This is a genomic window from Azonexus hydrophilus, from assembly GCF_001956855.1.
GTDB lineage: Bacteria > Pseudomonadota > Gammaproteobacteria > Burkholderiales > Rhodocyclaceae > Azonexus > Azonexus hydrophilus_A.
In genome coordinates, this window is record NZ_MTHD01000001.1 from 452247 (window position 1) to 505614 (window position 53368).

Here is a 53368-nt window from a genome sequence, read left to right on the forward strand (position 1 = left end):
CCCGACTGAACGATCATGCCCTTGATCAGGTCTTCGACAGCGACCTGCGTATTGACCCGGACGAACATCTTGGAGCCACCCATGCGCCAGGCTTTTTCGGAAACAGGCAGCGACTGGTTGATGGCCAGGGTTTTCTGGCGGATCGCCGAGAAGGTCAGGTAGGCGGTCATCAGCTTGGTCAGCGAGGCCGGCTCCAGGCGTTGGTCGGCCTTCTCTTCGGACAGGACCTGACCTGAGCCCATTTCTATCAGCAGCCAGGATTTGGCTGCCAGGACTGGCGGAACCGGGCGGCTTTGTGCGAGGACGTTGACGGAAAGCAGCAGCGAAAAAACGAGAAACAGGTACTTGCGAAACAACATTTTATGGAGACTCTGCAGGGCGGGGGGGAGAGCCATTATAACGCCGTCGTTGCGGCGACTTGCGGGGCGCTGGCGCAAAGGACCTCGATTGCCGGATGACGGATGCGTCGTTCATTGGAAATTGCATAGATGTGTTCGCTGACGCCATCCAGTTCGCCGACCTGGCGCGCGTCGTATTCGCTGGCCAGTTGACTGGCCAGTGCCAGCGGTGCCGGGAAAATGCCCAGGCCGCCCCGGCCGAACGTGGTGAGTAAAGCGCTGTCTTCGAATTCGCCGACAATGCGGGGGTGGAGTTGCTGTTCCTCCAGCCAGCGGTCGATCCGGCCGCGCAAGGCGTTGTGCCGGGTTGGCAGGAGCATCGGGGCATTGTTCAGGCTGGCTGGAAAATCCTGGCTGTATCGTTCGGCCAAGGCGGGTGCCGCGAACAGGGCGGTGGGGAACTCACCGAGACGGCTGCTGAATACCTTGAGATTGCCCCCGATCGGCGCGGCACGGTCGGTCAGTACGACATCCAGGCGATGCAGCGCCAGTTCGGCGAGCAGGTTTTCAAACTCGCCCTCGTCGCAGATCAATCGCACGTCACCCGGCATTGCGGTGACCAGGCTGAGCAGGCGGTAGGCCAGCAGTTTCGGGATGCCGTCGGAAATGCCTGCGCGCAGGCGCAAGGTGGTTTCGCTGTCGCTGTGCAGCAGCGCATCTTCAAGTTGTTCACCGAGCTGGAATATCTGGTCAGCGTAGCCCAGCGCCTTGCGTCCGGCGTCGCTCAGGACCAGTCCGCGCCCCTGGCTGTTGAACAGCGCCTTGCCGAGTTGCCGCTCGAGCAGGCTCAGCTGGCCGCTGATGGTCTGTACGGCAACCCCAAGCCGCTCGGCGGCACGGGTGATGCTGCCTTCCTTGGCGACGACCCAGAAATAATGAAGGTGTTTGTAGTTGATCATGTTCATTTCGTAAAAATCGGATGACAGCTCAATTTTGCTCCGTTTTTTTGATCATTTCCATTGTTGTATCATTGCCCCGTTTCAATCACCTACGGAGTTCAACATGAAACGCGTCGTGCTATTCCTGATGACCAATCTGGCGGTCATGCTCGTACTCAGCGTGGTGACCAGCCTGCTTGGCGTCAATCGTTTCCTGACGGCCAACGGCCTCAATCTCGGCATGCTGCTGGCGTTCGCCGCGGTGATCGGCTTTGGTGGTTCCTTCATTTCCCTGCTGATGTCGAAGACCATGGCCAAGTGGAGCACCGGTGCCCGGGTCATCGAACATCCTTCGTCGTCAACCGAAGTCTGGCTGGTCGATACCGTTGGCAAGCTGGCCAAGCGGGCCAACCTGCCGATGCCCGAGGTTGCCATCTACGACGGCGAGCCGAATGCCTTCGCCACCGGCGCCAGCAAGAACAGTTCGCTGGTCGCGGTATCGACCGGGCTGCTGCAGAGCATGACCCGGGAAGAGGCCGAGGCGGTTCTGGCGCATGAAGTGGCGCATATTGCCAATGGCGACATGGTGACGCTGACGCTGATCCAGGGCGTGGTCAATACTTTCGTCATCTTCATCTCGCGCGTCGTTGGTTACCTGGTCGACTCCTTCCTGCGCCGCAATGATTCGGAAAGCAGTGGCCCGGGGATTGCCTACATGGTGACCAGCATGATCTGCGAAGTCGTTTTCGGCATTCTCGCCAGCACCATCGTCGCCTGGTTCTCGCGGCAGCGTGAATTCCGTGCCGATGCCGGTGCGGCCAGCCTGATGGGTTCGCCGACGCCGATGCAGAATGCGCTGCGCCGACTCGGCAACCTGCACACCGAGCCGCTGCCACAGAACATGGCGGCATCCGGCATCGCCGGCGGCAAGGGCGGTTTCATGGCCTTGTTCGCCACGCACCCGCCGCTGGAAGAGCGCATCGCCGCCTTGTCCGGGCGTTGATTTCGCAGCAGTCAGCAAAAAGGGAGGCCGCGGCCTCCCTTTTTTGTGAGTGAAAATTGGTGTTTTTCAGCAGTCGACCGCACGCAGGGCTTGCTCGATCAGGTCGAGCTGATGGACGATGTCCTGTGCGGCCTGATCCTGTGCGGCTTCGCTGGCGTCGCTCAACTGCAGGACGAAATTCTGCACCTGGCGGGCCAGGTGGTAGATGCCCCACATCTCGATCTGCTCGGCGTGCTGGATCAGTTCGCTGCTTTCCAGTTCAAGCGCATAGACGTCGATCGGCAGCACGTCGAGCGCTTCATGCATGCGGGCGAGGCGTTCGTCGGCATCCTGGACGAACAGGCGGTCGAGCACGTCCGAGCGTTCGCCGGGTTTGGCCGATGGCCGCATGGCGCTGGCCAGGCGTTCCGAGAAATGGCGGGCGCGGCCGGCGAGCTTCGGATTTTCCAGTCCGCCCTCGTCGAGCAGGGCTTCGGTGGTTGCGGTCAGTGCGGCAATCAGGCGGTTGCCGGGCGCGCGTTGCTCCAGGTGATCGGCAACACTGGCCAGGGTTTCGCCCAGATGCAGGCAGTCGGCATCGCCGGCTTCGATGGCGATGCCGAGAAGCGAGAAAACGGCCGGGCGGATGGCTGTCGGGTCGCTGCCCGCATGGGTCGTCCAGTGCTCGGCAAGCGTCCGGCAGGCATCCTGCCAGCGCTTGTTGAGTTCGGGAGAGAAGCGCAGGGGTTGCGACTTGCCGACCCAGGGCAGGATGGATGCCATGGCATCCAGTGTCGGGGCGAGGGCAGCCCGGGTTTCCGCAAGGTCCTTGTCGGGAATGTCTGCCATCGGCCGTGTCTCCTTATCCGGCGAGTTTTGCGAAGGCCTCCACGACTTCCGGCGGGGCCTGGACCAGTTCGACCAGCACGCCTTCGCCGCCGATCGGGAATTCCTCGTTGCCCTTCGGGTGCAGGAAGGTGATGTCGAACCCGGCAGCACCCTTGCGGATGCCGCCCGGAGCGAAGCGCACGCCGTTGGCTGACAGCCATTCTACCGCTTTCGGCAGGTCGTCGATCCACAGGCCGACGTGGTTCAGCGGCGTGGTGTGCACGGCCGGCTTCTTTTCCGGGTCGAGCGGCTGCATCAGATCAACCTCGACCTTGAACGGACCTTTGCCCATGGCGCAGATATCTTCGTCGACGTTTTCGCGTTCGGAAACAAAGGTGCTGCTGACTTCGAGGCCGAGCATGTCGACCCACAGCGTCCTGAGCTTTGCTTTGGAAGGGCCGCCGATGGCGATTTGCTGGATGCCGAGAACCTTGAAAGGACGTGTCATGGATGGATTCCTGTGGTGATCAAGTCGAGTAATCCATAATTATAGAGATTTCCGGCGGTAGGCCAAGACCAGCATGGCCACACCGGCGAGCACCATCGGCAACGACAGCCATTGCCCCATGCTGACCTGGTAGGACTGGCCGAAAATTCCGTGATCAGGTTCGCGGAAGAACTCGGTGATGAAGCGGAAGCTGCCGTAGCCGATCAGGAAAACACCGGACGTGGCACCCGTAGGGCGCGGTTTTGCGGTCCACAGCCAGAGAAGGGCAAAAAGCGCCAGGCCTTCGAGCGCAACATGGTAAAGCTGCGATGGATGGCGCGGGTCGAGGCTGCCGGATTGCGGAAAAACCATCGCCCAGGGCAGTGTCGGGTCGGCCAGGCGGCCCCACAGTTCGCCGTTGATGAAGTTGCCGACCCGTCCGGCGGCCAGGCCGAGCGGGACCAGCGGGGCGATGAAGTCGGTGATGGTCAACCAGCGCATCCGGCTTTTGCGCGCCCACAGGGCCATCGCGATCAGGACGCCGAGAAAGCCACCGTGAAAGCTCATGCCGCCTTTCCAGACGGCGGCAATTTCCAGCGGGTTGGCCAGGTAGTAGGCCGGTTCGTAGAACAGCACCTGGCCAAGCCGGCCGCCGATGATGACACCAAGCACGCCGTAGAACAGTAGGTCGTCGAGCTGTTCGGCATTCATCGGCGCCCGCCCGTTTCGGATGCGCAGGCGGCCGAGAGCGATGAACTGGACGAAGGCCACCAGATACATCAGTCCGTACCAGTGGATGGATACTGGTCCGAGTGAAATTGCAACGGGATCGAACTGCGGGTGGGTCAGCATAGTCAGAGTGATTCGGCTAGAATTGCCCGATTATAGATCGCGACCGTGACAACAGGATTCCGGCGCCAAATTCGACACGGAGAGTCAACATGCCCCAGTATCGTTCCCGCACCTCCACCCACGGCCGCAACATGGCCGGCGCCCGTTCCCTGTGGCGCGCCACAGGCATGAAGGATGGCGATTTCGGCAAGCCGATCATTGCCGTCGTCAACAGCTTTACCCAGTTCGTGCCGGGGCATGTGCACCTGAAGGATATGGGGCAGCTGGTGGCGCGCGAGATCGAGGCGGCCGGCGGCGTCGCCAAGGAATTCAACACCATTGCCATTGATGACGGCATCGCCATGGGGCACAGCGGCATGTTGTACTCGCTGCCGTCGCGCGACTTGATTGCCGATTCCGTCGAATACATGGTCAATGCGCACTGCGCCGATGCCATGGTCTGCATCTCGAACTGCGACAAGATCACCCCGGGCATGCTGATGGCCGCCATGCGCCTGAACATCCCGGTCATCTTCGTCTCCGGTGGTCCGATGGAGGCTGGCAAGGTTACGGTCCAGGGGCAGGTCGTCCATCTGGATCTGGTCGACGCCATGGTCAAGGCGGCCGATGCTGCTGTTTCCCAGGCTGACCTTGACGAAATCGAGCGCTCGGCGTGCCCGACCTGTGGCTCGTGTTCCGGCATGTTTACTGCCAACTCGATGAACTGCCTGACCGAAGCCCTCGGTCTCAGTCTGCCCGGCAACGGCACCGTTGTCGCCACGCATGCCGACCGCAAGCAGTTGTTCCTGCGTGCCGGCCGCCAGATCGTCGAGCTGTGCAAGCGCTATTACGAGCAGGACGATGCTGCGGTGCTGCCGCGTGCGATCGCCACCAAGGAGGCTTTCGAGAACGCCATGACGCTGGATGTTGCCATGGGCGGCTCGACCAACACCGTGCTGCATATCCTGGCGACCGCCCAGGAGGCCGGTGTTGATTTCACCATGGCCGACATCGATCGTATCTCGCGCTCCGTGCCCTGCCTGTGCAAGGTGGCGCCGATGACCGACAAGTATCACATCGAGGATGTGCATCGTGCCGGTGGCATCATGGGGATCCTCGGTGAACTGGATCGCGCCGGTCTTCTGAACCGCGATCAACCGACGGTGCATGCGAAGAATCTCGGCGAAGCCATCGATCTCTGGGACGTCGTCCGTGGACACGACATCAAGGTGCATGATTTCTACAAGGCGGCGCCGGGCGGCGTGCCAACTCAGGTCGCGTTCTCGCAGGATCGCCGCTTCAATGAACTCGATCTCGACCGCACCCATGGTTGCATCCGCAACAAGGCGAATGCCTACTCACAGGATGGTGGTCTGGCGGTTCTGTACGGCAATATCGCGCTCGACGGCTGTATCGTGAAAACTGCCGGTGTCGATGAATCAATCTGGAAGTTCACCGGCAGGGCCCGCGTGTTTGAAAGTCAGGATGCTGCGGTCGACGCGATCCTGGGCGAGAAAATCGTCGCCGGCGATGTCGTGGTGATTCGCTATGAAGGGCCGAAGGGTGGTCCGGGCATGCAGGAAATGCTCTATCCCACCTCGTACCTGAAGTCGATGGGTTTGGGCAAGGAATGCGCCTTGCTGACCGACGGGCGATTCTCCGGCGGGACTTCCGGGTTGTCCATTGGTCACGCATCGCCCGAGGCGGCGGATGGCGGGGCGATCGGTCTGGTCGAAGAAGGGGATGTGATCGAGATCGATATTCCCGGTCGCCGGATTCATCTGGCGGTCAGTGACGAGGTGCTGGCTGCCCGTCGTGCGGCGATGGATGGGCGGGGTGAGTCGGCCTGGAAACCGGTTGATCGCGAACGCGTTGTTTCTGCAGCGCTGCAGGCCTATGCGCTGATGGCTACCTCGGCAGACAAGGGTGCGGTCCGCGACGTCAGTCAAATTCAGCGCCGCTCGAAGGGGTGAACGTCAACTTTTGGCGTCATCTGCCGTTATTATTCGAACCCGGACCGCTTGCTGGCGGTCCGTTGAAGTGAAACCTCTTGTTGCATTTGATTGTTTGCGGTTGGTAGTGAAGGGCTATATCATCCGTTCATGATTTACTGTCAAGCTGTCAAGGCATTAACCCACCCAGAAAACGGAGCGAGAAAATGAAAGCTGCTTACATTGCCATTATGGCTGCCGCCGGTGTTGTCATGGCTGGTCAGGCAAACGCCGACGAAGCCCTGGCCAAGGCCAAGAACTGCATGACCTGCCATGCGCTGGACAAGAAGCTGGTTGGTCCGTCGTATCATGACGTTGCCGCCAAGTACAAGGGTGACAAGGCTGCAGTGGCAACGCTGGCAGCCAAGATCCAGACAGGTGGCAAGGGTAATTGGGGTGCAATCCCGATGCCGCCGAACAAGGTGACGGATGACGAAGCCAAGAAGTTGGCTGCCTGGGTGCTCGCCACGAAGTGAGTGGGTGTTCCAGTTCAAGAAAAAGCCGGTAGCTACCGGCTTTTTTTATTGTGAAATTGTTGTGCTGGCTGTTGACACACCTGTCGAGGGTCCGGATAATCCCGGCTTCTCCCGGAGGGGTACCCAAGCGGTCAACGGGAACAGACTGTAAATCTGTCGGCTCTGCCTTCGAAGGTTCGAATCCTTCCCCCTCCACCAGATTGATGCTGTAGCGGCTAGTGCTGCGGGCAGGGGTTAAGCGGGTGTAGCTCAATGGTAGAGCTGAAGCCTTCCAAGCTTAAGACGAGGGTTCGATTCCCTTCACCCGCTCCACGACGCGGTACGGCTGGAGTTTTAAGGTAGGCCCATGTGGCTCAGTGGTAGAGCACTCCCTTGGTAAGGGAGAGGTCGGCAGTTCGATCCTGCCCATGGGCACCACCGATTAGCTTTGATTCTGGATTGTTTGCTAATTTGATTATTGAGGAACTGGAATGGCTAAGGAAAAATTCGAGCGTACGAAGCCGCACGTAAACGTTGGCACGATTGGTCACGTTGACCACGGCAAGACGACGTTGACGGCAGCAATCACGACGGTACTGGCAGCGAAGTTCGGTGGTGCGGCGAAGGCCTACGACCAGATCGATGCGGCGCCGGAAGAAAAGGCGCGCGGTATTACCATCAACACCGCCCACGTCGAATACGAAACTGCCAATCGTCACTATGCCCACGTTGACTGCCCGGGTCACGCTGACTATGTGAAGAACATGATTACCGGTGCCGCCCAGATGGACGGTGCGATCCTGGTTTGTTCCGCTGCTGACGGCCCGATGCCGCAGACCCGCGAACACATCCTGCTGGCCCGTCAGGTTGGTGTGCCGTACGTTCTGGTGTTCATGAACAAGTGCGACATGGTTGATGATGCCGAGCTGCTCGAGCTGGTCGAAATGGAGCTGCGCGAGCTGCTGTCCAAGTACGACTTCCCGGGCGACGACACCCCGATCATTCATGGTTCGGCCCTGAAGGCGCTGGAAGGTGATCAGTCCGAAATCGGCGAGCCGTCGATCTTCCGCCTGGCTGACGCACTGGATTCGTACATTCCGACCCCGGAGCGCGCTGTTGATCTGCCGTTCCTGATGCCGGTTGAAGACGTCTTCTCGATCTCGGGTCGTGGTACCGTTGTGACCGGTCGTATCGAGCGCGGCGTTGTCAAGGTTGGCGAAGAAATCGAAATCGTTGGTATCCGTCCGACCGTCAAGACCACCTGTACCGGCGTCGAAATGTTCCGCAAGCTGCTGGATCAGGGGCAGGCTGGCGACAACGTTGGTGCGCTGCTGCGTGGTACCAAGCGTGAAGATGTCGAGCGTGGTCAAGTGCTGTGCAAGCCGGGTTCGATCACCCCGCACACCCACTTCACGGGCGAAGTGTATGTTCTGTCGAAGGACGAAGGCGGTCGTCACACCCCGTTCTTCAACAACTACCGTCCGCAGTTCTACTTCCGCACGACGGACGTGACCGGTGCGATTTCGCTGCCGGAAGGCGTTGAAATGGTCATGCCGGGTGACAACATCCAGATGACGGTCAAGCTGATTGCTCCGATCGCCATGGAAGAAGGTCTGCGTTTCGCCATCCGTGAAGGCGGTCGTACCGTCGGCGCCGGCGTCGTCGCCAAGATCATCGAGTAATTGGTAATTTTTGCAATCAAAGCGCTTCGGGAGACCGAAGCGCTTTGATGTTTCTGCAGCAGGGGTGTAGCTCAATTGGTAGAGCAACGGTTTCCAAAACCGTAGGTCGGGGGTTCGATTCCCTCCGCCCCTGCCACTCTCTTTAAAGATCGCGAACGTCATGGCTGACAAGATCAAGTTTTCGCTGGCGCTGGTTATTCTGGCAGCTGGCGTGGCTGGCTTCTACCTGCTCTCCGAGCAGGCAATGATTTTGCGCGTCCTGGCGGTGCTCGTTGGGGTGGCGCTGGCGGTTGTCGTGGCTTGGAAAACCGAGCCGGGTCAACGCTTCTTCAATTTCGCCAACGAGTCGGTGGTCGAGGCCCGCAAGGTCGTCTGGCCGTCGCGCAAGGAAACGGTGCAGACCACGGCAATGGTATTTGCCTTCGTGGTCGTCATGGCGCTGTTTCTCTATCTCACTGACAAAAGCCTCGAGTGGGTTCTCTATGACCTGGTCCTGGGCTGGAAAAAATCATGAGTAAACGCTGGTACGTCGTACATGCCTATTCCGGCTTCGAGAAAAGCGTGATGCGCGCCATTCAGGAGCGCATCAACCGTTTGGGTATGCAGGACAAATTCGGCCAGATTCTTGTGCCGGTGGAAGAGGTCGTCGAAATGAAGGGCGGCCAGAAGTCCATTTCCGAGCGCAAGTTCTTCCCGGGCTACGTGCTCGTGGAAATGGAGATGGATGACGATAGCTGGCATCTCGTGAAGAACACGCCGAAAGTCACCGGTTTTGTCGGTGGTACGGCAAACCGCCCGGCGCCGATTTCCCAGAAGGAAGTCGACAAGATCATGCAGCAGATGCAGGAAGGCGTCGAGAAGCCGCGTCCGAAGGTGCTGTTCGAGGTCGGCGAGGTCGTGCGGGTCAAGGAAGGTCCGTTTACCGACTTCCATGGTTCGGTCGAGGATGTGAATTACGAAAAGAATCGCCTGCGTGTGTCGGTGACCATCTTTGGTCGGGCTACGCCGGTGGAGCTGGAGTTTGCCCAGGTCGAGAAGTCCTGAGCGGCATGTTTTCAAGGGTCTGCCGGAAGCCCTGATTCCGGCAAGAGGAGCGTCAGTAGCCAATTGCGGTCAACGCGCGTTACAACTCAATAAAGGAGTGTTTTATGGCCAAGAAAATTATTGGCTTCATCAAGCTGCAAGTTCCGGCCGGCAAGGCCAATCCGTCTCCTCCGATCGGTCCGGCGCTGGGTCAGCGCGGTCTGAACATCATGGAGTTCTGCAAGGCCTTCAATGCCCAGACGCAAGGCGTCGAGCCGGGTCTGCCGATTCCTGTCGTGATCACCGCTTTTGCCGACAAGTCCTTCACGTTCGTGATGAAGACGCCGCCGGCAACGATCCTGATCAAGAAGGCTGCCGGCATCAAGTCCGGTTCCGCCAAGCCGCATACCGACAAGGTTGGCAAGATCACCCGCGCCCAGTGCGAAGAAATCGCCACGACCAAGATGCCTGACCTGACTGCTGCCGATATGGAAGCCGCTGTTCGCACCATCGCTGGCTCCGCCCGTTCGATGGGCATCACCGTGGAGGGCCTGTAATCATGGCTAAGCTCACGAAGAAGCAAAAGGCGCTCGCCAGCAAGGTGGTTGCGCAGAAGTTGTACCCGCTGCAGGAAGCACTGGCTCTGGCCAAGGAAACTGCCGTCGCCAAGTTCGACGAATCCATCGATGTTGCAATCAATCTTGGTGTTGATGCTCGCAAGTCGGATCAGGTTGTTCGTGGCTCCGTCGTGCTGCCGGCTGGTACCGGCAAGACTGTCCGTGTCGCCGTCTTCGCCCAGGGCGAAAAGGCCGAGGCCGCCAAGGCTGCTGGCGCCGATGTGGTTGGTTTTGACGACCTGGCTGCTGAAGTCAAGGCCGGCAACCTCAATTTCGACATCGTCGTTGCTACGCCGGATGCAATGCGCATCGTTGGTCAGCTGGGCCAGATTCTCGGTCCGCGCGGTCTGATGCCGAATCCGAAGGTCGGCACCGTGACCATGGATGTTGCCACCGCCGTGAAGAACGCCAAGGCTGGTCAGGTTCAGTACCGCACCGACAAGGCTGGTATCGTGCATGCCACCATCGGTCGCGCCTCGTTCTCTGCCGAGAACCTGGAAACTAACCTGAAGGCACTGATCGAAGCATTGCAGAAGGCCAAGCCGGCTGCATCCAAGGGTCAGTACCTGCGCAAGATTGCTGTTTCTGCCACCATGGGCCCCGGCGTTCGCGTCGATCAGGCCACGCTGGCAGGCTAAAAGTACTTTGGGTCGCGTCGGTCGGCATTTGCTGGCCAGCGCGAATCGTCAAAGACCGCAGGCGCACAAGCAATTGTGCTTAATCGTGAAAGCCTGCGCAGACGGTGCTCCCGAAACGGATTTTCTGCCATTCATTTGAATGGCGAGCTTCTGGTTCAGGTCGCCGTAAGTGCGGCGGGAAATCTCTCCCGTCGTGTTATGACTTGAAAGGAGGAAAGACCTGTGGGTCTCAATCTGAACGACAAAAAAGCCGTCGTGGCTGAGGTGTCGGCACAAGTGGCCAACGCCGAGACGATCGCGATCGCCGAATACCGTGGCATTGAGGTGGGTGATCTCACCGTGCTGCGCAAAAAGGCGCGTGAGTCTGGTGTTTACCTGCGTGTGCTGAAGAACACCCTGGTGCGTCGCGCCGTGGAAGGCACGCAGTTTGCCGACCTGGCCGAGCACATGGTGGGTCCGCTGATTTACAGCGTGTCCGCTGATCCGGTGGCTGCGGCAAAAGTCCTCAACGACTTTGCCAAGACCAACGACAAGTTGGTTCTCAAGGCCGGTTCCTATGCCGGCAAGGTGCTCGACAAGGCTGGTGTGCAGGCGCTTGCCTCCGTGCCGAGCCGCGAAGAGCTGCTCTCCAAGCTGCTGTACGTCATGCAAGCTCCGGTTGCCGGTTTCGTCCGCGGCCTCGACGCCCTGGCGAAGCAGCGCGAAGAAACCGCCGCTTGATACTTACCGCATACGAACTGATTTAGGAGTTTATTGAAATGGCAATTAGCAAAGAAGACATCCTGGAAGCCGTTGGCTCCCTGACTGTTATGGAACTGAATGACCTGGTCAAGGCATTCGAAGAGAAGTTTGGCGTCTCTGCCGCTGCCGTCGCCGTTGCCGGCCCGGCTGCTGGTGGTGCTGCCGCTGCTGAAGAGCAGACCGAATTCACCGTCGTCCTGACCGGCGCTGGTGACAAGAAGGTCGAAGTCATCAAGGTCGTCCGTGCCGTTACCGGCCTGGGCCTGAAGGAAGCCAAGGATCTGGTCGACGGTGCGCCGAAGCCGGTCAAGGAAGGCGTTTCCAAGGCTGACGCTGAAGCCCTCAAGAAGCAGCTGGAAGACGCTGGCGCCAAGGTCGAAGTCAAGTAATCGATCGGTGCCCTGCGGGCTGGTGGCTTTTGCCGCCAGCCCTTTTGTGCTTGTCAAAACGGTTTAACTGCCTGAACGAATACGCTTGAATACACGCCAGCCGGCAAACGCAAATCACGAGTTCCCTGTCGGAAACGACAAGGGGAGCGGGTTTGCGTTTGCCTGTTTGCTCAGGTCCGACATCTGATTCCACCCTCACGGAGTTACCATGACTTACTCCTTCACCGAGAAGAAACGTATCCGCAAGAGCTTCGCCAAGCGCGAAAGCGTACTTGAGGTGCCCTTCCTCCTCGCTACGCAGCTCCAGTCCTTTACCGAGTTTTTGCAGGCCGAAGTGCCTGTTCCTCAGCGCAAGAACGAGGGGCTGCAGGCTGCGTTCACCTCGATTTTCCCAATAATCTCCCATTCGGGAAATGCGAGGCTGGAGTTTGTCAGCTATGCGCTTGGTGAGCCGGCCTTCGACGTCGTCGAATGCCAGCAGCGTGGTCTGACCTTTGCCGCATCGCTGCGGGCGCGGGTCCGCCTGGTGTTGATGGATCGTGAAGTTCCGGACACCGTCAAGGAAGTCAAGGAACAGGAAGTCTACATGGGTGAAATTCCCCTGATGACGACCAATGGTTCTTTCGTGATCAATGGCACGGAGCGTGTCATCGTTTCCCAACTGCACCGTTCGCCCGGCGTGTTTTTCGAGCACGACCGCGGCAAGACGCACAGTTCCGGCAAGCTGCTTTTCTCGGCCCGCGTGATTCCTTACCGCGGCTCGTGGCTGGACTTCGAATTCGATCCCAAGGATTCCCTCTTCTTCCGTGTCGACCGCCGTCGCAAGATGCCGGTCACGACGCTGCTCAAGGCATTGGGCATGTCTTCGGAAGAAATTCTTGCCGAATTCTTCGAGTTCGACCTGTTCAAGCTGAACGGCGAAAAGATCGAGTTCGAGCTGGTGCCCGAGCGTCTGCGTGGCGAAGTGGCCCGCTTCGATTTCGTCGCCCCGGATGGCAAGGTCATCGTTGCCAAGGACAAGCGGATTACCGCCAAGCATATCCGCGATATCGCCGCTGCTGGTGTCAAGCAGATCGCCGTGCCGGAAGAATTCCTGCTGGGGCGTGTGGTTGCGCACAATATCGTTGATACGTCCACCGGCGAAGTGGTGGCCAACGCCAATGACGAAATCACCGAGACCCTGCTGGCCAAGTTGCGTGAAGCCGGGATTGCCACCGTCGAGACGTTGTACACCAACGATCTTGATCGTGGCTCGTTCATCTCCAACACCCTGCGTGGCGACGAAACTGCTTCGCGCCAGGCTGCTCGCATCGCGATCTATCGGATGATGCGCCCAGGTGAGCCGCCGACTGAAGAAGCCGTGGAAATTCTCTTCAACGGCTTGTTCTACTCCGATGACCGCTACGATCTGTCCGGTGTCGGCCGGATGAAATTCAACCGTCGCCTGAGCCGTGCCGATGTCATCGAGCATAAGGTCATGGTGCGCAGTCTTGCGTCGCGTGCCGAAGCAGCACTGAAGAATCTGGCTGAAGCCTCGGGCTTTGCACTGGCTACGATCCAGGACATGGTAGCCGGCTTGCCGTTTGGCCCGCGCGCCCTGTGCGAAAACATGACCAAGGCGGATGCCGATGCGTTGGCCGGGAAGATCAAGCCCCTGGGTGCCAATGTCGAAGTTCGCGAACAGCTGACCCTGTCCCCGCGTGATATCGTCGAGGTCATCAAGATCCTCGTTGAGTTGCGCAATGGCCGTGGCGATATCGACGATATCGATCACCTCGGCAATCGTCGCGTCCGCTCTGTCGGTGAACTGGCTGAAAATCAGTTCCGTGCCGGTCTGGTGCGTGTCGAGCGTGCGGTCAAGGAGCGTCTGAGCCAGGCCGAATCCGACAACCTGATGCCGCACGACCTGATCAATGCCAAGCCGATCAGCGCTGCCATCAAGGAGTTTTTCGGTTCCAGCCAGTTGTCGCAGTTCATGGACCAGACCAATCCGCTGTCGGAAATCACGCACAAGCGTCGTGTTTCCGCACTTGGCCCGGGTGGTCTGACGCGCGAGCGTGCCGGCTTTGAAGTCCGTGACGTGCATCCGACGCACTACGGTCGTGTCTGCCCGATCGAAACGCCGGAAGGTCCGAACATCGGTCTGATCAACTCCCTGGCGCTGTTTGCCCGGGTGAACAGCTACGGTTTCATTGAAACCGCTTACCGCCGTGTGGTGGATAGCAAGGTCACCAACGAGATCGATTACCTGTCGGCCATCGAAGAAGGCAACTATGTGGTTGCCCAGGCCAACGCTTCGCTGGACGAGGAAGGTCGTCTGTCCGACGATCTGGTGACCTGTCGCGAAAAAGGCGAAACGATCCTGGCCGAACCGGCGCGTGTCCAGTACATGGACGTTGCTCCCGGACAGATCGTCTCCGTTGCTGCTTCGTTGATTCCGTTCCTGGAACACGATGACGCGAACCGCGCATTGATGGGCGCCAACATGCAACGTCAGGCTGTTCCCTGCCTGCGTCCGGAAAAGCCGCTGGTCGGTACCGGTATCGAACGTACCGTAGCCGTCGACTCGGGTACTGCGGTTGTAGCGCTGCGGGGCGGTGTCGTCGACTACGTCGATGCCGGCCGCGTCGTTGTCCGTGTCAATGATGACGAAACCATCGCTGGTGAAGTTGGCGTCGACATCTACAACCTGGTCAAGTACACCCGTTCCAACCAGAACACCAACATCAACCAGCGTCCGCTGGTCAGGATTGGCGATGTCATCGCCAAGGGCGACGTCGTGGCTGACGGTGCTTCGACCGACAAGGGCGAATTGGCGCTCGGCCAGAACATGTTGATCGCGTTCATGCCGTGGAACGGCTACAACTTCGAAGACTCGATCCTGATCTCCGAGCGCGTCGTTGCCGAAGATCGTTACACCTCGATCCACATCGAGGAGCTGACGGTCGTCGCCCGCGATACCAAGCTTGGACCTGAGGAAATCACCCGCGACATCGCCTCGCTGGGCGAAGTGCAGCTGTCCCGTCTGGACGACGCCGGTATCGTGTACATCGGTGCCGAAGTCCACGCCGGTGACGTACTGGTCGGCAAGGTCACGCCGAAGGGCGAAACCCAGCTGACGCCGGAAGAAAAGCTGCTGCGCGCTATCTTCGGTGAAAAGGCGTCTGACGTGAAGGACACCTCGCTGCGCGTACCGGCCGGTATCGCCGGTACCGTCATCGACGTCCAGGTGTTCACCCGCGAAGGCATCGAACGCGACAAGCGTGCCCAGTCGATCATCGACGAGCACCTGCGCCATTACAAGCTGGATCTGGCCGACCAGATGCGTATCGTCGAACGCGACGCATTCGAGCGTGTCGGTCGCCTGATCGTCGGCAAGAAGGCCAATGGTGGTCCGAAGAAACTGGCCAAGGGCACGGTCGTCGACCAAGCCTACCTGGACAGCATGGACCCGCATCACTGGTTCGACATTCGTCTGGCTGAAGACGACGCAGCCCTGCAGCTGGAACAGGTCAAGGATGGCCTGGAACAAGCGCGCAAGGACTTCGACGTTGCTTTCGAAGCCAAGCGCAAGAAGCTGACGCAAGGCGACGAACTGCCGCCGGGCGTGCAGAAGATGGTCAAGGTTTACGTCGCCGTCAAGCGTCGCCTGCAGCCGGGTGACAAGATGGCCGGTCGTCACGGTAACAAGGGTGTGGTTTCCCGCATCCTGCCGGTCGAGGACATGCCGTACATGGCTGATGGCCGTCCGGTCGACATCGTTCTGAACCCGCTCGGCGTGCCGTCGCGGATGAACGTCGGTCAGATTCTCGAAGTTCACCTGGGCCTCGCTGCCAAGGGGCTGGGTCACAAGATCGGCGACATGCTGCGGCGTGAAGCCACGGTCAAGGAAGTGCGTGGTTTCCTCGACCAGATCTACAACTCGAGCGGCAAGTCGGAAAATCTCGATGAGCTCAACGATGGCGAGATCATTGAAATGGCCGGTAACCTGACCAGCGGCGTGCCTTTTGCCACACCGGTGTTCGACGGTGCCAAGGAAGCCGAAATCAAGGCCATGCTGGCGCTTGCCGGCATGCCATCGTCCGGTCAGATGACCCTGTTTGACGGCCGTACCGGTGATGCTTTCGAGCGTCAGGTGACGGTTGGCTACATGCACTACCTGAAGCTGCATCACCTGGTCGATGACAAGATGCACGCCCGTTCGACCGGCCCGTACTCGCTGGTCACCCAGCAGCCGCTGGGCGGCAAGGCGCAGTTCGGTGGTCAGCGCTTCGGTGAAATGGAAGTGTGGGCACTGGAAGCTTATGGCGCATCCTATGTGCTGCAGGAAATGTTGACCGTGAAGTCCGATGATGTGAATGGCCGTACCAAGGTTTACGAAAACATCGTCAAGGGCGAGCACAAGATCGATGCCGGCATGCCGGAGTCGTTCAACGTGCTGGTCAAGGAAATCCGTTCGCTGGCGATCGATATCGATCTGGAACGTTACTGATTCAGGGCTCAGGAGTTAAACGATGAAAGCATTGCTCGATCTGTTCAAGCAGGTAACCGCCGAAGAAGAATTCGACGCGATTACCATTGGCCTCGCTTCGCCTGAGAAGATCCGTTCCTGGTCCTACGGTGAAGTCAAGAAGCCCGAAACCATCAACTACCGGACTTTCAAGCCGGAGCGTGACGGCCTGTTCTGCGCCAAGATCTTTGGCCCGATCAAGGATTACGAGTGCCTGTGCGGCAAGTACAAGCGCCTCAAGCACCGTGGCGTGATCTGCGAGAAGTGCGGCGTCGAAGTGACGTTGGCCAAGGTTCGCCGTGACCGCATGGGTCACATCGAACTGGCTTCGCCGGTCGCCCACATCTGGTTCCTCAAGTCCCTGCCATCCCGTCTCGGCATGGTGCTCGACATGACGCTGCGTGATATCGAACGCGTCCTGTACTTCGAAGCATTCGTCGTCACCGATCCGGGCATGGTCTCCAACCTGCAGCGCGGTCAGCTGCTGACCGAAGACCAGTACCTGGAGATGATGGAAGAGCATGGCGACGAATTCCAGGCGCTGATGGGCGCGGAAGGTATTCGCGAACTGCTGCGTTCGCTCGAACTGAACAGCGAAGTCGAAGCGCTGCGCGGCGAACTCGAGGTGACCGGTTCGGAAGCCAAAAACAAGAAGCTGGCCAAGCGTCTGAAGATTCTCGAAGGTTTCCAGAAGTCCGGCATCAAGCCCGACTGGATGATCCTCGAAGTGCTGCCGGTACTGCCGCCGGACCTGCGTCCGCTGGTGCCGCTGGACGGCGGTCGTTTCGCGACCTCCGACCTGAACGACCTCTACCGTCGCGTCATCAACCGTAACAACCGTCTCAAGCGCCTGCTCGAACTGAAGGCGCCGGACATCATCGTGCGCAACGAAAAGCGCATGCTGCAGGAATCGGTTGACTCGCTGCTCGACAACGGCCGTCGCGGCAAGGCGATGACCGGTGCCAACAAGCGTCCGTTGAAGTCGCTGGCCGACATGATCAAGGGCAAGGGCGGTCGTTTCCGTCAGAACCTGCTGGGCAAGCGCGTCGACTACTCCGGCCGTTCGGTCATCGTGGTCGGTCCGCAACTCAAGCTGCATCAGTGCGGCCTGCCCAAGCTGATGGCGCTGGAACTGTTCAAGCCCTTCATCTTCCACAAGCTTGAAGTCGGTGGCTACGCCACGACCATCAAGCAAGCCAAGAAGATGGTCGAAGGCCAGGAACCGATCGTCTGGGACATGCTCGAAGACGTCATCCGCGAACATCCGGTCATGCTCAACCGCGCACCGACGCTGCACCGTCTGGGTATCCAGGCGTTCGAGCCGACCCTGATCGAAGGCAAGGCGATCCAGCTGCACCCGCTCGTTTGTGCGGCCTTCAACGCCGACTTCGACGGTGACCAGATGGCTGTTCACGTGCCGCTGTCGCTGGAAGCGCAGATGGAAGCCCGCACGCTGATGCTGGCCTCGAACAACGTGCTGTCGCCGGCCAATGGCCAGCCGATCATCGTGCCGTCGCAGGATATCGTTCTTGGTCTGTACTACGCCACCCGCGAAAAGATCAACGCCAAGGGCGAAGGCATGTATTTTGCCGACGTCGCCGAAATCGACCGCGCCATGGCGGCCGGCGAGCTCGACATTCACGCCCGTATCTCGGTGCGTCTGAAGCAGTACGACGCTGCTGCGGTCGACGGTGAATTTGACGAAAAAATCCTCCGTGTCGAAACCACGGCGGGCCGCGCGCTGTTGTCGCGCATCCTGCCGAAGGGCATGCCGTTCAAGGCCATCGACAAGGCGCTGAAGAAGAAGGAAATCTCCAAGTTGATCGACGAGTCCTTCCGTCGCTGCGGCCTCAAGGAAACCGTCGTCTTCGCCGACCAGTTGATGCAGAACGGCTACGCACTGGCAACCCGCGGCGGCATTTCCTTCTGCTCCGACGACATGCGCGTCCCGGCCAAGAAGTACGAGATCATCGCTGCTTCCGAAGCTGAAGTTAAGGAAATCGAAACCCAGTACACCAACGGTCTGGTCACCCAGGGCGAGCGCTACAACAAGGTTGTCGATATCTGGGGCCGCACCGGCGACCAGGTCGCCAAGGTGATGATGGACGAACTCGGTCACGAGGAAGTCATCGACCGCCACGGCAAGAAGGTCAAGCAGGACTCGTTCAACTCGATCTACATGATGGCTGACTCCGGTGCCCGCGGCTCGGCTGCCCAGATCCGTCAGCTGGCCGGTATGCGTGGCCTGATGGCGAAGCCGGACGGCTCGATTATCGAGACGCCGATCACGACCAACTTCCGTGAAGGTCTGAACGTTCTCCAGTACTTCATCTCGACTCACGGTGCCCGTAAGGGTCTGGCCGACACCGCGCTGAAGACCGCCAACTCCGGTTACCTGACGCGTCGTCTGGTTGACGTGACGCAGGATCTGGTGATCACCGAAGATGATTGCGGTACCAAGAACGGCTTCGTCGTCAAGGCGCTGGTCGAAGGCGGTGAAGTCATCGAGGCTCTGCGCGAGCGTATCCTTGGTCGTGTCACGGTCGACGACCTGATTGACCCGGAAACCCAGGAAACCGTGATCTTCTCCGGCACCATGCTTGATGAAGATCTGGTCGACCTGATCGACAAGCTTGGCATCGATGAAGTCAAGGTGCGCACGCCGCTATCCTGCGACACGCGTTACGGTCTGTGCGCCAAGTGCTACGGTCGCGACCTCGGCCGCGGCATGATGGTCAATGCCGGCGAAGCGGTTGGCGTCATCGCCGCCCAGTCGATTGGTGAGCCGGGTACCCAGCTCACCATGCGTACCTTCCACGTTGGTGGTGCGGCGTCGCGGGCTGCCGTGGCTTCGCAGGTCGAAGCAAAGTCGGCTGGTACCGTTCGCTATACCTCCAACATGCGTTATGTCACCAGCGCCAAGGGCGAGAAGGTTGTCATCTCCCGTTCCGGCGAAGTGCTGATTACCGATGATCATGGTCGTGAGCGCGAGCGTCACAAGGTGCCGTATGGCGCCATGCTGGCTGCCGATGAAGGCAAGTCGGTCAAGGCCGGCACCAAGCTGGCAACGTGGGATCCGCACACCCGTCCGATCATCACCGAATATGCCGGTACGGTCCGCTTCGAAAACGTTGAAGAAGGCGTTACTGTCGCCAAGCAGATCGACGATGTGACCGGTCTGTCCACGCTCGTCGTCATCGACAACAAGCGTGGTGGCAAGGCGGCAACCAAGGGCATCCGCCCGGTTGTCAAGCTGCTCGACGAATCCGGTCAGGAAGTGCGGATTCACGGCAGCGAACACGCTGTATCCATCGCTTTCCAGGTGGGTTCGATCATTTCCGTGGTCGACGGTCAGAAGGTTGGCGTTGGCGACGTGCTGGCCCGCATGCCGCAGGAGTCTGCGAAGACTCGCGACATTACCGGCGGTCTGCCGCGGGTTGCCGAGTTGTTTGAAGCCCGTACGCCGAAGGATGCTTCGGTGCTTGCTGAAGTTACCGGTACGATCAGCTTCGGCAAGGACACCAAGGGCAAGCAGCGTCTGGTCATCACCGATCTCGACGGCGAGCAGCACGAGTTCCTGATTTCCAAGGACAAGCATGTTCTGGTGCACGATGGCCAGGTGGTCAACAAGGGCGAGAAGATCGTCGAAGGCGAGCCGGATCCGCACGACATCCTGCGTCTGCAAGGTGTCGAGGCCCTGGCCCGCTACATCACCGACGAAGTTCAGGACGTCTATCGTCTGCAAGGCGTGAAGATCAATGACAAGCACATCGAGGTGATCGTTCGCCAGATGCTGCGTCGTGTGACCATCGTCGAGCCGGGCGACACCAAGTTCATCAAGTCCGAACAGGTTGAGCGTGCCGAGCTGTTTGCCGAGAACGATCGCATCGTCGCCGAAGGCAAGCTGCCGGCGGTCTACGATCACATGCTGCTCGGTATCACCAAGGCATCGTTGTCCACCGATTCGTTCATCTCGGCGGCATCGTTCCAGGAAACCACCCGTGTTCTCACCGAGGCTGCCATCATGGGCAAGCGCGACGAACTGCGTGGTCTCAAGGAAAATGTCATCGTCGGTCGCCTCATTCCCGCCGGTACTGGCCTGGCCTACCATCGCAGCCGCAAGGCCCAACTGGCAGGCGAGGACATCGCGGCAGCACGTCCGATCGAGGAAGCTGTTGTCGAAAATGCAACACAAGAGGTCGATCAAGGTCTCTGATGCAGTAAGCCAACCCCCGTGTCTCGTTGACATGGGGGTTGATCAACCATAGAATCTATGGTCTTTGTCGGCAGAGACTAATCATTGTCTCTGCTATGGATAACAAAATTGCCGTCGTGCCCCTCGTTTCGGGGCCTGGCTGTTGAAGGAAGTTTGATATGCCGACCATCAACCAGCTCGTGCGCAAGCCGCGCGTCGCCGAAAAGGCCAAGAGCAAGGTTCCTGCGCTGGAAAAGTGCCCGCAAAAGCGTGGCGTTTGCACCCGCGTGTATACCACCACCCCGAAGAAGCCGAACTCCGCGCTGCGTAAAGTTTGCAAGGTTCGTCTGACGAACGGCTTCGAAGTCATCTCCTATATCGGCGGTGAAGGCCACAACCTGCAGGAGCACTCAGTGGTCCTGATCCGTGGTGGTCGTGTCAAGGATTTGCCCGGTGTGCGTTACCACACCGTGCGCGGCTCCCTGGATACCCAGGGCGTCAAGGATCGCAAGCAGTCCCGTTCCAAGTACGGCGCGAAGCGTCCGAAGGCTGCCTGATTCATCAGGTGGTTTGAGTAAGTGGCCACTCTGCTGGGTGGCCGAGAGGGCCGGGGGGGTGAAAACCCCTTCCCGGCTTTTCAACTGAATAGTGATCAAGTGAGGTTAGTATGCCCCGTCGTCGTGAAGTACCTAAGCGTGACATTCTTCCGGACCCAAAGTTCGGTAGCGTCGAAGTTTCCAAGTTCATCAATGCAGTGATGCAGAGCGGCAAGAAGTCGGTTGCCGAGCGTATCGTCTACGGTGCGTTTGACATCATCACCACCAAGTCTGGCAAGGATCCGCTGGAAGTGTTTGGCTCTGCCATGTCCAACGTCAAGCCGATGGTTGAGGTCAAGTCCCGTCGTGTTGGTGGTGCCAACTATCAGGTGCCTGTCGAAGTGCGTCCGGCGCGTCGCGCCGCCCTGGCCATGCGCTGGTTGCGTGAGTTCGCCCGCAAGCGTTCGGAAAAGTCCATGGGTCAGCGCCTGGCTGCTGAAATGCTGGAAGCCTCGGAAAATCGCGGTGGTGCTGTCAAGAAGCGTGATGAAGTTCACCGCATGGCTGATGCCAACAAGGCCTTCGCTCACTTCCGCTTCTAATCCGATTATTTTCGAAGGTATCTACCGTGGCACGTAAAACCCCTATTGAGCGCTACCGCAACATTGGTATCAGCGCGCACATCGACGCCGGCAAGACCACCACGACCGAGCGCATCCTGTTCTACACCGGTGTGAATCACAAGATCGGTGAAGTGCATGATGGCGCCGCAACCATGGACTGGATGGAGCAGGAGCAGGAGCGTGGCATCACGATCACCTCCGCTGCAACGACCTGTTTCTGGAAGGGTATGGACAGTTCCTTCCCGGAGCATCGTTTCAACATCATCGACACCCCGGGACACGTCGACTTCACCATCGAAGTCGAGCGCTCGATGCGCGTTCTCGACGGCGCCTGCATGGTTTACTGTGCGGTCGGCGGCGTTCAGCCGCAGTCGGAAACCGTCTGGCGTCAGGCAACCAAGTACAAGGTGCCGCGTCTGGCCTTTGTGAACAAGATGGACCGTTCCGGTGCCAACTTCTTCAAGGTCGTCGATCAGATGCGTACCCGTCTGCGGGCTTCTCCGGTGCCGATCGTTATTCCCATCGGGGCTGAAGATAACTTCGAGGGTGTGGTTGATCTGCTGAAGATGAAGGCGATCTACTGGGATGAGGCTTCCCAGGGTATGAAGTTTGACTATCGCGAGATTCCGGCTGACTTGCTGGAAACTGCGAAAACCTGGCGCGAGCAGATGGTTGAGGCGGCCGCAGAAGCTTCCGAAGACCTGATGAACGAATACCTTGAAAACGGCGAACTGCCGGAAGACAAGATCCGTGAAGGTCTGCGTCTGCGTACCCTGGCTTGTGAAATTCAGCCGATGCTGTGCGGTACTGCGTTCAAGAACAAGGGTGTTCAGCGCATGCTCGACGCCGTCATCGAACTGCTGCCGTCGCCGGTTGATATTCCGCCGGTCACTGGTCTTGACGAGCGCGATAACGAAGTCTCGCGCAAGGCTGACGATTCCGAAAAGTTCTCGGCACTGGCTTTCAAGTTGATGACTGACCCGTTTGTCGGCCAGCTGACGTTTATTCGCGTTTACTCCGGCGTTCTGATGTCTGGTGCCGCGGTCTACAACTCGATCAAGGGCAAAAAGGAGCGCATCGGTCGTATCCTGCAGATGCACGCCAACAACCGCGAAGAAATCAAGGAAGTTCTGGCGGGTGACATTGCTGCCTGCGTTGGTCTCAAGGATGTGACGACGGGTGAAACCCTGTGCGATCCGGATGCGCCGATCATTCTCGAGCGCATGATTTTCCCGGAGCCGGTGATTCACGTTGCCGTCGAACCGAAGACCAAGGCTGACCAGGAAAAGATGGGCTTGGCGCTTGGTCGTCTGGCTGCAGAAGATCCGTCGTTCCGCGTGCGTACCGATGAGGAGTCTGGTCAGACCATCATCTCCGGCATGGGTGAATTGCACCTCGATATCATCGTCGACCGCATGCGTCGCGAATTCAATGTCGAAGCGTCCGTCGGTGCGCCGCAGGTGGCCTATCGCGAATGCATCAAGAAGGCCGTCGAACAGGAAGGCAAGTTCGTCAAGCAATCCGGTGGTCGCGGCCAGTTCGGTCACGTCTGGCTCAAGATCGAGCCGAACGAAGCCGGCAAGGGTTACGAGTTCGTCGACGCCATCAAGGGCGGTGTCGTTCCGCGCGAATTCATCCCGGCGGTCGACAAGGGGCTGCAGGATGCTGTCACCAGCGGTGTGCTGGCCGGCTTCCCGGTGGTTGACGTCAAGTTCACGCTGTTCGATGGTTCCTACCACGACGTTGACTCGAACGAAAACGCATTCCGCATGGCAGCTTCGATGGCCTTCAAGGAAGGTATGAAGAAGGCCAGCCCGACCCTGCTGGAGCCGATGATGGCGGTCGTCGTCGAAACGCCGGAAGACTATATGGGTAACGTCATGGGCGATCTGTCCTCGCGTCGCGGTATTGTTCAGGGTATGGAAGATCTGCCTGGCGGTACCAAGGAAGTTCGTGCCGAAGTGCCGCTGTCCGAAATGTTCGGCTACGCTACTTCGCTGCGCTCCCTGTCGCAGGGTCGTGCTACCTACACGATGGAATTCAAGCACTACGTCGAAGCGCCGAAGAACGTCGCTGAAGCGGTTATCAACAAGAAGTAATGCTTTATTGGAGATCCGATAATGGCCAAGGAAAAATTTGAACGTACGAAGCCGCACGTAAACGTTGGCACGATTGGTCACGTTGACCACGGCAAGACGACGTTGACGGCAGCAATCACGACGGTACTGGCAGCGAAGTTCGGTGGTGCGGCGAAGGCCTACGACCAGATCGATGCGGCGCCGGAAGAAAAGGCGCGCGGTATTACCATCAACACCGCCCACGTCGAATACGAAACTGCCAATCGTCACTATGCTCACGTTGACTGCCCGGGTCACGCTGACTATGTGAAGAACATGATTACCGGTGCCGCCCAGATGGACGGTGCGATCCTGGTTTGTTCCGCTGCTGACGGCCCGATGCCGCAGACCCGCGAACACATCCTGCTGGCCCGTCAGGTCGGTGTGCCGTACGTTCTGGTGTTCATGAACAAGTGCGACATGGTTGATGATGCCGAGCTGCTCGAGCTGGTCGAAATGGAGCTGCGTGAGCTGCTGTCCAAGTACGACTTCCCGGGCGACGACACCCCGATCATTCATGGTTCGGCCCTGAAGGCGCTGGAAGGTGATCAGTCCGAAATCGGCGAGCCGTCGATCTTCCGCCTGGCTGACGCACTGGATTCGTACATTCCGACCCCGGAGCGCGCTGTTGATCTGCCGTTCCTGATGCCGGTTGAAGACGTCTTCTCGATCTCGGGTCGTGGTACCGTTGTGACCGGTCGTATCGAGCGCGGCGTTGTCAAGGTTGGCGAAGAAATCGAAATCGTTGGTATCCGTCCGACGGTCAAGACCACCTGTACCGGCGTCGAAATGTTCCGCAAGCTGCTGGATCAGGGTCAGGCTGGCGACAACGTTGGTGCGCTGCTGCGTGGTACCAAGCGTGAAGATGTCGAGCGTGGTCAAGTGCTGTGCAAGCCGGGTTCGATCACTCCGCACACCCACTTCACGGGCGAAGTGTATGTTCTGTCGAAGGACGAAGGCGGTCGTCACACCCCGTTCTTCAACAACTACCGTCCGCAGTTCTACTTCCGCACGACGGACGTGACCGGTGCGATTTCGCTGCCGGAAGGCGTTGAAATGGTCATGCCGGGTGACAACATCCAGATGACGGTCAAGCTGATTGCTCCGATCGCCATGGAAGAAGGTCTGCGCTTCGCCATCCGTGAAGGCGGTCGTACCGTCGGCGCCGGTGTTGTCGCCAAGATCATCGAGTAATTGCTCTTTTGAAAAAACCCGGGGCGGCAAGCTTGCTGCCCCATTGCTCTTTTGGAAGCCAAAAATGCAAAGCCAAAAAATCCGTATCCGTCTCAAGGCCTTCGACTATCGCCTGATCGATCAGTCGGCTCAGGAAATCGTTGAAACCGCCAAGCGTACCGGCGCTGTCGTTCGTGGTCCCGTGCCGCTGCCGACCCGCAAGCAGCGTTTTGACATCCTGCGTTCGCCGCACGTCAACAAGGCTTCCCGTGACCAGCTCGAGATTCGTACCCATCTGCGTTTGATGGATATCGTTGATCCGACTGACAAGACGGTCGATGCACTGATGAAGCTGGACCTGCCGGCTGGCGTGGACGTCGAAATCAAGTTGCAGTAATTGTGGTATTGCGGATATAATCCGCGCCTTTCGGGGGTGGCCGGCAACGGTTGCCCATTTGTTGTTTTACATCGACCGGCCAATCGCAGCCGGCGATGAGGAGAATAACCATGAGTCTAGGCCTTGTTGGTCGCAAGGTTGGCATGACTCGCATTTTTGCCGAGGATGGCGCGTCCATTCCGGTAACTGTGCTTGACGTGTCCAATAACCGAGTGACCCAAGTAAAAACGCCGGAGATCGATGGCTACGCAGCCATTCAGGTCGCATTCGGCCAGCGCCGTGCCTCGCGCGTTTCCAAGCCCCTCGCTGGCCATCTGGCCAAGGCGGGCGTGGAAGCCGGGCATGTGCTCAAGGAATTCCAGATCGATGCTGATCAACTCGCTACCTTCAAGGCGGGCGATCAGGTTGCTGTCACCATTTTTGCCGAAGGGCAAAAGGTTGACGTGACCGGCATGTCCATCGGTAAGGGTTTTCAGGGCGGTATCAAGCGCCATAACTTCAGCTCCAACCGTGCTTCCCACGGTAACTCGGTTTCGCACAATGCGCCGGGTTCCATTGGTATGGCGCAGGATCCGGGTCGTGTTTTCCCGGGTAAGCGCATGGCCGGTCACCTGGGTGATGTGCAATCCACGATGCAGGGTTTGACGATCGTTCGCGTTGATGCTGAACGTCAGTTGCTCCTCGTCAAGGGTGCTGTTCCGGGTGCCAAGGGTTCCGACGTCGTCGTGCGTCCGGCAGTCAAGGCTTAAGGGGGCGACATGGAACTGAAGGTTATTAACGAACAAGGTCAGGAAGCAGCGAAGCTGCAGGCTTCCGACGTGCTGTTCGGTCGCGAATTCAACGAAGCCCTGGTTCACCAGATCGTCGTCGCCTACCAGGCGAATGCGCGTTCCGGCGACAGCAAGCAGAAGGATCGCTCCGAAGTCCGTCACACCACCACCAAGCCGTGGCGCCAGAAGGGTACCGGTCGCGCTCGCGCCGGCTCCAATGGTTCGCCGTTGTGGCGTGGGGGCGGTCGGATTTTCCCGAACTCCCCGGACCAAAACTACTCCCAGAAGGTTAACAAGAAGATGTTCCGCGCCGGTATGGCAGCGATCCTCTCCGAGTTGGCCCGTCAGGACCGTTTGATCGTTGTTGACGATCTTGCGGTCGACGCACCGAAAACCAAGCTTTTCTCCGCCAAGTTGAAGAGCATGGGTCTCGACGGCAACCTGCTGGTCATCACCGACGAACTGAACGAAAACCTCTATCTGTCGTCGCGCAACCTGCCCAATGTTCTGGTGCTTGAAGCTCAGGAAGCCGATCCGGTTTCGCTCGTTCGCTTCGCCAAGGTGCTGGTCACCAAGAACGCCGTGGCCAAGTTCGAGGAGATGTGGGGATGAACCAGGAACGTCTGATGCAGGTGCTGCTGGCACCGCAAATCTCCGAAAAGGCAACCTATGTTGCCGAGAAGAACGATCAGGTGATCTTCCGCGTTGCTACCGATGCAACCAAGCCGGAGATCAAGGCCGCGGTCGAGCTTCTGTTCAAGGTTGAAGTCGAATCCGTCCAGGTCGCCAACGTCAAGGGCAAGGTCAAGCGCTTCAAGGGCGCCACCGGTCGCCGCAAGGGTTGGAAGAAGGCCTACGTCTGCCTCAAGGCTGGCCAGGAAATCAACTTCGTTGAAGGGGGTAACGCCTGATGGCTCTCGTTAAAGTCAAGCCGACTTCCCCCGGCCGTCGCGCCGTGGTCCAGGTCGTCAATGCCAATCTGCACAAAGGCAAGCCGTTTGCGGCTCTGGTCGAAAGCCAGTCCAAGAACGCCGGCCGCAACAACAATGGTCGCATTACCGTGCGTCACCAGGGTGGCGGTCACAAGCAGGCTTACCGGATCATCGATTTCAAGCGTACCAAGGACGGTATCCCGGCCAAGGTCGAGCGTCTGGAATACGATCCCAATCGTACTGCCAACATCGCGCTGGTTTGCTACGCCGACGGCGAGCGCCGTTACATCATTGCCAACAAGGGCATGGTGGTCGGTCAGCAGGTCATGAGCGGCTCCGAAGCTCCGATCAAGTCCGGCAATGCGCTGCCGATCCGGAATATTCCGGTCGGTACGACGATCTGCTGCGTCGAGATGCTGCCAGGCAAGGGCGCGCAGATTGCTCGCTCTGCTGGTACTTCGGTTCAGTTGCTGGCGCGTGAAGGTACCTACGCCCAGATCCGTCTGCGTTCCGGTGAAGTTCGCCGCGTTCACGTCGAATGCCGCGCCACCATCGGTGAAGTCGGTAACGAAGAAAACAACTTGCGCAAGATCGGCAAGGCCGGTGCCATGCGCTGGCGTGGTGTTCGTCCGACGGTTCGTGGTACGGCGATGAACCCGATCGATCACCCGCACGGTGGTGGTGAAGGTCGCACTGGCGAAGGTCGCGTGCCGGTCAATCCGTGGGGTCAGCCCACTAAGGGTTACCGCACCCGCAGCAACAAGCGCACGAACAGCATGATCGTTCAGCGCCGTCACAAGCGTTAAGGGGTAGGAAATGGGACGTTCTCTCAAAAAGGGCCCGTTTATTGATGCGCATCTGATCGACAAGGTCGAGGCAGTTCGCGCCACCAATGACAAGCGCCCGATCAAGACCTGGTCGCGTCGTTCGACGATCCTCCCCGAGTTCATCGGCCTGACGATTGCGGTCCACAATGGTAAGCAGCATATTCCGGTGTTCGTCACCGAAAATATGGTCGGTCACAAGCTCGGCGAGTTCTCGCTGACCCGGACGTTCAAGGGTCACACCGCCGGCAAGAAGGCCAAGAAGTAAGGAGCTGACATGGAAACTCGTGCAAGTCTGCGGGGCGTACGCCTCTCTGCGCAAAAAGGCCGTCTGGTGGCGGATCTCGTGCGCGGCAAGCCGGTTGGTCAGGCTCTCAACATCCTGGCCTTCAGCCCGACAAAGGGCGCTGGTATCGTCAAGAAGGTTCTCGAGTCGGCAATTGCCAACGCGGAACATAACGACGGCGCCGATATCGACGAACTGACGGTGAAAACCATCTACGTCGAAAAAGGCATGGTGCTCAAGCGCTTCACTGCGCGCGCCAAAGGTCGTGGCAATCGGATCAGTAAGCCGACCTGCCATATCTATCTGACCGTTGGTAACTAAGGAAGAGCCATGGGACAGAAAATTCATCCGACTGGCTTTCGTCTGGCCGTCACCAAGAACTGGAGTTCGCGCTGGTTTGCCAACAGCAAGGACTTCCCGGGCATGCTGCAGGAAGACGTCAAGGTTCGTGAGTATCTCAAGCGCAAGCTGGCTCACGCTTCCGTTGGTCGTGTCCTGATCGAGCGTCCGGCCAAGAACGCCCGCGTCACCGTTTACTCCGCCCGTCCGGGCGTGGTCATCGGCAAGAAGGGCGAGGACATCGAGCAACTGCGTACGGATCTTCAGCGGATCATGGGCGTTCCTGTCCATGTGTCGATCGAAGAAATCCGCAAGCCGGAAATCGATGCCCAACTGATCGCCGATTCGATTGCCCAGCAACTCGAAAAGCGCATCATGTTCCGTCGTGCCATGAAGCGCGCGATGCAGAATGCGATGCGTCTTGGTGCCCAGGGTATCAAGGTGATGAGTGCAGGTCGTCTGAACGGTGCCGAAATCGCTCGTAGCGAATGGTATCGCGAAGGTCGCGTGCCGCTTCATACCCTGCGTGCCGATATCGACTACGCAACCTCTGAAGCGCTGACCACGTACGGCATCATCGGTATCAAGGTTTGGGTTTACAAGGGCGACATGCTTGATCGCAACGAGCAGCCGGTAGTTGAAGAGCCGGTTGCCGACGATCGTCGTCCGCGCCGTAACCCGGGCAAGCCTGAAGGCGACAAGCCGCGCACCCGTACGGTCAAGAAGGCCGACGGTGCTGGCGACCCGGCCAAGCGCGTAAGAAAGGCAGGTGCTTAACATGTTGCAACCTAATCGTCGCAAGTTCCGCAAGGAGCACAAGGGACGCAATGAAGGTCTGGCTACCCGCGGCACCAAGGTGTCGTTCGGTGAGTGGGGCCTCAAGGCTACCGGCCGTGGTCGTCTGACCGCGCGACAAATTGAAGCAGCCCGTCGTGCGATGACCCGCCATATCAAGCGTGGTGGTCGCATCTGGATCCGTATCTTCCCGGACAAGCCGATTTCCAAGAAGCCGGCAGAAGTTCGTATGGGTAACGGTAAGGGTAATCCGGAGTACTGGGTTGCCGAAATCCAGCCGGGCAAGGTTCTTTACGAGATGGATGGTGTCAATGAAGCGCTGGCTCGCGAGGCATTTGCCCTTGCTGCCGCCAAGCTGCCGATTGCCACCACCTTCGTGACTCGTCATCTGGGGTAATCATGAAAGCTAGTGAACTGAGAACCAAGAGCGTGGACGAGCTCAAGACGGAATTGCTGGACCTGTTGAAGGCGCAGTTTGGCCTGCGGATGCAGATTGCAACGCAACAACTGTCCAACACCAGCCAAATGTCCAAGGTTCGTCGCGACATCGCTCGCGTTCGCACCCTCATCCGTGAAAAGGCGGTGCAGCAATGAGCGAATCCTCCAGCATCAAGCGTACGCTGATCGGTCGTGTGGTCAGTGACAAGATGGAAAAGACGGTAACCGTCCTGGTCGAGCGGAAGGTCAAGCACCCGATGTACGGCAAGGTCATGGTTCGTTCCAAGAAGTACAGCGCGCACGACGAAGGTAATGTGGCCAAGGCCGGTGACCTGGTTGAAATCGTCGAAACCCGTCCGGTTTCGAAGACCAAGGCATGGGCGGTGACCACTGTTCTGGAGAAGGCTATCGTCGTCTGACGATTTTTCTTCAAAATGCTTGCGCAGTCAGTAAAGAAGCCGGTATAATCCGGCTTCTTTTTTGCAGCTATCAAACTAGCATGCAAATCTGTTCGACCCTCACGGGTTCCAAGACTGACCGCTCAGCGGATTAAGTTGGAGTTTATTTAAATGATTCAGATGCAGACGACGCTGGACGTCGCCGATAACACCGGCGCCCGTTCAGTTATGTGTATCAAGGTGCTTGGCGGCTCCAAGCGCCGCTACGCCGGCATTGGCGACATCATCAAGGTCAGCATCAAGGATGCTGCGCCGCGTGGTCGCGTCAAGAAGGGTGACGTCTATAACGCCGTGGTGGTTCGTACCGCCAAGGGTGTTCGTCGTCCTGATGGCTCGTTGGTGCGCTTTGATGGCAATGCCGCAGTTCTTCTCAACAACAAGCTCGAGCCGCTCGGCACGCGCATCTTTGGCCCGGTCACCCGCGAACTGCGTACCGAGCGCTTCATGAAGATCGTGTCCCTGGCTCCTGAAGTTCTGTAAGGAGAGCGCAATGGAAAAAATTCGCAAGGGCGACGAAATCATCGTCATTACCGGCAAGGATAAAGGCAAGCGCGGAACCGTGCTGGCGCGCATCGACGAGGAGCATCTCCTTGTTGAAGGTGTGAATCGTGCGAAAAAGCACGTCAAGCCGAATCCGATCAAGGGTGTCCAGGGTGGCATCGTTGATAAGGACATGCCGATCCATATCTCCAATGTTGCGCTGTTCAATCCGGCGACGAAGCAGGCTGACCGTGTCGGCTTCAAGTCTCTGGAAGATGGTCGCAAGGTTCGCGTGTTCAAGTCGAACGGCGAACTGGTGAACGCATAAGGGGCAGTCATGGCGCGTTTGCAGCAGTTTTACAAGGACTCCGTCGTTGGCGAGATGTCCAAGCAGTTTGGTTACAAGTCCATCATGGAAGTGCCGCGCATCACCAAGATCACCCTGAATATGGGTGTTGGCGAGGCGGTTGCTGACAAGAAGGTGCTTGAGAACGCCGTTGGCGACATGCAGAAAATCGCTGGTCAGAAGCCTGTTACCACGAAGGCTCGCAAGTCGATCGCTGGCTTCAAGATTCGTGATGGCTACCCGATCGGTTGCATGGTTACCCTGCGCGGTCCGCGCATGTTTGAATTCCTTGATCGTCTCGTCACCATCGCGTTGCCGCGTGTTCGCGACTTCCGTGGCGTTGCTGGCAAGGGTTTCGATGGCCAGGGTAACTACAACATGGGCGTCAAAGAACAGATCATTTTCCCGGAAATCGAGTACGACAAGATCGATGCTCTCCGGGGTATGAATATCAGCATCACCACGACCGCGAAGAGCGATGCAGAGGCCAAGGCCCTGCTTGCCGCGTTCAAGTTCCCGTTCAAGAATTGAGGCAATCATGGCAAAACTTGCTCTGATCAACCGTGAAGAGAAGCGCCGCAAGATGGTGGAGCAGTTCGCGAAAAAGCGCGCTGCCCTTGAGGCGATCATCAACGACGTGAGCCTGTCGGACGAGGAGCGTTACGAAGCCCGTCTGAAGATCCAGGCGCTGCCGCGTAATTCGAGCCCGTCGCGTCTGCGCAATCGCTGCCAGCTGACCGGTCGTCCGCGTGGTGTTTTCCGTAAATTCGGCCTGTGCCGTCACAAGATCCGCGAACTTGCCTTCAATGGCGAGATTCCGGGTGTTGTCAAGGCCAGCTGGTAAGAGGAGATACAGAAATGGCTATGAGCGATCCCATCGCGGACATGCTGACCCGCATCCGCAACGCCCAGCTCGCCGAAAAGGCGTCTGTGTCCATGCCGTCGTCCAAGCTCAAGGTGGCTATTGCTGCCGTGCTCAAGGATGAAGGTTACGTTGAAGAATTTGCTGTCCGTCAGGCTGATGATGGCAAGGCGACTCTCGAAATCGCACTCAAGTATTACGCCGGTCGTCCGGTTATTGAGCGCATCGAGCGTATCTCCAAGCCTGGTCTGCGCATCTACAAGGGTGCAGAGGACATTCCGCGCGTCATGAACGGCCTTGGTGTGGCGATTGTCTCCACGCCGAAGGGTGTGATGACCGACCGCAAGGCGCGCGCTTCCCGTGTCGGGGGCGAAGTCCTCTGCATCGTGGCGTAAGGAGCGAAGCAAAATGTCTCGTGTAGGTAAAAATCCAATCGTGCTGCCGGCTGGTGTTGAAGTCGCCATCGGTGAGCAGATCGTCGTGAAGGGGCCCCTGGGTACCCTGAAGACGGCCGCGAACCCCGCCGTTAAGATCAGCCAGGAAGGGCAGAGTATCGTCGTTTCCAAGGTTGAAGGCGTGGAAAATGCATCCGCCATGTGGGGCACCATGCGTGCTAACCTCAATAACATGGTCGTTGGCGTTTCCAAGGGGTTCGAGCGTAAGCTGCAACTGGTCGGCGTGGGCTATCGCGCCCAGGCTCAGGGCGATGTCCTGAACCTTTCGCTCGGCTTTTCGCACCCTGTCGCGCACAAGATGCCGGCCGGTGTGAAAGTCGAATGTCCGACCCAGACCGAAGTCCTGATCAAGGGCTCGGACAAGCAGCAAGTCGGGCAGGTTGCCGCCGAAGTTCGTGCCTATCGCAAGCCGGAGCCCTATAAGGGCAAGGGTGTGCGTTACTCGGACGAAGTGGTGGTTATCAAGGAAACCAAGAAGAAGTAAGGGTGGCATATGTTTAACAAGAAAGAAGCACGTTTGCGTCGTGCCCGCAAAACCCGGGCCAAAATCGCCGAGCTCAAGGCTGTGCGCTTGTGTATCAACCGCACGAACTGCCACATTTACGCCCAGATCATCTCGCCGTGTGGCGGCAAGGTCCTGGCTTCGGCTTCCACGCTGGACAAGAACGTTCGTGGCGATGTCGCGAATGGCGGTAACAAGGCTGCAGCCACTTTTGTTGGCAAGCTGATCGCCGAGCGCGCCAAGGCCGCCGGTGTTGAGCAGGTGGCTTTCGATCGCTCCGGGCTCCAGTACCACGGTCGTATTCAAGCGTTGGCGGAAGCTGCGCGTGAAGCCGGTCTGAAGTTCTGATCGCCGCGAAAGGAATAGGTTACAAAATGGCTAAACCTGAAAGAAACAAGAAGCCGCAGCAAGCTGAAGAGCGTGATGACGGCATGCGCGAAAAGATGGTCGCGGTCAATCGCGTCACCAAGGTGGTGAAGGGCGGCCGGATTCTCGGTTTCGCAGCACTCACCGTCGTTGGTGATGGCGATGGCAGCATCGGCATGGGCAAGGGCAAGTCCCGCGAAGTGCCGGTGGCCGCTCAGAAGGCAATGGAAGAGGCTCGTCGCAAGATGGCCAAGGTCAGCCTGAAGAACGGTACCGTCCATCACACCGTGATGGGCCGTCATGGCGCAACGACCGTGATGATCCAGCCGGCACCGGAAGGTACGGGCATCATCGCCGGCGGCGCCATGCGCGCCGTCTTCGAGGTGGTCGGCGTGACCAACGTGGTTGCCAAGGCACACGGCTCGACCAATCCCTACAACATCGTGCGTGCCACCATCGACGGTCTGTCGAAGGTGAATACGCCGGCCGAAATTGCTGCCAAGCGCGGCAAGTCGGTTGATCAGATCCTGGGGTAAGTCATGTCTGACAAGAAAATCAAAGTGACGCTCGTCAAGAGCATCATCGGCACCAAGCAGGACCACCGCGCCACCGTTCGTGGTCTCGGCCTGCGCAAGCTGAACAGCTCTGCCGAGCTGCTGGATACGCCGTGTGTTCGCGGCATGATCCAGAAGGTTCAGTATCTCGTCAAGGTTGAGGGTTAAGCCATGCGTCTGAATACCATCAAGCCGGCTGAAGGCTCCAAGAAGAACGCCAAGCGCGTTGGTCGCGGTATCGGTTCTGGCCTCGGCAAGACCTGTGGTCGTGGCCACAAGGGTCAGAAGTCCCGTTCCGGCGGTTTCCACAAGGTCGGTTTCGAAGGCGGTCAGATGCCTTTGCAACGCCGCCTGCCGAAGCGCGGTTTCAACTCGCTGACGCGTGCCCGCAACTACGAAGTTCGTCTGAACGAGCTGGAAAACCTGCCGGTCGAGGAAATCGATCTGCTGGTTCTGCAAGTTGCCGGTATTGTTCCGGGTGACGCACTGTCCGCGAAGGTGATCCTGTCGGGTGCCATTACCCGCAAGGTTGTCCTCAAGGGCGTTGGTGCGACCAAGGGTGCGAAGGCTGCCATTGAGGCAGTCGGCGGCTCGATCGCCGAGTAAGACAGGAAAGGTTAGAACGTTGGCTGCAAATCCCAATACCGTTGGCAAGGGTGGAAAGTTCGGCGACCTCAAGCGCCGGCTGTGGTTCCTGCTTGGCGCCCTGGTTGTGTACCGCATTGGCGCGCACATCCCGGTTCCCGGTATCGACCCCAACGTTCTGGCCGATCTGTTCAATTCGCAGCAAGGCGGCATCCTGGGCATGTTCAACATGTTCTCGGGTGGCGCCCTGTCGCGCTTCACCATCTTCGCATTGGGGATCATGCCGTACATTTCGGCGTCGATCATCATGCAACTGATGAGTGTTGCCAGCCCGCAGCTCGAAGCTCTCAAGAAAGAGGGCGAGGCTGGACGACGCAAGATCACTCAATACACCCGTTACGGTACTGTCGTGCTGGCCCTCTTCCAGGGTATCGGCATCGCGGTTGCGCTGGAAGCGCAGGCCGGGCTGGTCAATGATCCGGGTTTCATGTTCCGCCTGACGACGGTATCCACCCTGCTGACTGGGACGATGTTCCTGATGTGGCTGGGCGAGCAGATTACCGAGCGTGGTCTGGGTAACGGTATCTCGATCATCATTTTTGCCGGTATCGCTGCTGGTTTGCCAAGCGCGATCGGTGGCCTGCTCGAACTGGTTCGTACCGGTGCGATGCATCCGCTGACGGCGATCGTCATCTGTCTGCTGGTCGTTCTCGTCACTGCCTTTGTGGTGTTCGTCGAGCGCGGTCAACGCAAGATTCTGGTCAATTATGCCAAGCGCCAGGTTGGCAACAAGGTTTATGGCGGTCAGAGCTCCCATCTGCCGCTCAAGCTGAACATGTCGGGCGTCATTCCGCCGATCTTCGCTTCGTCGATCATCCTGTTTCCGGCCACGCTGGCTGGCTGGTTTGGTTCCGGCGAATCGATGACGTGGCTGAAGGATATGGCTGCGGTCCTGTCGCCAGGACAGCCTATCTATGTGATGCTCTACGCTGCAGCGATCATCTTCTTCTGTTTCTTCTACACCGCCCTTGTGTTCAATTCCAAGGAAACGGCTGACAATCTGAAGAAAAGCGGCGCCTTTGTTCCCGGGATTCGTCCGGGTGAGCAAACCGCGCGTTACATCGACAAGATTCTGATGCGTCTGACGCTGATCGGTGCGGCGTACATCACCGTGGTCTGTCTGCTGCCGGAATTCCTGATTCTCAAATGGAACGTACCGTTCTATTTCGGGGGTACCTCGCTGCTGATCATCGTTGTCGTCACCATGGATTTCATGTCTCAGGTCCAGGCCTATGTCATGTCCCACCAGTATGAAAGTCTCTTGAAGAAAGCAAACTTCAAGGGGTCCCCGATGATCAAGTAAGCGCAATGGCTAAAGAAGACTATATCGAGATGCAGGGCGAGGTCGTTGAGAACCTCCCCAACGCAACTTTCAAGGTCAAGTTGGAAAACGGACACGTTGTCCTTGGCTTTATCTCCGGCAAGATGCGGATGCATTACATCCGTATCCTGCCGGGCGACAAGGTCACTGTGCAATTGACTCCGTATGATTTAAGCAAGGCCCGGATAGTTTTCCGGGCAAAGTAAAAGTTCTCTACGCAATAAACCGCAGGGCAAGGAATCACGGCTGCTTCCAAGCTCTCGCAGACGAGGAGTAAAACATGAAAGTGCAACCTTCAGTGAAGCGCGTTTGCCGCAATTGCAAGGTGATCCGTCGCAAGGGTGTCGTTCGCGTCATTTGCAAGGATCCGCGTCACAAACAGCGCCAGGGTTAATTCCTGACGAAGTCGGCATTCGTTAATTTTAGAAATATTGGAGTGAGTCAATGGCCCGTATTGCAGGGGTAAACATTCCGAACCATCAGCATGCCTGTATCGCCCTCACGGCGATTTATGGCATCGGCCGTACCCGCGCACAGAAGATCTGTGACGCGGCCGGTGTTGGTCGTACCACGAAAATGAAGGACATTTCCGATACGGATATGGACCGTCTGCGTGATGAAGTGGCGAAGTTCACCGTCGAAGGTGATCTGCGTCGCGAAGTCACGATGAACATCAAGCGCCTGATGGACCTCGGTTGCTACCGTGGTCTGCGTCACCGCAAGGGCTTGCCCTGCCGCGGTCAGCGTACCAAGACCAATGCACGTACCCGCAAGGGCCCGCGCAAGGCCATTGCTGGCAAGAAGTAATAGGGACTGAACATGGCCAAGACTGCTACCAAAGTTCGCAAGAAGGTTAAGAAGAACGTTGCCGAGGGCATTGCCCACATTCACGCTTCGTTCAACAACACCATCATCACCATTACCGATCGCCAGGGCAACGCGCTGTCGTGGGCAACTTCCGGCGGTGCCGGTTTCCGCGGTTCGCGGAAGTCCACCCCGTTCGCTGCCCAGGTCGCTGCGGAAGCTGCCGGCAAAGCCGCGCAGGAATGTGGCGTTAAGAATCTGGAAGTGCGCATCAAGGGCCCAGGCCCGGGCCGCGAATCTTCTGTCCGTGCGCTGAATGCACTGGGCATGAAGATCACCGCGATTTCCGACGTGACGCCGGTGCCGCACAACGGCTGCCGTCCGCCCAAGAAGCGCCGCATCTAAGGAGAAAGACAAGTGGCTCGTAATCTCGATCCGAAATGCCGTCAGTGCCGCCGCGAAGGCGAAAAGCTGTTCCTGAAGGGCGAAAAGTGTTTTACCGACAAGTGTGCCATCGAGCGTCGCTCGTACGCACCGGGTCAGCATGGCCAGAAGTCTGGCGCCCGTCTCTCCGACTACGGCGTCCACCTGCGTGCCAAGCAGAAGATCCGTCGCGTTTATGGCGTTCTTGAAGGCCAGTTCCGTCGCACCTTTGCCGAAGCTGACCGCCGCAAGGGCCAGACCGGTGAAAACCTGCTGCAGTTGCTGGAAGCCCGCCTGGACTCCGTCGCCTACCGCATGGGTTTTGGTGCTTCGCGCACTGAATCCCGTCAGATCGTCCGTCACAACGGCGTTCTGGTTAACGGCAAGCGCGTGAATATTCCTTCCTACCTCGTCAAGCCGGGTGATGTTGTCCAGCTGACCGATCGTTCCCGCGCTTCCCTGCGTTGCAAGGCCGCTCTCGAAGCTGCCGAAGCACGTGGCTTCCCGGAATGGATTTCTGTCGATGTCAAGGAAGGCAAGGGCACGTTCAAGGCCATGCCGCAGCGCTCGGAGCTGCCGGCAACCCTGAACGAAGGTCTGGTCATCGAACTTTATTCGAAGTAACCCGCAAGCAGAGGAATCAAGCCCATGCAGAGCAGTGGACTTCTTAAGCCCCGCATCATCGACGTGCAGAGTGTTTCGCCGGTCGAAGCCAAGGTTGTCATGGAGCCGTTTGAACGCGGTTTCGGACATACCCTCGGCAACGCCCTGCGTCGCATCCTGCTGTCCTCGATGCCTGGCTACGCACCGACGGAAGTGTCGATCGACGGCGTGTTGCATGAATATTCGACTATCGACGGTGTTCAGGAAGATGTCGTTGACATCCTTTTGAACCTCAAGGGAATCGTCTTCAAGCTGCATAACCGTGAAGTCGTCACCCTGAAGCTGGCCAAGGAAGGCGAGGGCGTGATCCGTGCTGGCGATATCGAGTTGCCGCACGACGTCGAAATCATCAATCCGGAGCACGTCATTGCCCACCTTTCCACCGCCGGCAAGCTGTCGATGGAAATCAAGGTCGAAAAAGGCCGTGGCTATGTTCCCGGTAACGTGCGCAATCTCGGCGATGCCAAAACCATTGGTCAGCTCGTGCTGGACGCCTCGTTCAGCCCGGTTCGTCGCGTTGCCTACTCGGTCGAGAATGCCCGGGTCGAACAGCGTACCGATCTGGACAAGCTGATTGTCGATATTGAAACCAACGGCGTTGTCGAGCCGGAAGAAGCGATCCGTTACGCAGCCCGCGTACTGATCGAGCAACTGTCGGTCTTCGCTGACCTGGAAGGTACGGCACCCGTTGCCGAGGCTTCCAAGCCGGCTCAGGTCGACCCGGTGCTGCTTCGTCCGGTCGATGATCTCGAACTGACGGTTCGTTCTGCGAACTGCCTCAAGGCCGAGAACATCTACTACATCGGCGACCTGATCCAGCGCACCGAAAATGAGCTGCTGAAGACGCCGAATCTGGGTCGCAAGTCGCTCAACGAAATCAAGGAAGTTCTTGCCGCGCGTGGTCTCACGCTGGGCATGAAACTGGAAAACTGGCCGCCCGCCGGTCTGGAGAAGGCGTAAGCCTTTTCCCGATCCGGGCAGTCAAGGGACGCCTGCAGAACATAGAAAGGATTAACCATGCGTCACCGCAATGGACTTCGCAAACTGAACCGTACCACCAGCCATCGCCTGGCGATGCTGCGCAACATGACCGTTTCCCTGCTCCGTCACGAGGCCATCAAGACCACGTTGCCGAAGGCCAAGGAACTGCGTCGTGTCGTCGAGCCGATGATCACGCTTGGCAAGAACCCGTCGCTGGCCAACAAGCGCCTGGCGTTCGATCGCCTGCGTGACCGCGAGATCGTCGTCAAGCTGTTTGCTGAAATCGGCCCGCGCTATGCAACCCGTCCGGGTGGCTACCTGCGCATCCTGAAGTGCGGTTTCCGCGTTGGCGACAACGCACCGATGGCTTTCGTCGAATTGCTCGATCGCCCGGAACCCACCGAAGCGGTTGAAATTGCCGACGAAGCTGCCGAGTAATCGACGCTTCATCAAAAAAGGCCGGGTTTCCGGCCTTTTTTTTCGTCTGTCACATCTGATCAGTTTTGCTCATGGGCAGTCGATGATCATCAGCGAAACGTCGTCAGCCGCCGGAATTTCACCAAGATGTGCGGCGAGTGCGTCCTCGAGTGCAGCGAATCGATTCACTGGCAGGGTGTCGGCGATCGCTGCCAGCACCCCTGCCGATCCGAATTGCACCCCCTCTGCATTGGCGGCTTCCAGCAAGCCATCGGAGTACATGAGAAGCTGGCTGTCTGTGGTCCAGTCGAAGCAGCGCGGCTTGATCTCGATCTGGTCGCTGTCGAGGATGCCCAGCGCCAGATTCTCCGAGGCGAAGCGGTCGGTCGGGTGGCCCTGGGCATTGATCAGATAGGCCTCCGGTGTTCCGCCGATCCAGATTTCACCTGACAGGCTGATTTCATCCAGGCAGACTACGGTCGCCGCGACGAAACGTCCGACCGGCATCGATTCCCGCAATTGCTGATTCATTTCAATGATCAGTTCGCGGATGGTGCGATTCAGACGTGTCATCCGGTAGAACAATGCCAGTACCGGTAGGACACTGATTGCTGCCGGCAGGCCATGTCCTGTTGCGTCGGCGAGCAGGGCATAAAATCGGCCTTCCGGCGAGCGTGAGGCGGCGACGATGTCGCCGCTGAAGTTCTCCGTTGCCGTCACCTTGTAGCGAAGGCGCGGATCGCGCAGGCCGGGGCGGTGCAGCAGTTTTTCCATCAGCCGTATGGCCAGTTGTTGCTCATTCTGGCTGTGATCGAAATACGCTTGCAGCAAGGTCGCATTCTGTTGGAGCTGGATTTCCGAGCGCTTGCGTTCCGAAATGTCACGGATGACGCCAACGAACAGTCGCTCCTGGTCAATGCATACCTCGGATACACCAATCTCGACCGGAAACTGCTGTCCATCCCGCCGGACAGCTATGCCCTCGCGGTCGCGTCCCTTGAATGTAGCAAGCTTGCAACTGCTCCCGTTCCTGCCTTCCGCATCGCTACCGGTGAAGATTTCCGGCAGCAACTGGGTCACGGGCTGGCCGATCATCTCTCTGGATGGTCGGCCGAAAATACGCTCCGTAGCCTGGTTGACCGTAAGAATCTGGCCGTTGGTGTCGGCGGTGACGATTGCATCGAGGACGTTGTCCGAAATTGCCCGTAACCTTTCCAGGGCGACCGCTGCACTCTGCTGCATGGTCAGGGAGCGCTGCATCGAGCGCAGCTTGGCTTCGAGGACGACGAAATTGATCGGTTTGGTCAGGTAGTCGTCGGCGCCGGCTTCGAGTCCTTCGACCAGGTTTTCGTCGCGATTCAGTGCCGACAGGAAGATGATGGGTACCCACTTGTCGCGACAGGCCGCCTTGATCCGCCGTGCCGCCTCGAAACCATCCATGACCGGCATCATGATGTCGAGCAGGACCAGATCCGGCTGCAACTGCTCGAAGCGCTGCACGGCCTGCTCGCCGTTCTCGGCGAGGATGACATCGTGCCCGAGTTTTTTCAGGAAGACCTGCAATATGTGCAGGTTGGTGCGGTTGTCATCTACCGCGAGAACGCTCATCTTGTCGAATGCGGTGTTCATCGTTACTGGCCTGTTTCTGTCGGGAAGCCAATCATCACGAGAGCGGTCTCTACACTGATGTTGCAACGGAAAGGATCTGCTCCCGGAACGGCATCATCCTACCACGGCGGCAATGGCTTGCCCGCGCTCGTCCTGAATTTCACGTTGCTGGAGGAACCACATCCTGGCGTATTCGCCATCATTCGCCAACAGCGCCGCGTGGGTGCCACTTTCGACGATGCTGCCGTCGCTGATGACCAGGATGCAGTCGGCGTTCATGACCGTGGATAGCCGGTGAGCGATGGTCAGCGTGGTGCGTCCGCGCGCTGCCAGTTCAAGCTCGCGCTGGATGGCGCGCTCGGTCGCTGAATCCAGTGCCGAGGTGGCTTCGTCGAAAATCAGTATCGGCGGATTTTTCAACAGCGCACGGGCAATGGCGACACGCTGTTTTTCGCCGCCGGATAGTTTCAGCCCGCGCTCGCCAACGCGCGTTTCGTATTTGTCCGGCAGTGACTCGATGAAATCATGCAGGCTGGCCGCGCGGGCTGCTGCCAGAACTTCCTCGAGGCTGGCCTCGGGGCGGCCGTAACGGATGTTGTAGAGAATCGAGTCGTTGAACAACACGGTGTCCTGCGGCACGATGCCGATGGCCGAACGCAGGCTGTGCTGGGTCAGTTGCCGCAGATCGTGGCCGTTGATCCGGATGGCGCCACCGGTGACATCGTAGAAGCGGTAGAGCAGGCGCGACAGCGTGGATTTCCCGGCGCCGGAATGACCGACGACGGCCAGTGTGTGACCGGCCGGGATCGTGAAACTGACATGGCGGAGAATCTGCCGATTTGGCTCGTAACCGAAGTCGACCGCAGCAAACTCGATCGCCATGGCGCGTTCGGCGGGCAGGTCGTGGGCGTCGGCGGCATCGGCGATCTCGCGGTTTTCCTTGAGCAGACCGAACATGCGTTCGATATCGGTCAGTGCCTGGCGGATTTCGCGATAGACGATGCCGAGAAAGTTGAGCGGCATGTAGAGCTGGATCAGGAAGGCATTGACCAGTACCAGATCGCCAATGGTCATCGTGCCTTCGACGACGCCGTGGGCGGCACGCCACATCATCGCTGTCACGCCCAGGGCAATGATGGCTTGCTGGCCGAGGTTGAGGAAGGCCAGCGTTGTCTGGCTGCGCGTGCTGGCGTCCTCCAGCTTCAGCAGTTGCTCGTCGTAGCGCCGTGCTTCCCAGGCCTCGTTGTTGAAATACTTGACCGTTTCGTAGTTGAGCAGGCTGTCCACCGCACGTGTATTGGCCGCCGAGTCGTTTTCGTTGACAGCACGCCGGATGGCAATGCGCCAGTTGCTGACCTTGACGGTAAACACCACGTAGGCGAGCAACGAAGCAGCGGTGATCAGCACGAAACCGATGTCGTACTGAACGAAGAGGATGACGAGGACCAGGGTGATTTCGATCAGTGTCGGCAGGATCGAATACAGCGTGTAGGAAATCAGGCTGGAGATTGAACGCGTGCCGCGCTCGACATCGCGCGAGATGCCGCCGGTCTGGCGCTCCAGGTGGAAGCGCAGCGACAGCGCATGGAGATGGCGAAAGACCTCCAGCGCCACCTGCCGGATGGCGCGCTGGGTCACCCGGGCAAACAGGATCTCGCGCAATTCCGTGAACAGCGAGTTGGAAAACCGCAGAGCACCGTACAGCGCCAGCAGCAGTACCGGCAGCGCCAGCACTTCGCCGGACATGCCGTCGATCATGTCCTTGAAGACGAGCGGGACGCCGACGTTGGCCAGCTTGGCGGTAATCAGGCAGAGCAACGCAGCGACAACGCGGAAGCGATACTGCCAGAGGTAGGGGAAGAGCGTGCGCAAGGTTTGCCAGACGTGGGTTTCCGGCAGCGGCTGGCCGGCCGGTGGCTTGGGTGACGCGGTGGCGCGACGCATGGTGGCAGAAAATCCTTGGTGGGAAAGCGCGAGTATATGAAATGCGCCGGGTTTCCGGGAGAATCGTGGCTGTTATCTCTTGAAGGAAGTCGCATGCAGTCTGAACCTGTCCAGTTGCCCGAACGCCAACCCGCACTGCGCGTCGTACCCATGCCTGCCGACCTGAATCAGAACGGCGATGTTTTCGGCGGCTGGGTCATGGCTCAGGTCGATGTTGCCGGGGCCATACCCGCAATGCGGCGTGCGCGTGGCCGGGTCGCCACTGTTTCGGTGAACTCGTTCCAGTTCCGGCAGGCCATTTCCGTTGGTGATATCGTCAGCTTCTACGCCGAGATCGTCCATGTCGGCAGGACCTCGATCACCGTCTGTGTCGAGGTTTTTGCCGAGCGCAATCACGCTGATCCGATCACCGTCCGGGTTACCCAGGCGGAGCTGACCTATGTGGCGATAGACGAATCCGGCGGCAAGCGTGAAGTCCCCGCCGAAAAATGAGCAAAATGGAATAAAATCGCGCGGTTAAATAATTCCGAAGCCTTCGAGGAACGAAGCAATGATCAAGACCACTATGCGTACCCTGCCTGCCCTGATGCTGCTGGCTTTTTCCGGCTTGGCGTCGGCTGCCGGTTTCCAGTCCCTGGAACAGAATGCCAGCGGGCTCGGGGTTGCCTACGCAGGCTCGGCAGCGATTGCCGATAATGCCAGCACCGTGTTTTACAACCCGGCCGGCATGACGCAGCTCGGCGGCTTCCATTTTTCTGCCGGGGTTGTCGGCGTCAGCGAATCGCACAAGTTCCGCAGTGTCGCCGGCGTTTCCTCGGGTGGCGATGCAGGTGAGTCGGCGATGCTGCCGAATGCCTATCTGACCTGGCAGATCAATCCGCGTCTGAGCGCCGGCTTGGGTATTTCCCGTCCATTCCAGATGGCGACGGACTATAACGCCGGCTGGACAGGTGCTGCGGAAGGTATTGAGTCGGAAATCAGTACGGTCAATATCAACCCGGCGGTGGCTTACAAGGTCAACGACAAGCTGGCTCTCGGCTTCGGGTTGAATTATCAGACCATGGATGTGCGCCTGACCGACAGCACCGCCTCCTTCAAGGCAGATGACGGCGCTGTGGGCTGGAATGTCGGCGCCTTGTTTACCCTGTCTCCGGCGATGCGCGTCGGGGTTGCCTATCGTTCCGGCATTGATTACAAACTCGAAGGTCGGCGCAACGGCGTTGCCGCCAAGGCCGATGTCGAGTTGCCCGGCGTTTTCACGCTGTCGGTCTGGCAACAGGTTTCTGATCGCTGGGAGGCGATGGGTGACCTGTCCTACACGCGCTGGAGTTCGGTTGATCGTGTCGCCGTAGTCAATCGCGCCACTGGCGCCGTGCTGGCCAACGAAGTCTTCAATGCCGACAATGCCTGGCGAATTGCCTGGGGCGCTGCCTACAAGATGAGCGATACCAGCAAGTTCAAGTTTGGCGTTGCCTATGATCGTTCGCCGGTGAGCGACAGCAATCGCAGCGTCCGTCTGCCGGATAACGACCGCCTCTGGCTGTCGCTTGGTGGTCAGTGGAAGTTCGGTCGTGCCAGTGTCATTGATGCCGGTTACGCCTATCGCTACATGCGGGATGCGAAAATTGCCGACGGTGCAGCGGTCGGCAAGTACGAGAGCGGTGCCCACGTGGTTGGCGTCCAGTACTCCGTCGGGTTCTAAGGGGTCGTGTTCGGAGCCGGCTTGCCCTCGCTTGAAATCGCCGGTCTGACGATCGGCGTTCGCGAGGGTGTGCTTGCGCTGATTTTTCTCGTCGCGCTGTATATCGGCCTTGTGCTGTTCCGGATGCGGCGCCTGACCGGCCAGCCTCGATCAACTGAGGATCGTGAGCCGCCGCTTGTCGGTGCAGCAAGCCAGGATGTCGCTGCAAGCTCGCCGGAGCCAGCGGTTTCGCATTCCGATGACGAGGATGCCGCTGCCTTTCAAATGACCTCGTCGCGGATGGCCAATGAACTGCTGAATGACGGCCTGGAGCGCGAACTGGCGCAATTGCGCAATGAAGTGGACATCATGCGCGGTGAATTGTCGGCGCTGCGCGAGGACATGCTTCAGGAAATGGCGCACCTGCGGGCGACGCAAACCGTGTCACCGATCTATGGTGACGCGATGCAGATGGCCGCAGCGGGGTACGATGCAGCAATGATTGCCGAGCGCTGCGGGATTGCCCGTGCAGAAGCCGAGCTTGTCGTGGCGCTGGCACGCAGTCAGGTTCAGTGAGGATGACGATGCCGGAAAAGACCGAAACAACGGATGTGAGCCCCGATCTACGCAATCAGCTGGCCAAGCGCCTGGCGGTGGCGGGTGGTCTGGTGGCCATCCTGCTCGGCATGCTGGCCGTTTTCGATCATTTCTCTCAGCCGGCTGATGAACGGGAACTGCAGGTTTTTACCCAACCGGTTCCCGTTGCTCCGAAGAAAATGGTGACGCAGCCGGTAACGCCGGCGGAGATTGTGCCAGAGCCGACGACAGAACCGCTCGAGACAGCGGCCGTGGCGCCTGTCGCCGAAGCGGAAACGCCGCCACCTCCGGTGGTTGCAGCAGAGCCGGCGGCAGAACCCGCCCGGGTGCCCGCAGCCACAAACCGGTCCGCAGCACGCACTGCAACGCCGGCGAAAGAGCCCGCTGTGGTCCCGGAAATGACCTCTGCACCGCCCATTGCACCGACGCCGGTCGATCAGCCCAGCCGCAAACCGGTGCCGCCGACAGCTCGGGTGATCGAGTCCGTTCCTGCTTCGTCTCCCGCGCCGGTTGCTCCCGTCACGCCGGCCGGTGCGCCGCGGCTGTTCTCGGGCTTCGTGCTGCAGGCGGGAGTTTTTACCAGTGCCCAGCGTGCCGAGGAACTGCATGCCAAGCTGACCTTGAGCGGTGTGCCGTCGCAGATCGAGACCCGTGTTCAGGTCGGGCCGTTCAGGACGCGCAAGGAAGCCGCAGAGGCGCAGGCCAGACTGCACGAACTCGGTATCGACACCATCCTGGTGGCGCCGAAAAGCGCCCGCTAAGCGCTTTTTTGCAAGCGGCGGGCAAAGACTTTCATTTCCTTGGCCGCCTGGATGTCGCCCTTGGCTTCGGCAACGGCGATGCCTGCCTCATAGGCCTGCACTGCGCCAGCAGCGTCGCCGTTCTCGGCCAAGGCCTTGCCCAGCGCCTTCCATGCCGCCGAATACTGCGGGTCGCGTTCAACTGCTGCACGGAAGCAATTTGCCGCCTGTTGCGGCGCCGCCGCCTTGAGGTACTCATTGCCCAGCGAGAAGCGGAGCAGGGCGCCGTCACGCGGGCCGTCGATCATTTTTTCCAGGGATTCGATACGCGGGTTCATTGATGCTCGGGTCTAAAATAGCGGCTTTCGCCAATCATCAGAAGGAATTCCACATGGCCAAGACCATCATCGCCACGCCGAACGCACCGGCTGCCATCGGCACCTATTCGCAAGCCGTGCGCGTCGGCGATACCGTCTACCTGTCCGGGCAGATCGGTCTCGATCCGGCGACCATGCAGATGGTAGACGGTATCGACGCGCAAATCGTTCGCGTCTTCGAAAATCTCAAGGCGGTTGCCGAGGCCGCCGGCGGTTCGCTGGCCGACGTGGTCAAGCTCAATGTCTTCCTCACCGACCTCGGCAACTTCGCCAAGGTCAACGAAACGATGGCGCGCTACTTCAGCGAGCCGTTCCCGGCGCGTGCTGCCGTTGGTGTCAAGGAACTGCCGCGCGGCGCCCAGGTCGAGGCCGATGCGGTGATGTTCATCGGCTGATTGCCGGATGTCGCTGGCGCCGATCCGCGCCTCCGATGCGCTGAAGAAAAAGCTGGCCAAGCTCGGTCTCCACACGGAGGCCGATCTGCTGGTGCATCTGCCGCTGCGCTACGAGGACGAAACGCGCATCACCGAACTCGCCCGCGCCTTTACCGGCGAGGCGGTGCAACTCGAACTGCGAGTGCTGAACAACGAGATCCAGTTCAAGCCGCGCCGGCAGATGGTCGTGCGCGCCTGCGACGACAGTGGCGAGATCACGCTGCGCTTCTTCAGCTTTTATCCGAACCAGCAGGCGGCGCTGAGCGAAGGCTCGCGGGTGCGGGTTTTCGGCGAGGTGCGCGGTGGCTTCTTCGGGCTGGAGATGGTGCATCCGCGCTTTCACAAGATCGCCGAGGGCGATCCGCTGCCGGCGGAAATGACGCCGATTTACCCGTCGACCGCAGGATTGGCCACTTCCGCGCTACAGAAGCTGATCGGCCGGGCGCTGGCCGACGGCGACCTGTCCGAGACGCTGCCTGACGAGATTCGCCAGCGCCTCAAGCTGCCTGGCTTGGCCCGCAGCATCCATTTCCTGCACCGGCCGCCGCCGGGCACCGACGTCGATACGCTGCACGCCCGCAATCATCCGGCCTGGCGGCGGGTCAAGTTCGACGAGGTGCTGGCCCAGCAACTGTCGCTGCGCCGCGCCTATCTTGCCCGTCGCGAGCAGGGCGCACCGGTGCTGGTGGCGCAGGACGACCTTGGTGCCCGCCTGCTCGACCGCCTGCCGTTCGGCCTGACCGGCGCGCAGTTACGGGCGATGGCCGAGATTGCCGGCGACCTCGCCCAGCCCTACCCGATGCAGCGCCTGCTGCAGGGTGACGTCGGTGCCGGCAAGACCATCGTCGCCGCGCTGGCTGCTTGCCAGACGATTTCCGCCGGCTGGCAGGCGGCATTCATGGCGCCGACCGAAATCCTCGCCGAGCAGCATTACCTGAAACTCAAGGACTGGCTGGAGCCGCTCGGCGTGCGCGTTGCTTGGCTGTCCGGCAGCCTGAAGTCCAAGGCCAAGCGCGAGCAACTGGCGGCGACGGCGGCCGACGCGCAACTGGTGGTCGGTACGCACGCGCTGATCCAGGACGGCGTCGACTTCGCCAGACTGGGCCTGGCCATCGTCGACGAGCAGCACCGTTTCGGCGTCGCCCAGCGCCTGGCGCTGCGCAAGAAGGGCAGCAACCCGCACCAGTTGATGATGTCGGCGACGCCGATCCCGCGCACGCTGGCGATGAGTTACTACGCCGACCTCGACGTCACCGTGCTCGACGAACTGCCGCCCGGCCGGACGCCGATCAAAACCCGGCTGGTCGCCGACAACCGCCGCCAGGACGTCGTCGGCTTCGTCAAGAAGCATGTCGAGGAAGGCCGCCAGGCCTACTGGGTGTGCCCGCTGATCGAGGAATCGGAAGCGCTGCAGTTGCAGACGGCGCAGGAAACCTATGAACAGCTTTTTGTCGATTTGCCGGGGTTGACCGTAGGATTGGTGCACGGCCGGCTGAAGGCCGACGAGAAGCAGGCGGTGATGGCCGCCTTCGCCGCCGGCGACATCGATGTGCTGGTGGCGACGACGGTGATCGAAGTCGGCGTCGATGTGCCGAATGCCAGCCTGATGGTCATCGAGCACGCCGAACGCTTCGGCCTGTCGCAACTGCACCAGCTGCGCGGCCGCGTCGGGCGCGGCCAGTACGAATCGAGCTGCGTGCTGATCTACGCCGGACCGCTCGGCGAGATCGCCCGCCAGCGCCTGAAGATCATTTTCGAGCATACCGATGGTTTCGAGATTGCCCGCCAGGACCTGCAGATCCGCGGCCCCGGCGAATTCGTCGGGGCTCGCCAGAGCGGCGTGCCGCTGCTACGCTACGCCGATCTCGAAATGGACGCCGACCTGGTCGAGATGGCGCGCGAAGTCGCCGAGGAAATGCTGACCGAGCATCCGGACCTGGCCGAGAAACACCTGCAGCGCTGGCTCGGCGCCCGCGAGGAATTGCTCAAGTCGTAAACCAGTCCTCGATCAACGCCGCCACCTGTTCCGGCTGGTCGTGGTGGAGCATGTGGTCGGCCTGGTCGATCCACGCTTCGCGGACATCGGCGAAGCAGGCTCGGCGGGCTTCCCAGTCGCCGGGGCGGGTGGCGAAATCGCGCACGATCCACGATTGCCGGCCGGCGACCCAGAGCACCGGACAGGTGATTTCGCGCCAGATCGCCATCGACTCCTCCAGACGGAACAGGTTGGGCGACATCGCCTTGTGCCAGCGGTCGCCATTCCAGATGATGCCGTGCCGGTACTCGCCACCCTTGGTCGTGCCATCGCCGATCCGCGCCAGGTGCCGCGACAGGAAATCAGCGCGCTCCTGCGTCAGGTAGGGATCGGTCTTCATCAGGCGCCGGGCAAAGGCCGGCCGATCCGGATAGACATGCAGGCGCGGCGGATTCTTCAGTTCGCCCAGCCAGTGCCGATAGCGGTCGGCCGCCATGTCCGGGGTGGTCGGCGCAATACCGAAGCCTTCCAGTGAAATCAGCTTTTCGACGCGATCCGGATACAGCCCGGCATACAGCGTGCCGATGATGCCGCCCATGCTGTGGCCGGCCAGCCGAACCTGCCCTTGCGGCGCGTAACGGTCGATGATGGCCAGCATGTCGCCCATGTGTTCGGCGAAGAAATAGGGGCGATCCAGCCATTGCGACGGGCCGAAGCCGCGCCAGTCGGGGGCGATGATGTTCCAGTCCTGCTGCAGTTCGTCGACGACGAGCTGCCAGGAGGCGGAAACATCCATCCAGCCGTGCAGCAGGAACAGTGTCGGCGCCTCGGGATTGCCCCAGCGGCGGATATGCAGGCGGACGCCGGCGTGGTCAAGGAATTCGGAACGGGATGGGCGCATGGACTGACGGAACGGGAATCGGGCCTCGATTTTAAGACCTGCGGGCGGTTTGGTGCATCCGGTGTGTGTCAGTGGTCGTGTCAATGGCATATAATCCGCGCCGCATCCATTTTCGTTTCCTTTTCGGGAGTTTTCATGAAACGTCGAGATTTCGTCCTGTTGGCCACGCTGTTTTCAGGCGTCAGTGCCGTCAATGTGGCGCAGGCCCAATTCAACTTCGGCAAGGCGCTGGAAGCCGGTAAAAGCCTGCTGGAATCGGAAACCCTGTCCGATGCCGACCTGCAATCATATTTCGACCAGATGGCAGCCGATTCCGATGCCAAGAACAAGCTGGCCGGGCCGAAGGATGCCTACGGCAAGCGTATCGCCAAACTGGCCAAGGGGCTGGACAGCTACGACGGGCTCAAACTCGACATCAAGGCCTACCTGACGCCGGAAGTGAACGCCTTCGCCATGGCCAATGGCACGATCCGCGTTTATAGCGGCTTGATGGACAAATTCACCGACGATGAGATCCGCTACGTGATCGGTCACGAAATCGGTCACGTCAAGGCTGGTCATACCAAGGCCCGGATCCAGACGGCGATGCGCACCAGTGCCTTGCGCAGTGCGCTGGCCTCGACCGGCGGCAAGACTGCCGAACTGGCCGAGTCACAACTGGGCGATCTGTTCGAGCAGGTGGTCCGTGCCCAACATTCGCAGGCCAACGAGAACGAGGCCGACGATCTGGCGATGCGGTTCATGAAAACCAAGGGCTACCCATCGGTCGCCTGCGTCAGCGCCCTGGAAAAACTCGATGCGCTGGGCGGTGGTGGCGCCTCCTGGCTGTCTACGCATCCCAGCCCGAAAGCTCGCGCCGAGCGCATGCGCACGCAGGTGTGAGGCGAGCGGCGGGCAGCTTATTCGTCCGCCCAGTAATCGACCGCGTCGGCCTGCCGGCCGACATGGGCGAAAGTGCGTGCCGCCTTGTCGCCGCCGGGGGCGCTACCGGCGACGACAAAGAATTTCCCTGAATCGGGATAGATCATCACGTCGGGCGCATGTTGTGTCGACACGCAGAGATAACGCAGCGGAGCAGTGCCGTCGTTGACAATCTGGTGGGCGGCTGCCGGGTCGCCACCGGGGAAGCCGAGTACATCGCCGGCGCGTACCGCATACTCGGCGTCAGCATGATGCAGCCGGCCGCTGCCGCTCAGGATCAGCACCAGTTCGTCGTTGGCCAGGTGGGCATGGCGCGGCCAGGCCGACTTGCCCGGCGGTATCTCGCTCAGGCGGCAGCCCAACCCCTTCAGGCCGAGCAGTGCGCCGATGCCGGCGTTGGCCGAGGCGAAGCGCTCGCCGTGTGATTCTGGGTGCAATTCAAGTGTATCCAGGTGAACGAAAGGGGGTGTTGTCATCGTCTATTCCTCCTCGTGCGCTTGACTATAAACCCTGATCAGCGCGTCAGATAGAAAGAGCCGATGGCTGTGCCGACCAGGCGTTCGGCAACCGACGCCCGGGCTTCGGCCACCGCCAGCCGTCCACCCAGGCGCAGTACCTCGACGGCAACAGCGACCCGCTCGCCGACATGGGCCGGGGCACAGTAGTGGATGTCGAGCTGAGTGGTCACGAGTAGCGCCGCCGGCCGGCCGCTGCGGTGTGCCAGGCGATAGACGCTCTCCCCGAGGGCGCTGTCGAAGACGCTGGCGAGCACGCCGCCATGCAGGGTGCCTGCGCCGTTGAGGTGGCGCTTGCCGACCTTGAACGACATGTTGGCGTCGCCACCGTCCAGGCGGACCAGAGGATTGCTCGACAGGTGGCGGAAGTTGTCGCATTCGTGCAGCGTGTTCATTGCAGGTCTCCGGTTGCGATGGAAATGGGATAAGGGGCGCCGATGTTGAGTAGCCAGCCTGCCAGACGCAGGCGCCAGCAGGCTGTTGCCGGCCGGAACTCGATGCGCAGTCTGGCGCAGCTGCCAGTATCGAAAGCGCTGACGAGGCGCGGCTTGCCTTCTCCGGGCAGGGCCAGCCGGTGGCCGGCGTCGAGGACGAGATCGGCGCTGTCGCCACTGCTCGTTATCCAGGCGCGGCCCTCTTCCACCGTGAGTGCGGCGATCCGGTGCGGTGACAGCGTGAGCAGTTTGTCCGGGTACAGTTGCAACTGACAGAACAGCGTGCCGGGTAGCGGAAGGATGGGGCGCTCGGACATGATCTTCTCCTGCGGGCGGCGCTTCACTGGCCTTTGCCGGCTTGACGGAAAGCCGGCAAAGGCTCAGCATCGAAACGCCTTTCGGTTGCAAATTCCGCATGATGGTTTTTTGCCATTTCTTGCGGTCGACCGTAGTTTTTCTTAAAAAACCGGTCGTTTCAAACGCAATGTTTGCATTAAATGGATGCGTAAAAATCATGCGAAAAGACCTGCTCTCGCTGCCGCCGCTGGAACCGCTGCGCGGCTTTGTCGCCGCCGCCCGCCGCCGCAGCATCACACTGGCCGCCGCCGACCTGTGCCTGACCCAGTCGGCAATCAGCCGGCAGATCCAGGTACTGGAAAATGCGCTCGGCGTGCCGCTGTTCGTCCGCAAACACCGCGCCATCGAACTGACCGCAGCCGGCGAGCGCCTGCTCGCAGCCGCAGTTCCCTGGCTGGGCGAATATGGCGAGATCGCCGCCAGCCTGCGCCAGCGCGCCGAAGTCGCCAACAGCGTCACGATCACCGCCAGCATCGGCGTTACCAGTCTCTGGTTGCTGCCGCGTCTGGGCGAGTTCCAGGCGGCGTACCCGGAGATCGATGTGCGTGTGGTTGCCGCCAACAAACCCGTGGATCTGGCTCAATCGGATATCGACCTGGCCATCCGCTACCAGCCTGAGCCGACCATCGGTCGTGGCGATCGCCTGTTGTTCCGGGAGAGTATCGCGCCGGTACTGGCTCCCGGGCTGTGGCAAAAATATGCGGCAACAGCGGACGAATTGCCGACGCTGATCGAATACCAGGAGCGAAGTTTGCCGGGGCTTGAGTGGACGCCGTGGCTGGCGACCCTGGATCTGCAGGGCAGGGTGCCGCGCCGGCTCGGCTTCAATCAGTACGATCAGGCTGTTCAGGCGGCCCTGGCCGGCCACGGTGTCGTGCTCGGCCGCCTGCCGTTGCTGTTTCAGGCCTTGGCCGCCGGCCGGCTGATATGTTGGCCCGGCGTGTCGCCTTTCGTCAGTCCCTACAGCTACTGGTTGCTGCGAGCTCCGGCGGCGCGCGGCGAGGCGGTTGATTGTTTTGCCGCGTGGCTGGAAAGTCTTGGCGGCGCGTCTATCTGAGCACGTTTGAGTCGCGGTCTTTCCTGTGAACATTGGGGGCGACCTTGGCCATCATGCTTGCGATATCGCCACGAGCCGAAGCGGCATAGTGCTCGCGGATGATCTGCAAACTGTTTTTCATGCGCGCTTCTCCGGCAACTGACAACTATCCGGAGCGCAGACGAATTCGCTGCCGGTGCCGGCCGTTGCCGTTTGCGGCAGTCTGCCAGCCAGCCACGCGCCGAAGCCGGCTGGGTTGCCGATGAACTGGCCGGCATCGATGAGCTCCCGCTGGCCATCCGTTTCCAGCACGAAAGTCGGGAAGCCGGCGGCGCCGACCTCGTTCATCAGGCGCCGGCTCGCGCTGATATGGCTGGCCGTGGCGGCGCCGCTGACGGCATCGAGGGCCGCGGCGAAAGCCGCAGCGTCGAGGCCGATGTCGGCGGCCATGGCGATCAGCACGCTGTTCTCGGCAATGCGGCGGCCCTCGACGTAATGCGCCTGTTGCAGGCGGGCGAGCAGATCAAGCCCGCGCCCGGCGAGTTGTTCAGCGGCGAGCATTGCCGCGATCGGTGGTGCCGAATCGAAGATGGCATCGGTGTCGTGCAGCAGGCCCTCGAAGTAGGCGTCGCCGAATGGCTGATGGGTGATCCGGGCAATCCGTCGGTCGTGCGTGATGACGTACTCGCGCAGTTG

General features: G+C 59.7%; 67 protein-coding genes and 4 tRNA genes (2 of these 71 only partly in view). 57 read left to right on the forward strand and 14 right to left on the reverse strand.

Features of this window, described 5'->3' with window-relative positions:
- Both BJN45_RS02135 and BJN45_RS02140 read right to left on the reverse strand, forming a co-directional pair.
- Positions 1 to 359 carry the beginning of a D-alanyl-D-alanine carboxypeptidase family protein gene (locus tag BJN45_RS02135; RefSeq protein WP_076091591.1) on the reverse strand. It extends 778 nt beyond the left edge of the window, so the window shows 359 of its 1137 coding nt (coding positions 1–359); the start codon lies at positions 357 to 359; its stop codon lies beyond the left edge, outside the window.
- 35 nt (positions 360 to 394) lie between these two features.
- Positions 395 to 1297, reverse strand: a complete 903-nt coding sequence (locus tag BJN45_RS02140) for a LysR family transcriptional regulator (protein ID WP_346417536.1) — start codon at positions 1295 to 1297, stop codon at positions 395 to 397.
- A 103-nt stretch (positions 1298 to 1400) separates the two neighbouring features.
- Between BJN45_RS02140 and htpX the strand changes: the two genes are divergently transcribed.
- Positions 1401 to 2279, forward strand: a complete 879-nt coding sequence (htpX, locus tag BJN45_RS02145) for a protease HtpX (protein WP_076091595.1) — start codon at positions 1401 to 1403, stop codon at positions 2277 to 2279.
- A 66-nt stretch (positions 2280 to 2345) separates the two neighbouring features.
- Here the strand turns inward: htpX and BJN45_RS02150 are convergent, their stop codons facing one another.
- The 3 genes from BJN45_RS02150 to lgt are packed head-to-tail and all read right to left on the reverse strand — an operon-like array spanning position 2346 to position 4425.
- On the reverse strand, positions 2346 to 3107 hold the full coding sequence (locus BJN45_RS02150) for a hypothetical protein (protein ID WP_076091597.1): 762 nt from the start codon (positions 3105 to 3107) through the stop codon (positions 2346 to 2348).
- Between the two features lie 13 nt (positions 3108 to 3120).
- Positions 3121 to 3594: a VOC family protein gene (locus BJN45_RS02155; RefSeq protein WP_076091599.1), complete on the reverse strand. Its 474-nt coding sequence runs from the start codon at positions 3592 to 3594 to the stop codon at positions 3121 to 3123.
- A 39-nt stretch (positions 3595 to 3633) separates the two neighbouring features.
- On the reverse strand, positions 3634 to 4425 hold the full coding sequence (lgt, locus tag BJN45_RS02160) for a prolipoprotein diacylglyceryl transferase (protein ID WP_076091601.1): 792 nt from the start codon (positions 4423 to 4425) through the stop codon (positions 3634 to 3636).
- Between the two features lie 89 nt (positions 4426 to 4514).
- Between lgt and ilvD the strand changes: the two genes are divergently transcribed.
- The 48 genes from ilvD to rplQ all read left to right on the forward strand — a co-directional run bounded on the left by ilvD (position 4515) and on the right by rplQ (position 39173).
- The gene (gene ilvD, locus BJN45_RS02165) at positions 4515 to 6377 is read left to right on the forward strand and encodes a dihydroxy-acid dehydratase (RefSeq protein ID WP_076091603.1); all 1863 of its coding nucleotides are present in this window, start codon (positions 4515 to 4517) and stop codon (positions 6375 to 6377) included.
- A 185-nt stretch (positions 6378 to 6562) separates the two neighbouring features.
- The gene (locus BJN45_RS02170) at positions 6563 to 6871 is read left to right on the forward strand and encodes a c-type cytochrome (protein ID WP_076091605.1); all 309 of its coding nucleotides are present in this window, start codon (positions 6563 to 6565) and stop codon (positions 6869 to 6871) included.
- Positions 6872 to 6984: 113 nt separating this feature from the next.
- Positions 6985 to 7069 (forward strand) — tRNA-Tyr (locus BJN45_RS02175).
- 40 nt (positions 7070 to 7109) lie between these two features.
- Positions 7110 to 7183 (forward strand) — tRNA-Gly (locus tag BJN45_RS02180).
- Positions 7184 to 7213: 30 nt separating this feature from the next.
- Positions 7214 to 7288: transfer RNA gene (locus BJN45_RS02185), tRNA-Thr, on the forward strand.
- A gap of 53 nt (positions 7289 to 7341) precedes the next feature.
- The gene (gene tuf / locus BJN45_RS02190; protein WP_076091607.1) at positions 7342 to 8532 is read left to right on the forward strand and encodes an elongation factor Tu; all 1191 of its coding nucleotides are present in this window, start codon (positions 7342 to 7344) and stop codon (positions 8530 to 8532) included.
- Positions 8533 to 8592: 60 nt separating this feature from the next.
- A tRNA-Trp gene (locus BJN45_RS02195) sits at positions 8593 to 8668 on the forward strand.
- A 24-nt stretch (positions 8669 to 8692) separates the two neighbouring features.
- On the forward strand, positions 8693 to 9046 hold the full coding sequence (secE, locus tag BJN45_RS02200) for a preprotein translocase subunit SecE (protein WP_076091609.1): 354 nt from the start codon (positions 8693 to 8695) through the stop codon (positions 9044 to 9046).
- The gene (gene nusG, locus BJN45_RS02205) at positions 9043 to 9576 is read left to right on the forward strand and encodes a transcription termination/antitermination protein NusG (RefSeq protein WP_076091611.1); all 534 of its coding nucleotides are present in this window, start codon (positions 9043 to 9045) and stop codon (positions 9574 to 9576) included. The genes secE and nusG overlap by 4 nt, the downstream gene beginning before the upstream one ends.
- 104 nt (positions 9577 to 9680) lie before the next feature.
- Positions 9681 to 10112: a 50S ribosomal protein L11 gene (gene rplK, locus BJN45_RS02210; protein WP_076091613.1), complete on the forward strand. Its 432-nt coding sequence runs from the start codon at positions 9681 to 9683 to the stop codon at positions 10110 to 10112.
- A gap of 2 nt (positions 10113 to 10114) precedes the next feature.
- Positions 10115 to 10810, forward strand: a complete 696-nt coding sequence (gene rplA, locus BJN45_RS02215) for a 50S ribosomal protein L1 (protein ID WP_076091615.1) — start codon at positions 10115 to 10117, stop codon at positions 10808 to 10810.
- A gap of 222 nt (positions 10811 to 11032) precedes the next feature.
- On the forward strand, positions 11033 to 11530 hold the full coding sequence (rplJ, locus tag BJN45_RS02220; protein ID WP_076091617.1) for a 50S ribosomal protein L10: 498 nt from the start codon (positions 11033 to 11035) through the stop codon (positions 11528 to 11530).
- Between the two features lie 38 nt (positions 11531 to 11568).
- Positions 11569 to 11940 (forward strand): 50S ribosomal protein L7/L12, encoded by a 372-nt coding sequence (gene rplL, locus BJN45_RS02225; protein WP_076091619.1) that lies wholly within the window; start codon positions 11569 to 11571, stop codon positions 11938 to 11940.
- A 208-nt stretch (positions 11941 to 12148) separates the two neighbouring features.
- Entirely contained in the window at positions 12149 to 16432 is a 4284-nt protein-coding gene (gene rpoB / locus BJN45_RS02230) for a DNA-directed RNA polymerase subunit beta (protein ID WP_076091621.1), read from the forward strand.
- Positions 16433 to 16454: 22 nt separating this feature from the next.
- The gene (gene rpoC, locus BJN45_RS02235) at positions 16455 to 20666 is read left to right on the forward strand and encodes a DNA-directed RNA polymerase subunit beta' (protein ID WP_076091623.1); all 4212 of its coding nucleotides are present in this window, start codon (positions 16455 to 16457) and stop codon (positions 20664 to 20666) included.
- Positions 20667 to 20824: 158 nt separating this feature from the next.
- Positions 20825 to 21202 (forward strand): 30S ribosomal protein S12, encoded by a 378-nt coding sequence (gene rpsL, locus BJN45_RS02240; protein ID WP_011286083.1) that lies wholly within the window; start codon positions 20825 to 20827, stop codon positions 21200 to 21202.
- Positions 21203 to 21312: 110 nt separating this feature from the next.
- A complete protein-coding gene (gene rpsG / locus BJN45_RS02245) occupies positions 21313 to 21783 on the forward strand; it encodes a 30S ribosomal protein S7 (RefSeq protein ID WP_076091625.1) in 471 nt (156 codons plus the stop codon).
- A 26-nt stretch (positions 21784 to 21809) separates the two neighbouring features.
- Entirely contained in the window at positions 21810 to 23903 is a 2094-nt protein-coding gene (gene fusA / locus BJN45_RS02250; protein WP_076091627.1) for an elongation factor G, read from the forward strand.
- A gap of 21 nt (positions 23904 to 23924) precedes the next feature.
- On the forward strand, positions 23925 to 25115 hold the full coding sequence (gene tuf, locus BJN45_RS02255) for an elongation factor Tu (protein WP_076091607.1): 1191 nt from the start codon (positions 23925 to 23927) through the stop codon (positions 25113 to 25115).
- A 64-nt stretch (positions 25116 to 25179) separates the two neighbouring features.
- Positions 25180 to 25491, forward strand: coding sequence for a 30S ribosomal protein S10 (gene rpsJ / locus BJN45_RS02260; protein WP_028994183.1), 312 nt, complete (start codon positions 25180 to 25182; stop codon positions 25489 to 25491).
- Between the two features lie 110 nt (positions 25492 to 25601).
- Complete coding sequence (gene rplC, locus BJN45_RS02265; protein WP_076091629.1) at positions 25602 to 26240, forward strand: 50S ribosomal protein L3; 639 nt, start codon at positions 25602 to 25604, stop codon at positions 26238 to 26240.
- Between the two features lie 9 nt (positions 26241 to 26249).
- On the forward strand, positions 26250 to 26873 hold the full coding sequence (rplD, locus tag BJN45_RS02270; protein ID WP_076091631.1) for a 50S ribosomal protein L4: 624 nt from the start codon (positions 26250 to 26252) through the stop codon (positions 26871 to 26873).
- Positions 26870 to 27172: a 50S ribosomal protein L23 gene (gene rplW, locus BJN45_RS02275; RefSeq protein WP_076091633.1), complete on the forward strand. Its 303-nt coding sequence runs from the start codon at positions 26870 to 26872 to the stop codon at positions 27170 to 27172. The genes rplD and rplW overlap by 4 nt, the downstream gene beginning before the upstream one ends.
- Positions 27172 to 27999 carry a 50S ribosomal protein L2 gene (rplB, locus tag BJN45_RS02280; protein ID WP_076091635.1) on the forward strand — a complete coding sequence of 276 codons (828 nt, stop codon included), beginning with the start codon at positions 27172 to 27174 and terminating at the stop codon, positions 27997 to 27999. The genes rplW and rplB overlap by 1 nt, the downstream gene beginning before the upstream one ends.
- Before the next feature lie 10 nt (positions 28000 to 28009).
- Complete coding sequence (gene rpsS / locus BJN45_RS02285) at positions 28010 to 28285, forward strand: 30S ribosomal protein S19 (RefSeq protein ID WP_076091637.1); 276 nt, start codon at positions 28010 to 28012, stop codon at positions 28283 to 28285.
- Between the two features lie 9 nt (positions 28286 to 28294).
- Positions 28295 to 28624: a 50S ribosomal protein L22 gene (gene rplV, locus BJN45_RS02290; protein WP_076091639.1), complete on the forward strand. Its 330-nt coding sequence runs from the start codon at positions 28295 to 28297 to the stop codon at positions 28622 to 28624.
- 9 nt (positions 28625 to 28633) lie between these two features.
- Positions 28634 to 29419, forward strand: coding sequence for a 30S ribosomal protein S3 (rpsC, locus tag BJN45_RS02295; protein WP_076091641.1), 786 nt, complete (start codon positions 28634 to 28636; stop codon positions 29417 to 29419).
- Position 29420: 1 nt separating this feature from the next.
- Positions 29421 to 29834 (forward strand): 50S ribosomal protein L16, encoded by a 414-nt coding sequence (rplP, locus tag BJN45_RS02300; protein WP_028994191.1) that lies wholly within the window; start codon positions 29421 to 29423, stop codon positions 29832 to 29834.
- 2 nt (positions 29835 to 29836) lie between these two features.
- Entirely contained in the window at positions 29837 to 30031 is a 195-nt protein-coding gene (gene rpmC, locus BJN45_RS02305) for a 50S ribosomal protein L29 (protein WP_076091643.1), read from the forward strand.
- Positions 30028 to 30294, forward strand: coding sequence for a 30S ribosomal protein S17 (gene rpsQ / locus BJN45_RS02310; protein WP_076091645.1), 267 nt, complete (start codon positions 30028 to 30030; stop codon positions 30292 to 30294). The genes rpmC and rpsQ overlap by 4 nt, the downstream gene beginning before the upstream one ends.
- A 150-nt stretch (positions 30295 to 30444) precedes the next feature.
- Positions 30445 to 30813, forward strand: coding sequence for a 50S ribosomal protein L14 (gene rplN, locus BJN45_RS02315; RefSeq protein ID WP_066879990.1), 369 nt, complete (start codon positions 30445 to 30447; stop codon positions 30811 to 30813).
- Positions 30814 to 30823: 10 nt separating this feature from the next.
- Positions 30824 to 31141: a 50S ribosomal protein L24 gene (gene rplX / locus BJN45_RS02320; protein WP_076091647.1), complete on the forward strand. Its 318-nt coding sequence runs from the start codon at positions 30824 to 30826 to the stop codon at positions 31139 to 31141.
- Between the two features lie 9 nt (positions 31142 to 31150).
- The gene (gene rplE, locus BJN45_RS02325) at positions 31151 to 31690 is read left to right on the forward strand and encodes a 50S ribosomal protein L5 (protein ID WP_076091649.1); all 540 of its coding nucleotides are present in this window, start codon (positions 31151 to 31153) and stop codon (positions 31688 to 31690) included.
- A 7-nt stretch (positions 31691 to 31697) separates the two neighbouring features.
- On the forward strand, positions 31698 to 32003 hold the full coding sequence (gene rpsN, locus BJN45_RS02330; RefSeq protein WP_076091651.1) for a 30S ribosomal protein S14: 306 nt from the start codon (positions 31698 to 31700) through the stop codon (positions 32001 to 32003).
- Between the two features lie 14 nt (positions 32004 to 32017).
- Entirely contained in the window at positions 32018 to 32416 is a 399-nt protein-coding gene (gene rpsH, locus BJN45_RS02335) for a 30S ribosomal protein S8 (RefSeq protein WP_076091653.1), read from the forward strand.
- Positions 32417 to 32429: 13 nt separating this feature from the next.
- Positions 32430 to 32960 (forward strand): 50S ribosomal protein L6, encoded by a 531-nt coding sequence (gene rplF, locus BJN45_RS02340; protein WP_076091655.1) that lies wholly within the window; start codon positions 32430 to 32432, stop codon positions 32958 to 32960.
- 9 nt (positions 32961 to 32969) lie between these two features.
- Positions 32970 to 33326 carry a 50S ribosomal protein L18 gene (rplR, locus tag BJN45_RS02345; protein WP_076091657.1) on the forward strand — a complete coding sequence of 119 codons (357 nt, stop codon included), beginning with the start codon at positions 32970 to 32972 and terminating at the stop codon, positions 33324 to 33326.
- 26 nt (positions 33327 to 33352) lie between these two features.
- Entirely contained in the window at positions 33353 to 33880 is a 528-nt protein-coding gene (rpsE, locus tag BJN45_RS02350; protein ID WP_076091659.1) for a 30S ribosomal protein S5, read from the forward strand.
- A gap of 3 nt (positions 33881 to 33883) precedes the next feature.
- Complete coding sequence (rpmD, locus tag BJN45_RS02355) at positions 33884 to 34066, forward strand: 50S ribosomal protein L30 (RefSeq protein ID WP_076091661.1); 183 nt, start codon at positions 33884 to 33886, stop codon at positions 34064 to 34066.
- A 3-nt stretch (positions 34067 to 34069) separates the two neighbouring features.
- Positions 34070 to 34504: a 50S ribosomal protein L15 gene (gene rplO, locus BJN45_RS02360; protein ID WP_076091663.1), complete on the forward strand. Its 435-nt coding sequence runs from the start codon at positions 34070 to 34072 to the stop codon at positions 34502 to 34504.
- A 19-nt stretch (positions 34505 to 34523) separates the two neighbouring features.
- Positions 34524 to 35846 carry a preprotein translocase subunit SecY gene (gene secY / locus BJN45_RS02365; RefSeq protein WP_076091665.1) on the forward strand — a complete coding sequence of 441 codons (1323 nt, stop codon included), beginning with the start codon at positions 34524 to 34526 and terminating at the stop codon, positions 35844 to 35846.
- A 5-nt stretch (positions 35847 to 35851) separates the two neighbouring features.
- Positions 35852 to 36070 carry a translation initiation factor IF-1 gene (gene infA, locus BJN45_RS02370; protein ID WP_076091667.1) on the forward strand — a complete coding sequence of 73 codons (219 nt, stop codon included), beginning with the start codon at positions 35852 to 35854 and terminating at the stop codon, positions 36068 to 36070.
- A gap of 74 nt (positions 36071 to 36144) precedes the next feature.
- The gene (gene rpmJ, locus BJN45_RS02375) at positions 36145 to 36258 is read left to right on the forward strand and encodes a 50S ribosomal protein L36 (RefSeq protein ID WP_028994206.1); all 114 of its coding nucleotides are present in this window, start codon (positions 36145 to 36147) and stop codon (positions 36256 to 36258) included.
- 50 nt (positions 36259 to 36308) lie between these two features.
- A complete protein-coding gene (gene rpsM / locus BJN45_RS02380) occupies positions 36309 to 36671 on the forward strand; it encodes a 30S ribosomal protein S13 (RefSeq protein WP_076091669.1) in 363 nt (120 codons plus the stop codon).
- A gap of 12 nt (positions 36672 to 36683) precedes the next feature.
- A complete protein-coding gene (gene rpsK / locus BJN45_RS02385) occupies positions 36684 to 37073 on the forward strand; it encodes a 30S ribosomal protein S11 (RefSeq protein WP_066880003.1) in 390 nt (129 codons plus the stop codon).
- A gap of 12 nt (positions 37074 to 37085) precedes the next feature.
- The gene (gene rpsD, locus BJN45_RS02390) at positions 37086 to 37715 is read left to right on the forward strand and encodes a 30S ribosomal protein S4 (RefSeq protein ID WP_076091671.1); all 630 of its coding nucleotides are present in this window, start codon (positions 37086 to 37088) and stop codon (positions 37713 to 37715) included.
- A gap of 24 nt (positions 37716 to 37739) precedes the next feature.
- A complete protein-coding gene (locus tag BJN45_RS02395; RefSeq protein ID WP_076091674.1) occupies positions 37740 to 38714 on the forward strand; it encodes a DNA-directed RNA polymerase subunit alpha in 975 nt (324 codons plus the stop codon).
- A 57-nt stretch (positions 38715 to 38771) separates the two neighbouring features.
- Positions 38772 to 39173 carry a 50S ribosomal protein L17 gene (rplQ, locus tag BJN45_RS02400; protein WP_076091676.1) on the forward strand — a complete coding sequence of 134 codons (402 nt, stop codon included), beginning with the start codon at positions 38772 to 38774 and terminating at the stop codon, positions 39171 to 39173.
- 69 nt (positions 39174 to 39242) lie between these two features.
- Here the strand turns inward: rplQ and BJN45_RS02405 are convergent, their stop codons facing one another.
- Both BJN45_RS02405 and BJN45_RS02410 read right to left on the reverse strand, forming a co-directional pair.
- On the reverse strand, positions 39243 to 40781 hold the full coding sequence (locus tag BJN45_RS02405) for a SpoIIE family protein phosphatase (RefSeq protein WP_076091678.1): 1539 nt from the start codon (positions 40779 to 40781) through the stop codon (positions 39243 to 39245).
- Positions 40782 to 40874: 93 nt separating this feature from the next.
- Positions 40875 to 42704, reverse strand: a complete 1830-nt coding sequence (locus tag BJN45_RS02410; RefSeq protein ID WP_076091680.1) for an ABCB family ABC transporter ATP-binding protein/permease — start codon at positions 42702 to 42704, stop codon at positions 40875 to 40877.
- Between the two features lie 93 nt (positions 42705 to 42797).
- Here BJN45_RS02410 and BJN45_RS02415 point away from each other — a divergent pair, with 93 nt between their 5' ends.
- The 4 genes from BJN45_RS02415 to BJN45_RS02430 are packed head-to-tail and all read left to right on the forward strand — an operon-like array spanning position 42798 to position 45743.
- The gene (locus tag BJN45_RS02415; RefSeq protein ID WP_076091682.1) at positions 42798 to 43196 is read left to right on the forward strand and encodes an acyl-CoA thioesterase; all 399 of its coding nucleotides are present in this window, start codon (positions 42798 to 42800) and stop codon (positions 43194 to 43196) included.
- Between the two features lie 58 nt (positions 43197 to 43254).
- Entirely contained in the window at positions 43255 to 44406 is a 1152-nt protein-coding gene (locus BJN45_RS02420) for an OmpP1/FadL family transporter (protein WP_076091684.1), read from the forward strand.
- A gap of 21 nt (positions 44407 to 44427) precedes the next feature.
- Positions 44428 to 44961 carry a DUF2802 domain-containing protein gene (locus tag BJN45_RS02425; RefSeq protein WP_139326271.1) on the forward strand — a complete coding sequence of 178 codons (534 nt, stop codon included), beginning with the start codon at positions 44428 to 44430 and terminating at the stop codon, positions 44959 to 44961.
- Between the two features lie 8 nt (positions 44962 to 44969).
- The gene (locus tag BJN45_RS02430; RefSeq protein ID WP_170873009.1) at positions 44970 to 45743 is read left to right on the forward strand and encodes an SPOR domain-containing protein; all 774 of its coding nucleotides are present in this window, start codon (positions 44970 to 44972) and stop codon (positions 45741 to 45743) included.
- On the opposite strand, the gene BJN45_RS02435 is transcribed toward BJN45_RS02430, so the two are convergent.
- The gene (locus BJN45_RS02435) at positions 45740 to 46060 is read right to left on the reverse strand and encodes a tetratricopeptide repeat protein (RefSeq protein ID WP_076091690.1); all 321 of its coding nucleotides are present in this window, start codon (positions 46058 to 46060) and stop codon (positions 45740 to 45742) included. The genes BJN45_RS02430 and BJN45_RS02435 overlap by 4 nt on opposite strands.
- A 53-nt stretch (positions 46061 to 46113) precedes the next feature.
- Between BJN45_RS02435 and BJN45_RS02440 the strand changes: the two genes are divergently transcribed.
- Together BJN45_RS02440 and recG are read left to right on the forward strand one after the other, a co-directional pair.
- The gene (locus tag BJN45_RS02440; RefSeq protein ID WP_076091692.1) at positions 46114 to 46494 is read left to right on the forward strand and encodes a RidA family protein; all 381 of its coding nucleotides are present in this window, start codon (positions 46114 to 46116) and stop codon (positions 46492 to 46494) included.
- A 7-nt stretch (positions 46495 to 46501) separates the two neighbouring features.
- A complete protein-coding gene (gene recG / locus BJN45_RS02445) occupies positions 46502 to 48529 on the forward strand; it encodes an ATP-dependent DNA helicase RecG (RefSeq protein ID WP_076091694.1) in 2028 nt (675 codons plus the stop codon).
- Here the strand turns inward: recG and BJN45_RS02450 are convergent.
- Positions 48519 to 49409, reverse strand: coding sequence for an alpha/beta fold hydrolase (locus BJN45_RS02450; RefSeq protein ID WP_076091696.1), 891 nt, complete (start codon positions 49407 to 49409; stop codon positions 48519 to 48521). The genes recG and BJN45_RS02450 overlap by 11 nt on opposite strands.
- Before the next feature lie 135 nt (positions 49410 to 49544).
- Between BJN45_RS02450 and BJN45_RS02455 the strand changes: the two genes are divergently transcribed.
- Positions 49545 to 50291, forward strand: a complete 747-nt coding sequence (locus BJN45_RS02455) for a M48 family metallopeptidase (RefSeq protein ID WP_076091698.1) — start codon at positions 49545 to 49547, stop codon at positions 50289 to 50291.
- A 17-nt stretch (positions 50292 to 50308) separates the two neighbouring features.
- On the opposite strand, the gene BJN45_RS02460 is transcribed toward BJN45_RS02455, so the two are convergent.
- The 3 genes from BJN45_RS02460 to BJN45_RS02470 are packed head-to-tail and all read right to left on the reverse strand — an operon-like array spanning position 50309 to position 51596.
- A complete protein-coding gene (locus tag BJN45_RS02460) occupies positions 50309 to 50806 on the reverse strand; it encodes a cupin domain-containing protein (RefSeq protein WP_076091700.1) in 498 nt (165 codons plus the stop codon).
- 38 nt (positions 50807 to 50844) lie between these two features.
- Positions 50845 to 51240, reverse strand: coding sequence for a PaaI family thioesterase (locus tag BJN45_RS02465; RefSeq protein WP_076091702.1), 396 nt, complete (start codon positions 51238 to 51240; stop codon positions 50845 to 50847).
- On the reverse strand, positions 51237 to 51596 hold the full coding sequence (locus BJN45_RS02470) for a DUF2917 domain-containing protein (protein WP_139326272.1): 360 nt from the start codon (positions 51594 to 51596) through the stop codon (positions 51237 to 51239). The genes BJN45_RS02465 and BJN45_RS02470 overlap by 4 nt, the downstream gene beginning before the upstream one ends.
- A gap of 197 nt (positions 51597 to 51793) precedes the next feature.
- Between BJN45_RS02470 and BJN45_RS02475 the strand changes: the two genes are divergently transcribed.
- Entirely contained in the window at positions 51794 to 52693 is a 900-nt protein-coding gene (locus BJN45_RS02475; protein WP_076091706.1) for a LysR substrate-binding domain-containing protein, read from the forward strand.
- On the opposite strand, the gene BJN45_RS18110 is transcribed toward BJN45_RS02475, so the two are convergent.
- Complete coding sequence (locus tag BJN45_RS18110; protein ID WP_276205195.1) at positions 52686 to 52814, reverse strand: hypothetical protein; 129 nt, start codon at positions 52812 to 52814, stop codon at positions 52686 to 52688. The two genes, BJN45_RS02475 and BJN45_RS18110, sit on opposite strands and share 8 nt — an antisense overlap.
- Positions 52811 to 53368: the 3' portion of a DsbA family protein gene (locus BJN45_RS02480; RefSeq protein WP_076091708.1), read on the reverse strand. It continues 153 nt past the right edge of the window; only the last 558 of its 711 coding nucleotides appear in the window; its start codon lies off the right edge, out of view; it ends in the stop codon at positions 52811 to 52813. The genes BJN45_RS18110 and BJN45_RS02480 overlap by 4 nt, the downstream gene beginning before the upstream one ends.

Coding starts and splice junctions, on each gene's coding strand:
- rpsC (WP_076091641.1), top strand. CDS start 28,634: ATGGGACAGAAAATTCATCCGACTGGCTTTCGTCTGGCCGTCACCAAG.
- BJN45_RS02395 (WP_076091674.1), top strand. CDS start 37,740: ATGCAGAGCAGTGGACTTCTTAAGCCCCGCATCATCGACGTGCAGAGT.
- rpoC (WP_076091623.1), top strand. CDS start 16,455: ATGAAAGCATTGCTCGATCTGTTCAAGCAGGTAACCGCCGAAGAAGAA.
- BJN45_RS02475 (WP_076091706.1), top strand. CDS start 51,794: ATGCGAAAAGACCTGCTCTCGCTGCCGCCGCTGGAACCGCTGCGCGGC.
- rpmJ (WP_028994206.1), top strand. CDS start 36,145: ATGAAAGTGCAACCTTCAGTGAAGCGCGTTTGCCGCAATTGCAAGGTG.
- rpmD (WP_076091661.1), top strand. CDS start 33,884: ATGTCTGACAAGAAAATCAAAGTGACGCTCGTCAAGAGCATCATCGGC.
- BJN45_RS02440 (WP_076091692.1), top strand. CDS start 46,114: ATGGCCAAGACCATCATCGCCACGCCGAACGCACCGGCTGCCATCGGC.
- BJN45_RS02420 (WP_076091684.1), top strand. CDS start 43,255: ATGATCAAGACCACTATGCGTACCCTGCCTGCCCTGATGCTGCTGGCT.
- rplD (WP_076091631.1), top strand. CDS start 26,250: ATGGAACTGAAGGTTATTAACGAACAAGGTCAGGAAGCAGCGAAGCTG.
- recG (WP_076091694.1), top strand. CDS start 46,502: ATGTCGCTGGCGCCGATCCGCGCCTCCGATGCGCTGAAGAAAAAGCTG.
- rplN (WP_066879990.1), top strand. CDS start 30,445: ATGATTCAGATGCAGACGACGCTGGACGTCGCCGATAACACCGGCGCC.
- rplC (WP_076091629.1), top strand. CDS start 25,602: ATGAGTCTAGGCCTTGTTGGTCGCAAGGTTGGCATGACTCGCATTTTT.
- BJN45_RS02170 (WP_076091605.1), top strand. CDS start 6,563: ATGAAAGCTGCTTACATTGCCATTATGGCTGCCGCCGGTGTTGTCATG.
- BJN45_RS02450 (WP_076091696.1), bottom strand. CDS start 49,409: ATGCGCCCATCCCGTTCCGAATTCCTTGACCACGCCGGCGTCCGCCTG.
- rplA (WP_076091615.1), top strand. CDS start 10,115: ATGGCTAAGCTCACGAAGAAGCAAAAGGCGCTCGCCAGCAAGGTGGTT.
- BJN45_RS02415 (WP_076091682.1), top strand. CDS start 42,798: ATGCAGTCTGAACCTGTCCAGTTGCCCGAACGCCAACCCGCACTGCGC.
- BJN45_RS02430 (WP_170873009.1), top strand. CDS start 44,970: ATGCCGGAAAAGACCGAAACAACGGATGTGAGCCCCGATCTACGCAAT.
- rplO (WP_076091663.1), top strand. CDS start 34,070: ATGCGTCTGAATACCATCAAGCCGGCTGAAGGCTCCAAGAAGAACGCC.
- rplQ (WP_076091676.1), top strand. CDS start 38,772: ATGCGTCACCGCAATGGACTTCGCAAACTGAACCGTACCACCAGCCAT.
- rpmC (WP_076091643.1), top strand. CDS start 29,837: ATGAAAGCTAGTGAACTGAGAACCAAGAGCGTGGACGAGCTCAAGACG.
- ilvD (WP_076091603.1), top strand. CDS start 4,515: ATGCCCCAGTATCGTTCCCGCACCTCCACCCACGGCCGCAACATGGCC.
- rpsG (WP_076091625.1), top strand. CDS start 21,313: ATGCCCCGTCGTCGTGAAGTACCTAAGCGTGACATTCTTCCGGACCCA.
- rplP (WP_028994191.1), top strand. CDS start 29,421: ATGTTGCAACCTAATCGTCGCAAGTTCCGCAAGGAGCACAAGGGACGC.
- rpsN (WP_076091651.1), top strand. CDS start 31,698: ATGGCAAAACTTGCTCTGATCAACCGTGAAGAGAAGCGCCGCAAGATG.
- rplF (WP_076091655.1), top strand. CDS start 32,430: ATGTCTCGTGTAGGTAAAAATCCAATCGTGCTGCCGGCTGGTGTTGAA.
- rpsJ (WP_028994183.1), top strand. CDS start 25,180: ATGCAAAGCCAAAAAATCCGTATCCGTCTCAAGGCCTTCGACTATCGC.
- BJN45_RS02410 (WP_076091680.1), bottom strand. CDS start 42,704: ATGCGTCGCGCCACCGCGTCACCCAAGCCACCGGCCGGCCAGCCGCTG.
- BJN45_RS02455 (WP_076091698.1), top strand. CDS start 49,545: ATGAAACGTCGAGATTTCGTCCTGTTGGCCACGCTGTTTTCAGGCGTC.
- rpsS (WP_076091637.1), top strand. CDS start 28,010: ATGGGACGTTCTCTCAAAAAGGGCCCGTTTATTGATGCGCATCTGATC.
- BJN45_RS02435 (WP_076091690.1), bottom strand. CDS start 46,060: ATGAACCCGCGTATCGAATCCCTGGAAAAAATGATCGACGGCCCGCGT.
- rplR (WP_076091657.1), top strand. CDS start 32,970: ATGTTTAACAAGAAAGAAGCACGTTTGCGTCGTGCCCGCAAAACCCGG.
- rpsQ (WP_076091645.1), top strand. CDS start 30,028: ATGAGCGAATCCTCCAGCATCAAGCGTACGCTGATCGGTCGTGTGGTC.
- BJN45_RS02155 (WP_076091599.1), bottom strand. CDS start 3,594: ATGACACGTCCTTTCAAGGTTCTCGGCATCCAGCAAATCGCCATCGGC.
- rplK (WP_076091613.1), top strand. CDS start 9,681: ATGGCCAAGAAAATTATTGGCTTCATCAAGCTGCAAGTTCCGGCCGGC.
- BJN45_RS02405 (WP_076091678.1), bottom strand. CDS start 40,781: ATGAACACCGCATTCGACAAGATGAGCGTTCTCGCGGTAGATGACAAC.
- rpoB (WP_076091621.1), top strand. CDS start 12,149: ATGACTTACTCCTTCACCGAGAAGAAACGTATCCGCAAGAGCTTCGCC.
- rplL (WP_076091619.1), top strand. CDS start 11,569: ATGGCAATTAGCAAAGAAGACATCCTGGAAGCCGTTGGCTCCCTGACT.
- secE (WP_076091609.1), top strand. CDS start 8,693: ATGGCTGACAAGATCAAGTTTTCGCTGGCGCTGGTTATTCTGGCAGCT.
- rpsE (WP_076091659.1), top strand. CDS start 33,353: ATGGCTAAACCTGAAAGAAACAAGAAGCCGCAGCAAGCTGAAGAGCGT.
- BJN45_RS02465 (WP_076091702.1), bottom strand. CDS start 51,240: ATGAACACGCTGCACGAATGCGACAACTTCCGCCACCTGTCGAGCAAT.
- BJN45_RS02140 (WP_346417536.1), bottom strand. CDS start 1,297: ATGATCAACTACAAACACCTTCATTATTTCTGGGTCGTCGCCAAGGAA.
- infA (WP_076091667.1), top strand. CDS start 35,852: ATGGCTAAAGAAGACTATATCGAGATGCAGGGCGAGGTCGTTGAGAAC.
- BJN45_RS02470 (WP_139326272.1), bottom strand. CDS start 51,596: ATGTCCGAGCGCCCCATCCTTCCGCTACCCGGCACGCTGTTCTGTCAG.
- BJN45_RS02150 (WP_076091597.1), bottom strand. CDS start 3,107: ATGGCAGACATTCCCGACAAGGACCTTGCGGAAACCCGGGCTGCCCTC.
- rplV (WP_076091639.1), top strand. CDS start 28,295: ATGGAAACTCGTGCAAGTCTGCGGGGCGTACGCCTCTCTGCGCAAAAA.
- rpsL (WP_011286083.1), top strand. CDS start 20,825: ATGCCGACCATCAACCAGCTCGTGCGCAAGCCGCGCGTCGCCGAAAAG.
- htpX (WP_076091595.1), top strand. CDS start 1,401: ATGAAACGCGTCGTGCTATTCCTGATGACCAATCTGGCGGTCATGCTC.
- rpsK (WP_066880003.1), top strand. CDS start 36,684: ATGGCCAAGACTGCTACCAAAGTTCGCAAGAAGGTTAAGAAGAACGTT.
- BJN45_RS02460 (WP_076091700.1), bottom strand. CDS start 50,806: ATGACAACACCCCCTTTCGTTCACCTGGATACACTTGAATTGCACCCA.
- rplW (WP_076091633.1), top strand. CDS start 26,870: ATGAACCAGGAACGTCTGATGCAGGTGCTGCTGGCACCGCAAATCTCC.
- tuf (WP_076091607.1), top strand. CDS start 23,925: ATGGCCAAGGAAAAATTTGAACGTACGAAGCCGCACGTAAACGTTGGC.
- tuf (WP_076091607.1), top strand. CDS start 7,342: ATGGCTAAGGAAAAATTCGAGCGTACGAAGCCGCACGTAAACGTTGGC.
- rplE (WP_076091649.1), top strand. CDS start 31,151: ATGGCGCGTTTGCAGCAGTTTTACAAGGACTCCGTCGTTGGCGAGATG.
- nusG (WP_076091611.1), top strand. CDS start 9,043: ATGAGTAAACGCTGGTACGTCGTACATGCCTATTCCGGCTTCGAGAAA.
- rplX (WP_076091647.1), top strand. CDS start 30,824: ATGGAAAAAATTCGCAAGGGCGACGAAATCATCGTCATTACCGGCAAG.
- rpsH (WP_076091653.1), top strand. CDS start 32,018: ATGGCTATGAGCGATCCCATCGCGGACATGCTGACCCGCATCCGCAAC.
- lgt (WP_076091601.1), bottom strand. CDS start 4,425: ATGCTGACCCACCCGCAGTTCGATCCCGTTGCAATTTCACTCGGACCA.
- BJN45_RS18110 (WP_276205195.1), bottom strand. CDS start 52,814: ATGAAAAACAGTTTGCAGATCATCCGCGAGCACTATGCCGCTTCGGCT.
- rplB (WP_076091635.1), top strand. CDS start 27,172: ATGGCTCTCGTTAAAGTCAAGCCGACTTCCCCCGGCCGTCGCGCCGTG.
- rpsM (WP_076091669.1), top strand. CDS start 36,309: ATGGCCCGTATTGCAGGGGTAAACATTCCGAACCATCAGCATGCCTGT.